Raw genomic sequence first — 57671 nt, forward strand, 5'->3', positions numbered from 1 at the left:
GATTCCGAGTTCGGCGTGCAGTTGCTTGATTTCGAACTGCATCTGCTCCCGAAGCTTTTTATCCAGTGCTCCGAGCGGCTCATCCATGAGAATGAGCGTCGGGCTATAGACGATGCAGCGGGCCAAGGAGACGCGCTGCTGCTGCCCGCCCGAGAGCTCTTTTGGCTTCCGCTTCTCTACGTTCGACAGGCGCACCAGTTTCAGTACATCGCTCACCCGTTGCCGGATTTCGCGTTCCGGCATATTGCGCACGCGCAGTGGGAACGCAATATTGTCGAAGACCGTCATATGCGGCATCAACGCATAATTCTGGAATACCATCCCCAAGCCGCGCTCGCCGGGCCGCATGTTGGCCGCATCCTTGCCATCAATCAGTACCGTTCCTCCGGAAGGCTTCAACAAACCGGACACGATGTTCAGCAAGGTTGTCTTTCCCGAGCCGCTCGGTCCGAGCAGCGTGAGGAACTCCCCTTTCTGAACTTTCAGATTGATTTTGGAAAGTACCTGGACTTCTCCGTACTTCTTGTAGACATCAATAAATTCAATCATGGCCTTCATCCATTGAACTTTGGCATTCTCACGTCGGGCGGATGACTCAGGAAAGGAAGTCGCTGATTACCTTCGCGGCGTTGTGACCAGGCACCCCGGTCACTCCGCCACCCGGATGAGTGGAAGCGCCACACATGAACAGGCCACGTATTGGCGTACGGTAGTCAGCGTAGTGCTTGATTGGTCTCTTGAAGAAGACTTGGTCGGCGCTGAGTTCGCCGTGGTGAACATGCCCGCCCGGCAGCGTGAAGAGCCGCTCTAAATCTGGTGGGACTAGGATTTGCCTATGCAAAATCAGTTCACGAATGTTTGGAGCGTGCCTCTCGAGCGTCGCTATCGTGCATTCGTAGAGCGCGTCCCGGTCAGCGTCCGTCCACTCCCCAGTAGCAAGCCTGTAAGGCGCGTGGGACCCGAAAATACTCATCACGTGATGATTCGGCGGTGCCAACGTCGGGTCCAAAGCCGAGGGCGTCAGCACGGCCAAGCAGGGATTCTTCGCGAATTCGCCATATTTCGAGCCGTCGAAGGACCGCTCGATGTAGTCGATGTCCGTTCCAACCTTCACCAGTGCAGGATAGGCAAAGCCCATACGCGCGGGGTCGAAATTGCGAAACTTCGGCAAACCACTCAGAGCGAGATGAACCTTGTAGGCCGTCGAACGGTCTCGAATTCGCTGGACCTCCTTGAGGAAGTCCTTCGAAAGGTTTTCTTCGGGGATGAGATTCTGAAACAGCAGTTTGGCCGGAAGGTTACTCACCACGGCTTTCCCCTCGAAAGTTCGACCGTCGACCAGCCGTACTCCTGATGCGCGACCGTTCTCGACCATGACTTCCGCCACTTCGGCATTGCAGTGCGCGACGAGGCCATGCTCGCGACCGTCCTTGAGAATCGCCTGAGTGATGCTCCCCATCCCGCCCTTGATGACACCGCTTCCTCCCGCTGACGTCGAGTTGTCGCGCAGGAATCCGCGCAGCATGATGTAGGCGGAACCCGGTGTTTTCATGCTGGTGTTCCCACCAGCTGCAGAAGCATAGAAACCCAAAACAGTCTTCACATCGTCCGATTCAAACCATCGGCTGAGAAAGTCGTAGGCGCTGAGCGTCATCAGGTCGTACACGTCGTAGACCCTTTCCAGCATCGCCTTGTTCTTCCATCCGAACGCCGCGAGTTGGAAAGCCCCCTTAAAACTAGCGAGGCTAGGGTCGATGGGGGTCTGCCACAGCAGTTCGCCCACCACCGTTGCGACTCCCTTCATGAAGTCGACGTAGTCCGGGTAGGCCTGCGCATCCGATTGTGAAAAGCGTGCAATCTCCTCCCTTATGCGGCTCGTCTCCGGCCAGAGCGTGAAAGCACGGTCTCTGGATAGAGGCTGGAAGGTAGGGGTAAGAGGGATGACCTCAAGGCCGTGCCGCTTCAGCTCCAAGTCGAGGATGACCTTCGGCTGAAGAAGCGCCATCAGATACGAGGCGGTCGACACTTTGAAACCGGGCCAAAGTTCCTCCGTAACGACGGCACCGCCGACCTGAGACTTGCGCTCGAGCACGCAAACTCGCTTGCCTTCTCTGGCCAAATATGCGCCGCACACAAGCCCGTTGTGGCCACCGCCGACGACAACGACGTCGAACTCTTCACTCATGCCTTCATCTCCCCGTCGCACTCTTAATCCAGAGGTCTTCGACTCTGTCATAGGTCATCTCGGTCACGTCGGCGGCTCGCTCGCGAAGTTCTGCCTTCGCAATTTTCAGTGATGCCGTCTTCGGGAGCGATTCGACAAACGAGTAGTACCTCGGGACTTTAAACTTTGCGAGATTCTCCGTGCACCCGTGAATAATGCTCGATATTGTCTCCATCGTAGGCTCAACGTCTGCCGCCAAGACAATAAAGGCCTTGACCTCCTCCCCACGAATGGCGTCGGGCACGGGAACCGCAGCCGACTCCGATACCTCGCGGATTCCATTGAGAACCGCTTCGACCTCACGCGCGGCAATGTTCTCCGCACTTCGTCGAATCATATCTTTGTACCGACCCTGGATGTAGAAATAGCCGCGCTCGTCCTGTCGGAACGCGTCGCCACTTCGGAACCAGTCGCCAACGAACGAAGCCTTGGTTGCCTCCTCGTTCTTATAGTAGCCAAGCATGATGCCGCGACCGCGGATACAAAGCTCCCCTATCTCCCCCGGTTTCACTGGATTACCGCTCTCGTCAACCACGACACACTCCCGGAATGGCGACGGCACGCCACAGGAGCCAGAGCCAACCATGTCCACCGCCTCGATAGGCATGAACATCGCAGGACCCACCTCGGTCATCCCGAATGCTTCGCGTGCGACCAAGTCAAAACGCTCTTCAATCTTCGCATGCAACTCTCGAGGCACGCCGTAGACATTCGCGCGAACGAGCTCATTCTCGGCGTCGTCAGGATGCTCTTCCTGTTTGTACACAAGGTAGGGAAAGAGGCAGAAGTTGATGTCGTATTCGCGGACCCAAGTCATGAAGCGAGATGCGCTTTGCTTGTTCGCCACGAACAGCGTCCCCCGCTGGAACATCGTCATGACCAGCATCCACTGCGGGTCCATGTAGTAAAACGGAGTCGGTGCGAGGATATTTGAGTATGAGCGGCCATCTCGGAACGCGTTCGCCTTCCCGCTCACGAGCCAATACTCTTGCGTCAGCATGCATCCCTTCGGAAACCCGGTCGTACCTGAGGTGTACTGAATGTTAAGTAAGTTCGAATGGTTGACGGCAGCAGTCTGCAGTTGTGTTGGTTCTGCTTGAACGAGTTCCTCCCAGTCTCGGTAGGCGCCAGTCTTGGAGCCTTTTAGAAAAATCTTGGAACTGTCAATATTCACGGCCCCATCGGCGAGGGACGTTTCGAGGCGCTCGATGACCGATTCATGCGCAACAATGAACTCAGCATCGCTATTGGTAAGAACGTACGTGAATTCCCGCGGCATGTAGTTGATGTTCACTGGAATCATCACGGCGCCGAGTGTCGCAAGCGCCAGCCACGTCAAGGGCATCGCCGGAATGTTCGGCATGAGCACGGCGACGTGTGTTCCTCTACCGACGCCGCTCGCCTGCAGTCCACACGCAATTCGTTCGACCCGTTCGAGGAAGTCTCGATATGTAATGGTCTCGCCAAGTTCGAAGAAGTTGCAGAGAACGCGGTCGCCGCATTCTGCGGCCGCGTCCCTAAGGACCGCATGCAGGTTGGAAGGAAGCGGCTCACTTTCAATCTTGCGACGGCGCACGTCGACAGGAGGAACCGGAGTAGAGATTGTTCTAAGGTAAGCCATTTTTTATCAAGCGTTGGGATTTGCTTCTCTGATTGCTAGGATGACCAGGCAGATTCCGAGCGACGCGAGCGTCAGAATCGTGGAAATTGCGGTCAGAACTGGAGATACCTCCCAGCGGATGGCGCTGTACATCTTCACTGGAAGCGTCGTGGTCTCTGGTCCAGTGATGAAGTACGCAACAACAACCTCGTCGAATGACATCAGAAAAGCAAAAAGCAGCCCGACGAAAATCGAGGGTTTGAGTTGCGGCACGACAACTTGGAAGAACGTTCTCGTTCGGCTAGCGCCCATCAGCAACGCCACCGATTCGAGCGTCGGATTGGTCTGCCGCATGCCAGCACCAATTGAGATGAACATGAACGGCATGACCAGCGTGCTATGTGTAAGCACCAATCCAAGCGTCGAATTATCGAGGCGGACACTCGAAAAGAAGATGTATACACCTAGCCCCAACGATATGACTGGGATGAGCATCGGAGCCACAAACATCATCTGGACGACCTTCGAACCCTTGAAGTTCGTTCGATTGAGCGCATACGCAGCGGGCAACGTCACGGTAAGCGCGAGCGTCGAGGTGAGAAATGCGACCCATATGCTCTGCACCGCTGGGCCCCACCATTCTCGATTCGTGAAGAACTGCTCATAGAGGTCGAAGCTGAAATGCCTCGGTGGAAAGACTAGCTCACCAGGCCCATTCACCGATTGGACCATAACGATGATAATAGGGCCAAGAAGGAACGCCAGACCGGCCACGGCGACAGCTGTTGGAACGAAGGTCGTAAGGAAACGCCATCCGGGTTGGACGTAACTATTCATCAAGCTGTCTCCCGTTGCAGCGCTTCGTCCTTTTGAACTCTGAGGAGCAAAAGAATCAGGACCATCGATGCGACTAGAAGAATCATTGCAATCGCCGATGCGCCTTGCCAATCAAGTATCTGTCGCGTGTAGAGGTCGATTAAGTTCGCCATCATCAGGTCCTTTCTGCCCCCGAGTAGTGCCGGAGTGACGAACATTCCCATGGCCAGTGTCATCGTCATGAGCGCCGACGCGAACACTCCAGGCATGCTCAGCGGCAACGTAACCTTGAGGAAGATTCGAACCGGGCCGGCATTCATGAGTTCGGCGACCCGTTTGAGTAAGGGGTCAATTCCCAAGAGGCTCGCGAGAATTGGAAAGACTGCGAACGGCAACAGATAATTGACCATCCCAATGATGACGCCCGCTCTGTTGAAAATCATTGACAGCCGTGCTCCATCACCAAATAGAGCGATGAGGAGCCGGTTCACGATGCCGCTGTCACCAAGAACGATGGTGAGTGCAAAGCTTTTAACGAGCACACTCGTCCAAAGCGGCAACATAACGCAAGTAATCAAAGCTATCCGCTTCCGTCCTGACGCTCTTGCGATTAAAGCGGCCAAACAGTATCCGACGGCGACACTAATCAACGTAGCGACAAGGGCAATCCATGCTGAAGTGCGGAGCACCTGCATGAACAAGTCCGTTTCGAACAGGCCTCTGTATGCGTTAAGGGTAAAACCTTCGTTGTATGAACTTTTCCAAGCTACGACTGCCAGCGGATAAAAGAAGAACACCATAAGCAAGAGACAAGCGGGAAGCAAGAGCGCGATGGAGTATCGCCGGTCGAGCGAGTTCGTCATAGGATATCGAACCTCGAAACACTTTTAGATGAGCTGCCCAAGAGAATCGAGGACAGCTTGCTCGACTGCATATCTCAGGTGAGCATCCAAGCGGTGAAACGCTTTTGAAGGGTCTCGAAGTGGTCCGCCCACCACGCATCATTGATGATGATGTTGTTAGGGTTGTTCATGTCCGGAAGATACTTCTTGGTCGCATCGACCACCATCGGCTGCGCCTTCTTGTTGTTCGGCGAGAAGAACATGCGATTGGAGAATTCTGCTTGGCGGTCAGGGCGAAGTACGAACGCCAGATACTTCATAGCAGCTTCGCGATTCTTTGAGTATTTCGGCACAGCGAGGTACTCGATGGCATTCACCGTCTGCGCCAGTGAAATGTTGATGGAATTCCCGGCTTGCATCGATGGAACAACACGGGTGACGAAGGTGTAGGAGAAGTCCGCCTCGTTGTTGAGCACAATCGAGATGGTCTCCGGCGTCGTTTCGGTCCACTTCCGCACGCTGGTTTTGATTTTCTCGAGCGAACGGAAGGCGCGGTCGACGTCCAGCGGATAAAGCTTTGAGGGCTCCACACCGTCAGCAACCAGCGCGATTTCAAGCATCTCGCTGACCCGCGGCCGCAGTGCGCGGCGCCCTGGAAAACGCTGGAGGTCCCAAAACTCTTTGAAGTTTTGCGGGTATTTGCCTGCAGGGAAGCGCTTCGGGTCGTAGGCGATGCCGGCAGCAAAGAGAAAGGTACCGACGTAGTCCGCACCGCCCGGCACCAACAGGTCAGACGTGTTCACGATGCTCTTGTCGAGAGGCTCCCATATACCGTCCTTCGAACCAGAAAGAATGTGGGGGCCGATACTGTCGAACACATCCCAAGAAACATTCTTGTTCTGCACCTGTACCTTCATCTTGGTGAGGTCGGCATTGTTGACGATGTTCACGCCAATGCCGGTCTCCTTTGTGAAGGGCTCAGCGAAACACGCGCGCACGTTCTTCTCGTAGTCACCACCCCAACAGGTGACGGTAATCGACTGAGCGGCGCGAGTTGTCGGAACGTATCCGAGGACCGCTCCGGCAGAGAGGGCCGCTCCTGCCTTCATAAAGTGACGCCGTGATGCGCCGGCCTTGACGGTCTCGTTAAGCGTTTTGCTTTTCATAGGTCATTCTCCGCGAGGGAAATGGACTCAGTGGGCAATCCAAATTGACTTCCAGTCCGTGTACTTGTCGAATGCATGAAGCGACTTGTCGCGTCCGAACCCAGATTGCTTGAACCCGCCGAATGGCGCGGCCATGCTTCCGCGGTCGAAGCAGTTCACCCAAACCACGCCAGCTCGCAACATACGCGACGCATGTAGGGCACTCTTGACGTTGTCAGTCCAGACGCCGGCAGCGAGACCGTAGCTCGTGTTGTTAGCAACTGAGATAGCTTCATCTAGACCATTCACTTCAATCGCCGACAGCACGGGACCGAAGATTTCCTCTTGAGCGATGCGCATACTTGGCGCGACATTGGAGAAGACTGTCGGAGACATGAAGTAGCCACCGGTCTCTTCCAGAGCGCGTTCGCCTCCAGCAAGCAGTTTTGCGCCTTCGGCTTTGCCCGCCTGAACATACGAGGTCACTACATCAAGCTGCTTCTGGCTGACGATTGCGCCGAGGCGCGTCTCCGGATTAAGCGGGTCCCCGGGTCGAAGGTTTGCCGCATGCACGACTACTCGTTCGAGAAGCGCTTGCGAGATGCTCTTATCGACAATCAGTCTCGAGCCGGCATTACAAACTTGCCCGGCGTTAGCGAAGATGCCCGCTGCCACCGACCGTGCGGCCGAATCAAGGTCATGGCAATCGGCCAGGACGATGTGGGGACTCTTGCCACCACATTCGAGACCAACGCGCTTGATGTTCGACTGTCCGGCGTACTGCATGAACAGCTTGCCCACGGCGGTTGACCCAGTGAAGGCCACGGCGTCAACGTCCATGTGAAGACCGAGGGCTTTTCCCGCCGTCTCGCCGAATCCAGGTAGCACGTTGAGTACGCCCTTCGGAATCCCCGCCTCGGTCGCCAGGGCGGCGATTCGGATGGCAGTTAGCGGTGACTGCTCTGCGGGTTTCAGAATCACCGAGTTCCCGGTTGCGAGCGCCGGCCCGAGCTTCCAACACGCCATGGATAGCGGGTAGTTCCACGGTACGACGGCCGCGACCACGCCCAGCGCCTCCCGTATGACCATCGTCGTCATCTCATGACCTGACGGGGCGACCTCGCCGTACACCTTGTCGATGGCCTCCGCATACCATTGGATGGTCGCTGCCGAACTCACCATGTCGCCATTGAACGCGTTGGTAATGGGTTTGCCAACGTTCAATGACTCAAGCAGTGCCAGTTCTTCGCGATGCTCGAGTATCAGCGCAGAGAAGCGTTGAAGCACCTTCTTCCGCTCGAGTGGATTAGCGCGTGACCAATCACCGGCTTCGAACGCACGCCGCCCGGACTTAACTGCTCTGTCGACGTCGGCGGCGTCACATGATGCAACTGTGGCAATCGCTCGACCTGTTGCCGGATTGAGGCACTCGAATGTCTGTCCGGAAATCGCATCAACGTACTGTCCGTCGATGTATGCGCGAGCTTCAATTCGAAGGTTCTGTGCGCGTTCACGCCAGTTAATTTGTTCGGTTGTCACGTGTCGGTCCCGGTCGTGTGGAAGGGTTCGATGCAGTCTAGGGTTGCAAAACTATGACGTCTAATTGTATTTTGGACGGGTAGAACAAACTTTTTTCTATAGGCGGGTAAACCCTATGCTCAGCATTCGCCACCTTGCAGCGGTTCGAGCCGTCCTCCGAACCGGCTCGATCTCGGGCGCAGCGCGCGCGCTGTGCTTGACGCAACCCGCTGTCACGAAATCCATCCAAATGGCAGAGGACGAACTCGGCGTGGAGCTCTTTACGCGATTGAAGGGGCGGCTTATCCCGACCGAGGAGTCGAGGTTCCTCTATGCTGAGATTGAGAGGATTTTCGGAGACATGGACAACCTCCAAAACTTAGCGGCGGAGGTGCGGCAGGGTCATGCTGGGCGCATTGTCCTCTCAACAGTTTCCAATCTTTCCGCAACGCTCGTGGCGCGAGCCATAACCAATTTTCGACAGCGACACCCCGCGGTTCGTTTCGACCTAGAGGTGCACAGCACGAAGCTGGTGCTCGAAACCGTGCGCATTGGACAGGTCGCTTTAGGAGTGCTCGACCTTGCACCCGAGATTGCCGGGCTTGAACACTTTGACCTCTGCACGACAGAAATCGGATGCGTTATGCGCCGAGACCATCCTTTAGCAACTGCGCAACTCGTCACGCCCGCTATGTTGCGAGACGAGTTGCTCTTAACGTTTCCAGATGACACACGGATAAATACGCTAGTTCGGGAGGCCTTTCGTCATGCCCAAGTCGGGTTCCGAGTGGGAGTCACCGCAAATCACTCATACTCGGCTTGCTGTCTTGTCTCGCAAGGTAACGGAATCGCGTTGATTGACCCGTTTCATATTGCGTCGGGCATCTTCCCCGACCTGGTAATGAGATCCTTTGCTCCGGCCATCTACCTCCGTCCAACGGCTGTAGTCGCCGAGGGCCGGCCGTTATCTAAAATCGCGCGTGAGTTTGTCGACGAACTGAGGACGGTCGCAAGGAGTCTGCCTCTAGAGGGTTAGCACCCGCCGCTCTGCGTAACGAGGCAAAAGCGTTCGACGTGATGAAGTGCGCGGCCGCACAAAAGGCACTCAATCCGACGAAAGCACAGACCCTAAGAGAATGTGACCCGAGCGGAGACGATGGAAATCTTTCTAGTACTCAAATCCGGACTGGCTTCGTGGATGTTCGAATCTGACGTCGGTACCAGTTATAAAGTCGCGGTGTGGGCATTCCGCTGGAGTGTCCGCAACGATGTATTCCATCCGCCGCGACTCAATGATCTACCTTGCTGAATCGCATTTACCGCGCGCTTGGTGTTTTGTAGCGCGCAGTCACCTTGCTACGTTGTTTCAATGACGTGACATCGTCTCCTCTGTCTCCTGCTTGAATTAAGAACTCGCGAAACGCATTTGCAACCTGGGGCAGGCGCCGCTCGGACATGTGCACGACGTACCAAGCCCGCTCGATCGGTGTAGAGGGTATAGGAAGAGTTGAAAGAAGTCCCGCATGCATCTCCAGCGCGCATGCGTGCAGCGAAAGAAATGCCACGCCGAGGCCCGCTTCGACGAGTTGCTTGATCGCTTCGTTGCTATAAAGTTCGGAAGCCGCGTGCAACTTCAGGCCGGCGTCCTTAAAGAGTGCCTCAATCGTCACCCGCGTGCCCGAGCCGCGTTCACGCACAAGGAGATTCGCCGCTTCCAAGTCAGTCAGTTCCAGTCGCTTTTTCTGCATGAGCGGATGGGACGGAGCAGCGACGAACGCCATAGGATGCTTCGCGAATGCTGACGCACTTGTGCGAAGCTCGCGCGGTTGTTGACCCATGATCGCGAGATCAATCTCGTTCGCCGCAAGCATGCGCACGATGTCGTCTCGATTTCCGATGCGGAACTGCAACTTCACGCCCGGCCTGTCCTTCGTGAATCTGACGAGCAGCGGGGGCACGAGATATTCTGCCGTTGTAATGGCGCCGATGCGCAGCGTGCCGCCCAGCTCACCTCGCAGCGCCCCAACTTCCTCGCCGGCCTCGTTCCACAGGCTCAGGATCTCATTAGCGTAGCGTGCCATCACCTCGCCTGCGGCGGTGAGCTGCACCGCACGCCCCACGCGGCGCATAAGGGGCGTCCCTGCTGCTTCGCTCAAAAGTGAAATCTGCAACGACACAGCCGGCTGGGTTAGATGCAGTTCCTCGGCTGCACCGGAAATGCTGCCCACGCGCGCGACAGTCTGCAACGTCCGCAACTGCCGAAAAGTCGTCGTCTTTAGCATTAGTAGAAACTTATGGGTCGGTGATAAATACTAAATTGTTCAAATTCGTACCCGACGGTATCTTTTTAAGACGAGTTGGTCAAGCGTCGTTCCGGCTCGCTTCGACAATGCTTTCAACGATTTGGAGATTTGAAGATGACTATCGATGCGATCGTGGCAGACATGGACACTGTATGGACGCGCTCGGGCTCGCAGGAGAAACCGACCGTGAAACGCGCACAGGATGCGGCGCTCAAGCGCTTTCTGAAAAACGCGCGGGACGACGGCTACCCGCTTCTGTTGGTGAGTAAGCTTAATGCAGCGAGGTTGAACGACGCCATCAGCGAAACGCTCGGCGAGGACGGCATTACATACTTCTCTTCGATCCTGTCTGCGAGCGAATCCGGGTCGCGCTACGCAGTGGCGCTTCATACGCTGGAGGCGCCCGCGCACCGCGTTGTCGCCGTTGGAGCCGACGAATGCGGACTTGAAGAGGCACGGAGCTCAGGCATCACCCAGTGCGTGCCGTTGAGCGACGCGTTGCGTCGCGGCGCCGCGCAGTTCGATCACGCCTTTTCATCTGACTGAAGCGTCCGAGGAAGCTATGACGTTGAACCGTTACGTGCGACACCATGTTGATACGCCGCACCGTATTGTGGTTGTTGGCGGCGGCGCCGCAGGACTGGAACTAGTCACGCGCCTAGGCAATGAGGTCGGCAAGCGGCGCCGTGCGGAAGTGGTCCTTGTTGACCGTCTTCCGACACACTTCTGGAAGCCACTGCTGCACGAAGTCGCCGCTGGGCAAATTGACGCATCGAGCCATCAGATCGACTATGCATCGCACGCGAAATGGAATCACTTTCGCTTCGAGCAGGGCGCACTCTCGGGCATCGATCGCAGACGCCGTGAGATTATCATTGACGAGACCATCGATAGAGAAGGCCGGTCCCTGCTGCCGCGCAGAACCCTCGCCTTTGACACCCTCGTGCTCGCGCTCGGCAGCGTTACGAACTTTTTCTCAATTCCTGGGGCGAAGCAGCACGCGCTGACGCTGGAGACCGTGGAACAGGCGGAAACATTCAGGCGGCGTTTGCTGTCGAGCCTGCTACGCTCCGGCCATGCAGGCCTCGCCGCACATGATGCCAGCAAGAAGTCGGTTTCCGTGACGGTGATCGGCGGTGGCGCGACCGGGGTCGAACTGGCGGCCGCGCTCCGCGGTTCTGCGGAGATGGTGCGCGACTATCATCTGGCCTCGCTCGATCCGGCCAACGATATCCGCATCCGTCTTCTGGAAGGCGCGCCGCGCCTGTTGCCCGCGCTGCCGGAGCGTATCTCGCAGCGAGCTCAGGATGTTCTCGCGGGGCTCGGTGTTGAACTGCGGCTGGGTTGTCGGGTGAAGTCGGTGGATGCCGGGGCGGTGACCACCGCCAATGGTGAAAAGCTCGCCAGCGACATTACCATCTGGGCAGCCGGCGTGGAGGGACCGGCCGTGTTGCGTGAGCTCGAAGGCCTGCCGCTGAACGGGCTGGGTCAAGTTGTTGTCGACGGGCGCTTGCAGATCAGTGCCGACTCGGGCGTCTACGCGATGGGCGACTGCGCGGCGTGTCCCGCGGCGAGCGATGGCGACGCATTTGTTCCACCGCGCGCGCAAGCTGCCTTCCAGCAGGCCGTCTATCTCGCCGACGCACTCGGGCGTCGTCTCGACAGCCGCACCGTGCCGCTCTTCGAATATCGCGATCAGGGTACGCTGGTCTCGTTCGGACGCGCCGGTGCGTCTGGGGCTCTGATGAGCGAACTGCTTAGCCGGCCTTTGTTCATCGATGGATGGGTAGCAACGACTTGCTACAAGCATCTTTACCGCCGACACATTATGGGTCTGACCGGTCTCAAGCGCGCGGCCATGTATGCGGTGAGTCAGTGGCTACGAGAAAGGGTGCGTCCTTCAGTAAGGCTCAGCTGATCTCCAACGACAAAGCCGATGACCAACAGCGGTGGAACTGGCGCAGCAGGCTTTTCAAATTTGTGCTTCGTGGACCGTCTACCATGCAGGTTGTCAGGGCGGAAGTAGGCGGTCCATAGAACTCCATGCCCTGACGCAGCGCCGCTTTCCCTGCTCCCTCACCAATCTAATCTCGCAACGGACAAAGGTCGGTCAATCTGCAACGCGTTGCAAGAACCGGTCGATGACATCTGCTAGTCTGCCGAACGCTGGCGCGATTTCATCGTCCGGCACACACGCGTATCCGATGAGCAAGCCAGACTGCGCGTCTGATCTATGCGCGTAATAGCTCGACAGCGGTCGCACTACAATTTCCTCTGCGAGCGCAGCGCTGGCAAGGGCGAAATCGTCAACATATCCGGGCAGCTTTAGCACGAGATGTAGCCCTGCGTCGCCGCCCGCAATCGTGAGCGTGTCGCCGTAACGCCGAGCAATAGTCTCGAGCATGACGTCGTGTCTCTGACCGTAAAGCGTGCGCATACGTCTAATGTGAGTAGTGAAATGCCCCTGTTCGATGAACTCCGCGAGCACAGCCTGTTGCAGTAACTGCCCCTCGCGATAGAGCTCGGCGCTCGCGATAGCAAAGCTCTCTGCGAGCGCTTCGGGAACGACCATATAGCCGATGCGCAGTCCCGGAAACAACGTCTTACCGAAGCTGCCGACATAGATCACTTGACCATTCGCATCCATGCCTTGCAGAGATGCAAGTGGGCGACTGCTGTAGCGAAACTCGCTGTCATAATCGTCCTCGATAACCCAGCAGCGATGTTGGCGCGCATATTCGAGCAACATGCGACGACGCGCGAGACTCATCACCATGCCAAGCGGATATTGATGCGACGGTGTTACCAGTATCAGCTTCGGCGGCGAAGACAGATCGGCGGATGTGGGCGCGATGCCCTCTCCGTCGACAGGAACTGCTTTTAAGTTGAGGCCGGACACCTGCATAACGCTGCGCACGCCCCAATAGCAAGGATCCTCAGTCCAGATTGTGTCGCCAGGATCCGCGAGCAGGCGAGCGGCGAGGTCGATCGACTGATGAATGCCGGTCGTCACGATGATCTGTCTCGGTGTACAGCGCACGGAGCGCGAAGTGCGGAGATACTCCGCCAGCGCGTGCCGCAAGCTCAGATGCCCCCCTCCCGGCGCGTAGGTCAAAAGCTCGGGCAAAGCCCTACGCCAGTATTTGGCATACAAGCGATTCCATACACGGGACGGGAAGCGCGACACGTCCGGCACGCCAGGCATGAATGCGCCGCCCTGGCGCTTAGAAAAGCCTGCACCCTCAATAAGCTGTGCACCGCGTGCGGAGAGCGTCGATTGGGTGTCGGAGGGCACCGGCGTGGCGGCTGGGACCGGTGCGTCGTCGAGGAGGATTTCATCGTGCGCATTATCCGCAACGAAGGTGCCGCGACCAGTGGCTGACGATACGTAACCTTCAAGCGCGAGCTGTTCGTAGACCTGGGTCACCGTGTTTCGACCGACGCCCAATTCGGCTGCGAGCAGCCGCGACGACGGCACCTTTGCGCCCGCTGTCAGTTCACGTGTGAGGATCGCCTGCTGCAGGAGCCGGTGCAATTGCCGATAGATCGGCTGGCCGTTGCCGCGATCAATTCGCTGCGCCAGCCAATCCGAGAGCACACTTGCGCGGTTCGACATCACATTTGCCAGAAGATAATTGGGATGGCGCGGTCTTAATAGTCAGTCTCCCTTGGCTCACCGCAAAAATCTTCTGGATGTAGTCGCCCGCACGGCTCCCTCAGGTATGCCGCTTTGCATCGCGATCCCCGTTGAAGCCAGTTCTCTCAGCGCAGTCGCACCATTTTCAAGAAGCGCTAACAGCGGGGCCGAATTGAAAGAAGCTCCGCATGGAGCATCACACAGAAAAAAGGAACGCCGAGCGGATGAGAACCCAACGTCCCAAACACTCCACCGGTCGGAAGAAAGCGCTGCGCCGAATTGTCCTGAAAGACAACTCACGCGAAGTTGATGCCTCGCATCACAGCGCCAACCTCAGGGGTACGGGAATACAACCTGATCAGAAAAACAACTGCTAAACATACCTAATGGTCACGCTGGCCAAGATCAATGGTTCGACGCTTGCCACCTGGCACAATCACTGCCTCATTGCAAAAGACATCGTAAGTGAATTATACTCACCAGTCAGATTATATGTCTAGTAGGTACTTTCCCGTCTGTTAAACGTGGCTCTCGCGAAGACATGTGTGACGAAGGTTTCTTTTGATTCAATAGATGGAGTACCGCGATGGTTGACCCCGCCCCAGATATTCTGCGTCCCTTCCTGCGCCTCACCGTACTGCCGCACTGGACGGATCTCTACGGACATATGACCGCGTTCCGATACGTCGAGTTGATGGACGGAGCAGGCTATCAACTGTGGGACCAGTATGGCATTGGGGCCGATTACACTCGCTCGACCAACTGTGGGTTCTTCGTTGTTGAATCGAATGTCCGCTACTATCAGGAAACGAAAAGCGGCGACCAGTTAGAGCTCAACATGCGGCTCTTGGACGGCGACAACAAGCGAATACTGATGCTCCATGAGATGTGTCGGCTCCCTGATCGGCAGCTTATCTCGACGCTTGAGCAGATCGCCGTTCATGCAAGTCTTCAATCCCGGCGGTCAATCGGGATGAACGCTGTACTACGAGAATCGCTCAGTAAGTCGATTGAGCGGGATGCCATGATCCCATTGCCCGAACGTTATCAGCGTCGGCTGTCGTTTCCTCCGCGAACACAGGGCATTTCACGGCGAACTGAGTGAGTCTTTCAAATCCTCTGACATGCGGCCGCTTACTATCAGACGATCGCCAGACACCCCGTTGACTTGCTCCCTCACATCTTGCCTGCGAAAAAACCTTCGACACACCACAACTTTGATGCATACTGACTGCTGAGTCTAAAAAAGCGTCTTCTCCGTATCCATGTGTACCTAAGTTCGCTAAGCGCCTCTACTCCAGCCTCGATCTAGGCAGCGTCGACGCTAAATCGGGGTCGCGCTAAAGTGACCTGCATTCAACGCGGAGAGCGACGTCCTACAACCTTTGCTGAAAGGAGACGCGTTGCGATGATGCGCACTGCAGTAACGGAAATGCTCGGAATCGAAGTACCAATCTTCGCCTTCTCTCACTGCCGGGATGTGGTTGTTGAGGCGTCCAAGGCAGGAGGCATGGGTGTGCTCGGCGCCGCATGGATGACCCCAGAGGAACTCGAGATTTCGTTGAACTGGATCGACGAACACATTGATGGGAAACCATATGGGGTGGATGTCGTATTCCCGGGCAGTTTCGCAGCGCTCGATGACGGGCGCGACCCCGAACAGATCCTGCCCGCAGAGCATCGTCAATTCGTCCAAAACCTTTTTGACAATGCAGGGATTGCTCGGCTTACAGTGGACGACGCGCGCGAGTTCGGGAAAGAACACGCTCAAAAGATGATGATGACGCCGCGCGACAGTGAGCGGTCTCTGGAAATTGCCCTGCGCCATCCTGTCAAATTCGTGGTCGGCGCTATGGGTGTGGCGCCCGGCCATGTCATTGATCTCATTCACTCGAAGGGCATCAAAGTGGGTGCCTTGGTGGGCTCAGTTGAGCACGCGAGGAAGCAACAAGCTGCTGGAGTTGACGTTATCATCGGGCAGGGAAGCGAAGCAGGTGGGCATGTGGGCTCCGTCTCTTCGATGGTTCTTTGGCCGCAACTAGTTGACGCGGTAGCTCCGCTGCCCGTTCTCGCCGCCGGAGGGATAGGACGTGGCAAGCAATTTTTAGCAGCGATGGCTCTAGGCGCTGCCGGCGCATGGTGCGGTTCGATATGGCTTGGAACGAGGGAGAGCGAACTCGACGACCATATGAAGGAACGACTCTTCTCTGCAAAGTCCACAGATGCAGTGGTTAGCAAAGCTTTGACTGGCAAGTCATGCCGCATCCTTAAGAGCGCGTACACAGATAGCTGGGAACGCGCGGATAGCCCTAAACCCCTCCAATTTCCGCTCCAGTCGATACTGGCGGGTGAGCCGATGCGTCGCGCCGAGCGCTCTAACAGAATGGATTTTTGGACCTATGCGGTGGGCCAGATTGTCGGTGATATCGGATCGCAAACGTCCGTTCGCCAAGTCTTCGCTGAAATGCTAAGCGAATGCGTCGATAGTATGGAGCACCTGCAATCGTTGTTCGCGGAATAAGCAGAACGACGCCCTCTCTCGATCAAGGCTTCGAAAAGTCATGCATATCCTAGTGACGCTCAAGCAGGTTCACGATCCAAACATCCCAGTCGATCGACTTCACATCAGTGCCGACGGAAAGTCCCTCAACACACCTTCTGGCGTGAGCGAAGTAGCGAACGGCTACGACGTCAACGCAGTCGAGGAGGCGCTTCGGATCCGTGAGCGACTCGGCGGCACCGTTTCTGTGGTCAGCGTTGGCAGTCAAACATCTATCACGCACCTGCGCCGGGCGGTTGCTATGGGAGCGGACCATGCATACCACGTCTCCGGGCCGCAGGGCGTTGACTCTGATCCGGCGCTGGTCGCCGCGCTCCTTGCAGCGGTCGCAAAAAAGCTGCCTGTGGCGAACCTCATACTGTCCGGGCGCCAAGCGTCGGATTCTGACTCTGGACAGACTCACCTTCGGCTTGCTCACAGCCTGGGTTTGCCCGCGGTCTCACCGGTGGGGAACATTGAAGAAGTTACCGAAGCATTCGTTGTAGCGGATCGCATCACGGATAACGGCGTTCAGCGAGTTCGCGTAATGCTGCCCGCATTGCTCGGCGTGTCTAGTGAGCTCAACAAGCCCCGCTCCCCCTCGTTGAAAGGCGTAATGCAGTCGAAGAAAGTACAGATCTCAACATGGACCGCAGATGAGCTGCTTGAGGGACAAATCCAACCCAGTGTGGAACTCCTCAGGATTTTCTTTAGGGACGCGCCTGCGGTTCGAACAGATTGGGTCTCAGGAGTCGACGGTCGGTCCGCGGGTCGAGCCCTTGCGGATCGGCTCATCACCGAGGGAGTGATCTGATGGCTGGCGTATTATTTTTCGCGACGCTCGCCGAAGGACGATTGTCAGAGGGATCTCTCGGAATTGCCGCGGTCGCAAAAAAGCTCGCACAGGAAATGGGTGTCTCTCTGTATGGCGCCATTATCGGAGCAGGAGCGACTGACTGCGCTGCTGATCTATCGACTATCGGTGCGCCCGTCTTTTGCACCGACGACGCTAGCCTGGAACACTACGAAGCTGAAGTTTGGGTTGCGACCGCCGCGAAATTCATAGCGCAATGCAACGCTAACGTGGTCCTATTCCCAAGTACGGTTGAAACCAATGAATGGGTTTCAACCCTGTCATCACGTCTGAGCGCATCCCTGGTCACTGGCTGCTGCGAGCTAAGTTTCGCCGATGGGAGTTTGTCGGCCGTGAAAGCGATTAGCGGAGGAGCTGCGTTCGCGGAATTCCGCTTGGTTCGCAGCCTTAAGATGGTCACCCTCACGACGGATGCCCTCACGGCTGCATCGCAACCGACCGCGGTTGGTGAGGTGATTGCGATCGCTCTTCCTAATGCTCAATCATCTGTTACGGTTCTCTCTGAGATTCCAGATGCTGCGACCGACGGACCGTCGCTGAAGTCTGCACGCGTGATCGTGTCAGGTGGTTTGGGAGTCGGTGCAAAAGAAAAATGGAAGTCTGTCGAAGACGCCGCTCGCGTGTTGGGCGCGGCGCTCGGCGGAAGCCGTGCAGTAGTTGAGATGGGATGGCTTGCTCCATCGAAACAGATCGGCTTCAGCGGACTGAAGGTGGGCCCCGACGTGTACTTTGCAGTGGGGATCTCCGGCGCGGTGCATCATATGGCAGGAATCTCCTCTTCAACTACCATAGTGGCAATCAACAACGATCCCGAAGCGGCAATCTTCAGGTTTGCGCGGTACGGAGTTGTGGGCGATGTGCACGAGGTTCTACCTGCGTTTATAGAGCGTGTTAAAGAAATACGCGGAACTCTCGGGGCGGACAATGTCTGACAGAAAACGCTTGGTTGTCGTTGGCGCAGGCGCGGCCGGGTGCGCGGCGGCATTACAAGGCACCGCACTCGGTATGGACGTCACACTTATCGATGAGCATCCTCAGAGCGTCGGCCAAATGAGCCTGGACGCTCCGTATTTCTATGGAGGTCGTCTGCCATCAGTTCTAAACGACGAGAGTCTTATAGCAGAGCGCGTCCTAAGTTCTAATGAGTCGCTCTTCGCTTGCGTTGAAGAAGGGGTTGACGTCGTAACAGGAACCTGTGTTTGGGGAAGTTTCCTACCCGGTAGCAACAACGCTGGTCAACATAATAACGAGCTGGGCTTAAGCGACGGCGCGCGCACTCGGCTATTGACATACGACCGGTTGATTTTAGCCACAGGATCACGCGACCTTGTTCTTTCCTTTCCCGGTTGGCATCTTCCTGGCGTTATTGGCGCAAACGGTATGTCTGCACTTATGGAGCGATACGAAGCATTCGATGGGACGAGTATCGTCGTTGTGGGAAGCGGGAATCTGGGTCTGCGCACGGCTAAGCTAGCACTGGATCGGGGCCTGTCGGTACGGGCAATCCTAGAAGTCGAGCCGGAAATAAAAGGAGACGCGCGCCTCGCAGAAGAGTTAATCGTGGCGGGAGTGCCGTTCCTCAAGTCGACAACCATTGCGCAGGCCGTAGGCAGCTCGTCCGTTGAAGGGGTGGAGGTTGTCGACCTGGTCGACAGTGACAGGCGACACATTCTTGCCTGTGACACAATCTGCCTGGCCATCGGTATCGCCCCCAACATCGAGTTGTCAGCGCTCTCCGGTTGCAGCGTGATATTCGATGCGAAACGCGGAGGCTGGATTCCGGCGCTATCTAGCAACCTGCGGACGTCGATCCCCGATGTATATGTTGTAGGCGACGCCGCAGGTATCACTGAGGCGTCTTTGCTTGACGCTGAATTCGCGATTCAACAGGGAAGAGCTGCTGCGACGGCGGCGGCGTCCGACAATTGCAAGGAACCCGGCCACCTGGCGGACACGCCATCGGAACTCGCGGGCGCATTTTATCCTTCCAAGTGGCTAGAGTCGTTCCTCCGCGTGCAGGGCATCGACGTGAACATTTGCCAGTGCGAGGATGTCACGCGTCGCGAATTGATAGAGCTTTCGGCGCCACGATATTTAAACTCGTCACTCCAGGGCCCCGCACCAAGCCTCAGCACTCTTGGTGCAGAAAGCGCCCGCTCCCAAGACGTCGCAAAGCGCTTGACGCGAGTGGGCATGGGTCATTGTCAAGGTAAGCGATGCCGCGACCAATCGTTGATGCTCATTGCCAATGCGACGGGACGTCAATTGTCGATGATGTTGCCGGGGTCCTACCGATGCCCCGTTCGGCCAATATCGGTGAGTGCCTTCGCTGCCGACGACGAGAGCGAAGAGTTCAGAGCCCGTTGGCCGATCTGGCTTCACTCCACGCACTAAACGCTCCGTCTTGCCGCTGCGGATGCCCCTATAAATAATACCTCGGTACCCTTTATGGAAACAGCTGACGTTGTCGTAGTTGGCGCAGGGATAATTGGCCTGTCTGCCGCGTATTGGCTAGCAAAATCGGGGGCGCGGGTCATCGTCTGCGAGAAAAGCCGCGTTGCATGGGAAGCCTCCGGCAGAGCAACCGGATTTCTCTCGCTTCGCGGCGAAACGCCGATTGAAACGCCAATTGCACTCGAGGCTGAGAGGATTTGGGAAACCTTGGACGAGGAACTTGGTTACCCAACGGAATGGAACCCGGGAGGCCGGCTGTGGGTAGCCCTCTCGCCGAAGGAGGAAACTGAGCTCTCCGAAACCTATAACACCTTCAAGAGTACTGGCATCCCCTTCCGTTTCATTGACGGCGCCGAGGCTCGCAAGATCGTTCCGCAGTTGAGCGAAAATGTGATTTCCGGCATCCATACCACACATGCCGGACACGCTAATCCGCAGCGAACAGCGCAAGCGTTCGCTTGGGCGTTGCTCGATCGCGGAGGCGAGATACGAGAAGGAACGACAGTAACGGAAATCCTGCTAGAGAACGGCAAGATCGTCGCTGTCAATACATCAACAGGAAGGATTGCAACAACAACTGTCGTGAACTGCGCGGGCGCGTTCGCTGGATCAGTGGCTAAAATGGTGGGCGAATACCTTCCAATCGCCGCTATGCGTGTCGAAGCAATGATCACAACACCGGTTCCTGCGATGTTTGACGTTGCGATGGTAGGCAATGGTCTGTCGCTCCGCCAGACGCGCCGAGGGAACATCCATTTCAATGGCGGACCACACGAGTGGGTAGGCGTAGACTTGGCTGCTGAGCCCTCGAAGCCTAACACACCAATCGTCCGGAATATGGCGCGTCGGCTACTGGAGTTGCTCCCTGCAACCTCGCATGTCAACATCCTTCGCAGTTGGGCAGGCGTGGTGGATATCACGCCCGACGTCTCAACGGTGGTGGACCGTTTCAGCTGCGGAATGATAGTTGCGTCGACGTCAGGTCACGGCTTCGGCTTGGCGCCCAGCGTTGGCAAGGCCCTCGCTGAGATGGCACTGGACGGGCGAACGAACCTTCCGGTTGAACAGCTTAGCTTAGCGAGGTTTCGCGATTTGCCGGCAGACTGGAAGGAACGCCGGAAGTGGACACCGGGGAACGTCAACACTTGATTTTACCCTTCGCGACAGCCGATTCTAACGTGCGCTAGAAGATGTTCACTCAATCGTTTTCCGATGGCAGGAACGCGCACCGATCCTCATCTTCTGTTGCGCCTGAGTTCACATCCGCGCGATTCCGACAACCGTTGCACTTCAACTGCGGCGAAGCCTTCGGTTCGCGCCATTTTTATCGAATTCACCGCTAATCGCGGAGAAGATTGCACCTTCTGGACTACGCGAGCCCCCACAATACGCTGGTTCGATCTTACGATCTTCGTCTGGACACTCAGTCGCACCGTCGACGCACCACGGAACGCTTAGAACTTCAGCGTCGCAATCTACCGCTTCGACCGTCACCATAAGCAGCCATCCTTGATGGAGACCATAGCGATAGGAAAAGACGTTGCTCCGCTCGAGAGCGTAGGAAAGGCTGACGCGCCACTCATCTAGCGCTGGCACATGGGTGGCTTTTTCTGTGTCGGGCCACCCATAGGCGCGATTCCGGAACCTAAATTCGTGCATATAACCACCCTCCCAGCCTATCGCGGCGACGATGATACGGCTCAGCGTGGATAGGCGGACATGACGATGAACCACCACTTGTCGCCAGACTAGGGGGAGCGAATTCACGACCTCAATTCTAAGTTGGACTAACGCGCGAGGTTTTGAACAATCCATTCACCCTCCCCACCCTGATGAAGGACGCATTCGCGCATAAGAAGCTTTGCGGACGAACGGAGCTCACAATGTGAGATGCCCGCGGCCGACGTGGCGGTGCCAGTCAGATCGAGCGGAATAGGTCGCGTGAGGCGATGCTCTTGTCGCATCTACAAAAGCATCTCCCTACCGACTAACTGAATTGGATAACGCTGCGGCCAAGCGCACCTGTATCGAGTTCCTTCAAGATGTCGTTTATTTCGTCAAGCGCTCGGATCCTCACCATTGAATCGAGATCCAGCTTTCCTTCGCGATACCATTCCGCGAACCGAGGGAAGTCTTTTTCTGGCGTCGCAGAGCCATAGAAGCTTCCTCGAATCTCATGTTCGCGACGAACAAGCACGAAAGGAGTGAAGCTGACCTCAACATCCGGTCGGGCCACGCCCGCAAGTATTGCCTCGCCTCCGCGGTGCAGCATCGCGACAGCAAGCTCCATTGTCTCTTGCCGACCGACGGCTTCGATGCTTGTATCGACGCCGCCGGGAACGATTTTCAGAATCGTCTGCAGCGCATCTTCCTCGCTGGAGTTAACGGTGTGAGTTGCCCCAAGTTTCGCTGCGAGCTGAAGGGAGCCGGAGGAACGATCGATGGCGATAATAGTCGTCGCTCCTGCAATTCGAGCACCTTGGATGGCACTTAGGCCCACCCCGCCACAACCGATTACGGCCACAGCGTCGCCGGGTTGAATGTGTGCGGTGTTAACGGCTGCCCCAACTCCAGTAGTAACGGCGCAGCCAACGAGAGACATTGGCACCAAAGGAAGGCTCTTATCGATCTTGATGGCAAGTTCCTGCGGTACAACCGTGTACTCCGCAAACGTCGAAATGCCTGCGAAATGGAGGATTTCCTTACCGTCGCAACGATACCGGCTAGTGTTGTCTTTCATTTTGCCAGTATCAATCCAATTCGCACCTTCGCACAGGTTCGGCCTTCCCCGAGTGCAACTGCGACAATTTCCACAATGCGGCTTCCATGACAAAATTACATGGTCGCCTACGGAAAGGTTCGTGACACCCGGGCCTACAGCTGCGATCACACCGGCGCCCTCATGCCCGAGAACCGCTGGCAAAAGATCGCCATATAAGCCCTTCGCGGCGGACAGATCGGAATGGCAGACCCCGCTTGCGGCAACCTTGACTAACACCTCGCCCTCGCGAGGGTCATCGATCTCGATCTCCTTAACTTGCAGTGGTGTCCCGTACTCGTAAAGGATTGCTGCCTTACAACGCATGATTAATTCCCCCAGCTATGCAGATAATCGTTGGCGAAATGAGCGTCCCGCATCGGATTGCCTGACCACCCGACCGGACCTCGCCGCTTGTGACGAGAACGACGTCAGATCGTGTTGACCAGCGCCCCGTCGATGAGAATGTTTTGACCGGTGATGTAGGTCGACTTATCTGAAAGAAGGAACTCCACTGCTTGCGCGATCTCCAAGACCGTAGCAATCCGGCCCATTGGAATTCGATCGATGATTTCTTGCGGCGCGTCCCAGCTGTCCACGAATCCGGGCAGTACGGAGTTAATGCGGATGTTTTTGGCCGCATAGCGCTCTGCGTAGAGTCGAGTGAACGAGCTGAGGCTCGCTCTCAGCGCTGACGAAATAGGGAACGCCTGCTCCGGTGCAACTGCCCCGTACGCCGAGATGTTCACCACGGCGCCGCCGCCTGCCTTGAGAAACTCCGGAGTAAGCAGGCGAAGCATTCGAACGGTATTCAAAAGAATCATTTCGAAGCCCGTGCTCCACTGGTCGTCCTGAAGCGTCATCAAGTCGCCGGACGGCAGATGCCCTGTGTTGTTTACGAGCGCGTCAATGCGACCGTATTTCTCGAGAGTGCTGTCGATTAGACGTTGAATATCTTCCGTCGACGTAACAGAGCCGGTAATGCCAATACCGCCGAGCTCGGCAGCAAGCTTTTCTGCGGCTCCGGAGGGAGACATAAGAGAAACGACGTAACCGCTTTCCGTTAAGTGACGAGCGATCCCGGCACCAATTCCCTTTCCAGCCGCAGTGACGATCGCGACTCTTTTTTCCGTAGTTGCCATTACACCTTCCGTCCGTTGAAGTTCAATCCCTGCCCGCACGAGCAAGGATCATTTTCCCGAGATATATACGTATTCGATTTACTGAATGTACCTGGGAGCACCAGTGTCAAGTAGCTTCGGATCGAGGCCGTAATCCTTAAATATCTTCACCAACGTGCCGTCCTTATGCGACGACGCGATGAAGCTGTTGAGTGCGTTGCCCAGTTCCGTGCTGCTCTTCCCATAAAGGAACGCGACCTGAGCGGACTGAATGGTTGCACGAATTCGCTCGTCAGGCTCTCCAATTTTGATCTGGAATCCCGAGTAGCCGCCTTTTTTCTGCGCGTAGACGCCCGTGCCGTAACTATCGATTCCTATTTCTACTCGACCGGCGGAGAGGTCTTGAGCCAAAGCTACAGGGTTCGGATAAAGCTTTAGATTGTCGCCGAGTGTCTTCTGCAGGTCCGCGATCCAGTTGTACCCCGTGATGGCTCCGACGCTCTTCCCTTCAATCTGGGAGATCTTCGTGTATCCTTGCTTCGAATAAATGGCAAGCTGGTCAAGATAGAGGGGATCGGACATTGCGACAACCTGCTGACGCGCCGCGGTTCTGTACCACGATGCCGCAGCGATATCCGCGCGATTGGTAATAAGGTATTGAATCGCTGAGCCGGCGTCGACGACGAGCGTGTTGATCTTCAAACATTCCTTTTTCGCAAAATCGGCCAGTAGGTCGCCTTCGACACCTGACAAAGACCCGTTTGGCCCAGGAATGTTGAACGGGGGAAACGACATGCTCACCAAGGTTAGCGTGCCGGGAACGACCGTCTTAAACTGATGTGCAGGCTTGCACTCTTGCGCATTAGCAACCGCCGACGCGCAAAGGACAACCGCGGTAAGCGTAACCTTTACAACCCATTGATTCGTTTGCATGGATTTCTCCCTAATTGACTTCCGGCGCCGGTTCAAATCACTGAAAGACGAACCCTCAATGTCGTTCGCCTCGTAGTAGTTCCGTCCTTCACGTAGCCCGCATCTGCGCAGAGAGGAACACGCGAAGGACTTGTACAATTCGTCGCAGCGGTGTGTTATTCGGGCGCGGGTCGTGCCCCTCCCGGTCGCTCTCAAACACGTAAGAAGTGGCCAGCCTTTATGCGCTGTGTTCCACCTGTAGGAATCGCGCTTGCGCGGTTCACCATCCCGCCGAACTAAGGTCGCTCTTCAGGTCATGGCGGACACGTCGATAGTTGGCATCTCTGTCTTGCACCGTCCGGATCCGAACTTTGCTACGAAGTTCCTCCGAAATATGAGCTACTACTCCAGGCATGGTCGAGATGAGCGCCAGACCGGTCATCTCTGCGGGTGTGAAGTCCATTTGCGCGAGAATCGCAGCCATCATTCCGACCTCGTTAATGACGAGGTCCGGCTTATTTGCTTGCTTGATGAACGCAGCATGGATCGCCTCGTACCAATCGCACAGCTCGCCCCAGACACCATTTTCCTGTGCAATGGTCTTGAGCTTCTGAGCACGCGGGTCCAGAAACCTGAAGTTTGGGTGACCAAAGCCAGGAACTCGCTTCCCGCTTGCTCGCAGTCCCGTCACAAGCGCCTCAGCAGCGTCGCTAATCGACACTTTCTCCTTCGCGTACTGCGCAAAGGTCGAGGCGATGAATTCCCCGCTTGCGTCCGGCGCGAGTGTGTATTCTCCAGCCGATAGAATGGCCGTTGCCAGCCCGGCCACCATGGAGGGATTACCGGACACACAATATCGCGCTGCGACGGTCCCAGGCTTTTTCAGTGAGTAATCCAGTACTGAGCAGAGCACCGCTTCCATCATTTTCGACTGCCCAGGGGTCGGAATCTTTCCGCGGATGAGCAGGAACGACGCAGATGCGAACGAAAGGTTTCCGATTAGCTCGCCTAAATCGTAGCCACGGATAAAGACACTCGCTTCTTCGACGTCGCTGATTGACGTCTCCCAGCTGGGTTTGATTTCTGTAGTCATAAACCTTTTCGTTTGATGTCGGTTGAATTTCGAGATGCTGGGGCGACGCCACCGCCACTGACAAGCACCATGGCAATGGTCCGTTCGTACACCTACGTCTGCCGAGGGTCGAAGCGTCCATGGGCCATAGCGGGTTCCGCGTCTCAGCGAACCAACTCTTGGACGTCCCAGCCTTGCCTATGCTTCATGTCTCGACAGTCGACGCTCTAGTCGGCCTACGAGAAGCGTTGAAGGCACGCAGATCGCTGTGTACATTAGTGCAGCCAACAACAGTACTGGCATATATAGGAATGTCGTCGTCCCGATCTGGTTAGCGCGTGTCACAAGTTCAGGCAGAGCCACCGTAAAACACAACGACGTTGCCTGTAACATGATCAGCGCGAAGCCCAAGAGAGGCGGTATTGAAACCCGCAAGCCCTGAGGTAGGACGACCAGTCTAAGAGTGTCTAGTTCTGTCAACCCGATGGCATACGATGCTTCCCGCTGCCCATGCGGCACAGCCTGGAGCCCAGCCCGAATGATCTCGCTTGTGTACGCGCCCGTGCACCAGGCCAGTGCAAGGACCGACGACGTAAAGGATGAAAGTGTTAAGCCCGTCGTCGGCAGTCCGAAATAGAAGAATTGCAGCAGAATCAGCGCAGGAGCACCTCTACCTAATTCGACGAGCGCGACCGTGATAAACCGGAGCGCTTTTGTTCGCACAGCGACCCCGAGGGCGAATAGCAATCCTAGCGGCACGCCGATCAGCATACAGAGGACCGTCACTTCCAAACTCGTGAGAAGGCCAACCGATAGGTTAGGCAGCCATTCTAGCCACAGCGACAGGATTTCTCTCATCGCGCGATCCTCATCTTCAGGCGTTTGTCGAGAGCTCTAGTTGAATAGGCCATGCCAAGGCTGATCAGAAAGTAAAGCAATCCTGACGCGGCGTACACCTCGAGCCCCTTGAATGTCGTTTGTGACACGCGATAAGCGGCTGATGCCATTTCGGGAACCCCGATCGTCGATGCCACAGCTGTATCCTTCAGCAAGCCGATGGAATATGACGCCGCTGACGGAAGCGCAATCCTGAATACCTGCGGGGCCAAGACGTCCGTGAATTGACGAAAACGCGACAGACCAAGTGCCGAACCTGCTTCAAACTGCCCTTTCGGCACGGCGGCGATTGCGCCACGGTATATCTCAGAAAGGTTCGATGCGGTGATGAGGCCTAAGCCCACTGTCGCAGACGTGAATGGGTCTAGCTGGACGAGTGATGTCCCAACCCCGAAGAAGATCAAGAACAACCAGACAATCGGCGGGATCGAACGGAAAGTCAAGATTAGGGACGACGCAAAAATGCGCAAGCCCGAGATGCGTGAAACGGAGGCGAAACACAACGGAACCGCGAGTATCGCGCCCATCACGAAGGATGTGAGAGTAAGGGCAATCGTCCACGGAATCGCGCTGACGATCGCGATGGCGATGTTGTGAATGAAATCCGACATTACCGATCCCTCACGGCCGAGAGGAAGCGCTGCACGCGCTCGACGCGGGGATTTCGCATTACATCCTTACTTGGCCCCTCCTCCAGGATGCCTCCATCTGCCATGACGATCACCCTGTCAGAGACATTTTCGGCGAACCGCATCTCGTGAGTGACGACCATCATTGTCATACCGTCATCCGCAAGCTCGCGCATGACCGCAAGGACCTCTAGACCCACTTCGGGATCGAGCGCCGACGTCGGCTCATCAAAAAGCATGATCTTTGGATCTAGAGCGAGTGCCCGGGAGATTGCGATACGCTGCTGCTGGCCGCCGGAGCAGCGCGACGGAAACTGGTCCGCCTTACTCGCCAGACCTACCCGCGTGAGCAACGCAAGAGACCGTTCGTTTGCCTCAGCGACCGAGCGACCTAGCACACGCCGCTGGGCCAAACTAACATTTTCCAGCACCGTCATGTGCGGAAAGAGATTGAAGGACTGAAACACCATTCCAAGGGTGCGTCGGAAATGAACCAGCTTCCCTTTACCAGGTGACCCCCCAGCAACGATCTTAACGCCGTCGACAGTTATCGAGCCCGAACTGGGCGGCTCCAACTGATTGATGCACCGCAAAAGAGTGCTTTTCCCCGAACCGCTGGGACCAATGACAGCCACCACTTCCCCCGCAGCCATCTCAAGATTGACGTCGTGCAACACTCGATGATCACCAAACGACTTCGAGACCGATTCCAGCTTAAGGAGATCGGTCGACGGCTTTCCTTTCGCGACTCCGAAGGCGGCTTTCATTTCTGACAGGTCACTCATAGCGCTCACTCAATTCCGCTTGACTAGGTTGGGGCTTCCGAGAGCCACCATCGGGCTCCACGGGGCGAAGTCGGCCGCATCGATGCACGAACCCATGCCACAACGTACTCGGTCCGTCGGTTAGTCTCTTTGACCCGTGGACCGTAAAATCTGACCGGTAAGTCAGTATGCACGAACGGCCCGTCTCGTCAAAATAAAATCTATGTTCCTCAGGGATAACACTCAGTGAGTGCCCTCGGGACCGAACTAAATGTTTAGCAAACTTGTTACCGGTGCCCACCTCGGCGGAATCGGTGCGTCGGCGCGACCGCACAAATTAGACGACCGACTTCAGCCAAATGTATTATACTGGGCAGTCAGTTTTTATGTCCAACCAGTCGTTTAGCGAGGTGAATCATGTTGACACCGATCAATCCGCCCGGCGCTTCCTTTCCTGGCGTGTCTCAGGCAGTCCTTGTCGCGGGCGAAGGAAAATTGTTGATCTTGGGCGGCCACGTTCCGGTGGACGAAGAAGGAAACACAATCGAGGGAGACTTCGAAGTACAGCTGCGCGCCGTGTATGAGCGGATCAAAGCAACGTTGAAGGCCGCTGGTGTAGGGTTCGAAGCAGTCGCACGACTCACGTACTACGTAACGAATTACGAGCCGAGTATGCTCGCCGTGCTTCGAAAGGTACGTGCTGAATATATCAATCAAGCCGCCGCGCCCGCTAGCGTACTCATCTCAGTCGTGCAACTGTACGATGAGATTGCGCGTGTTGAAGTTGACGGCTTCGCCGTGATTCCTGCAGGGAAATAGGCGTTGCAGGTGGGAAGCTGAGACGGCAGCGGTCACGTAGCTGCCGTCCCGCAAGGATTTGCGTGGCGTTGTGCGGGGATTGTCTAAACGAGCTGCTCGTTCAAGCGATTTGAACTCGTGCCGATTTTTGCGCTTGCGGTGACGTAGCCGGCTTACCTGGCTTTGCCAGCATGTAGCCATTCGTTAGCAGCGTGACGTAGTGTTCCGCGATGTCGGCCGCCGATATTGCTCCCTTTTCGCTGAACCAGGTGTAGAGCCAATTGCACATTCCGAGTATGCCGCTAACAGCGACATGCGGGGGAATATCGCGGAATCTCCCGCTTTCGACCCCAGCGCGGTAAACGCTCTCAATTTTTGCATCGTACTCACGTTTGCGGCTCAATATAAGCTTGCGCTGTTTGTCATCAAGTTCACTCTCTTCACTGAAATAGATCGCCGTCCATTCTCGGCGTTCCATCACATTCATCGCGTGACCGCGTATGATGTTGGCGAGCGCCTGTTCCGGCGGGTGATCACCGGTCAAAGCCGACGAGATGGTTTCGAAATAGCTGTCGTAGATCCGCGTAAAGATCTGCCATAAGATCTCGTTTTTACTGCGGAAATAGTAGTAAACGACCGACTTTGTATAGCCCAAATTCGAAGCGATATCGTCGATCGTCACGGCGCGGAAGCCACGCGCAGCAAAGAGCGCAACAGCGGAGCCTAAGATCTCCTCCTGAACATACGCTTGTTTCTTTGCCTTGAGCTCCTCTCTTTTGTCCTGTTTCATACTTTCTCCAGCGACCGCGCGGCCGCGAACGTGCCATCATTCGGAATTGCTGAGGCCTGCTTGCGCATCGCGTACCCTACTGCGGATGGAATCCGGGATTGCAATACTTCTTCGCTCGCGAAGATCGAAGTAAACCGACACCATTTGAATTTCAGCGGACACCTCTCCAGCTGGACCGAACAGCTTGTGCTGTGTTTTGAGAGAACGCGTGCCAACGTCTGTTACGCCGCTTCGCACAGTAAAAAGGTCGCCAACTTTCAATTCTGAGCGATAGTCAATCTCATAGCGCACGTCTGCCCATCCCTCATGCTTTTCAGTTCGCCACCGAGGATCGTATCCCAGTCGCCCTACCAGATGCCACATTGCTTGGTCGAACGCGGCGACGTAATACTGCACCGTCATATGCCCCATCGCATCTGTCTGCGCTGGGTATACAACACCGTAAAACGTTTCGAAGTCCATGTATGCCGCTCCAGGCGCCCGACGGCCGTGGTTGTGTTCGATGATGCAATGATGACGCCGTTCCGCGAGCGCTCGTTGCATTGTCTTTTTTTTTGACCGGGTAGTCAACACGAAGACTGCAACGCACTCGATGCGCCGACGTTCCCACATTAATCGCGGGCGCGCAGCGCGGTGCGTGGGTGGCGATGACGCCGCTATTTTGGTCTGTAGAGCGCCTGCCGAGCCAACCGAACTGACCGCCGGCCCCCGAGATTCGGCGTTTGCGGCTAGTAGCACAGAGGCGGATGAAGGAGAGGTTTGGGTCGTTCAGCGCGCGAAACTGTCGGCAATCGTCTCGGCCGTGAGAGAGGCCCTCGCGGCGTTCGTGCTGCTTAATCGGATCGCCGCCGCAACCTCCGCAGATTCAAAGGTGCAAGCTACCGATTCGCTTGCAGTCGGTCGTATAGATCCGGCCGACGGTCGTGAAGCTGCCGAACTTCTGCCTTTGCCCGAGACGCGCGGAGCGTTTCTAGGTTGAGCGTGCTAAGCAGGACTTCCTCACCTTCTTGACTCAGCGCATAGGTGCCGTCTACGATTTGGAACCGATTATCGATTGGACACGCCACAAACGCCTTGCCGGTGGCTTGAGTTTTGTAGTCACTTGGCAGGTCCAGAGGACCGACCAAAGTTGACACACAGACAAATATCTGATTTTCGAGCGCGCGCGCATGAGCACTGTGCCAAACACGCCAAGTGCCGCGCTCGTCGGTCAACGACGGCACAAAGAGCACTTCAATGCCATTTGCCACGAGATGTTGAGTAAGTTCGGGATACTGGACATCGTAGCAGACGAACAAACCGCACTTCACACCGTTCACGTGAAATGTGATGAGGCTGTCGCCGCCTTGTGTTGCAATGGCCCGTTCACCCCTCGTCATGTGAAGTTTGTCTTGGAGCAAGACAACTCCGTCGGGGAAATAGACACCAGCAGTATTTCGGGCGTCCGCGTCCTGCTCGTGCCAAAACGATGCGCCAGCGATCGTAATCTGGTGCTTTTTTGCCAAGTCACTCAAGGCCGAACGATAAGACGAGTACAACGGCGTGAGCACGCGCCGGTAGTGCTCGGCAACCGTCTTGGTCGTGACCTCGGCAGCGGCTTCATCGATCCAGAGCAAACCTGTCGACGTAAGTTCCGGAAATACTACAACCAAAGCGCCGCCTGCTTTGGCCTTGAGTACGATTCCCTCGACGTGAGCAATAAACTCGTCTAGTGATTTATATCGCCTGACCGGAAACGCGGTAACCGCAACTGTTAATTCCGAAGCCATATATTGATATTCCCGTACCGTTAAACTTGTGTCGTTGCGTGAATCGGACACATGCAGCGCGCGCACGACGTGCGCGCTACTGAACTCAAGCCAGCGCCGCTGTGGGCTTGCGCTTCATCATCACTTTCCACTCGCCTTCCTGGACGACCTCGCCACGTTGGTTCTCGATCGCCACATAGAAATTTACGATGCCCGTGGTTGGCTTCTTGTTTTCACGCTTCGAAGTTACCTTCTCACGAACATAGATAGTGTCGCCAATCTTCACTGGACCTCGCATGTCCCATGTCATCCCGAGAAATGCGACCGCCGTCCCTTCTTTGATGCCAAGCCGACTTTCAAGGCCTGTGGCGATCGCAAAGGCGGCCGGACCATGGAGGATACGGCCGCCGAAGACCGAATTTTTGGCAAACTCCTCGTCGGTGTGTACCGGATTATGGTCGCCCGTGATGGCCGCGAACATGACGATGTCCGCTTCAGTAATCGTCCGGCGAGGACTAAGCCATTCCGTACCGACCTCAAGTTCTTCGAAATATCGGGCGTTTTGCCCAATCTGTTCCGCTACCGTTGCGCCTTCACTACTCATCTTCGTGCTCCTCGTATAAATGCCGTCAACTATGCAAATTCAAATTTCGCGCCGCTTCGACCATCGTGTGGAAGACAACGCCTTCCTGCGACCGCATGTAGCAGATGAGATCCTCGAGCATCTTCGCGCGCGGGGCACGCCCGATAATCTCTGGGTGACACGTTAAAGTGAAGACTCCACCCTCATCGTGCGCCGCGTCGAACTCAGCCTTCCAAAGCTCGTACACCTCTCCGGTAGACCGAAGACCTTGGTTGATTGGCTTTGCGGCGAAATGGAAGTAGGGGTAGTCGTCAAGTTCCCAAGCGACAGGAAATTCCAGTACTGAGCTTTCAACGCCAAAAGTCATCTTCTCGTCCGTGAGGACGTCCCCTCGTCTGGCGCGAAACGGATGATAATCAGCTGACATCAAGCTACTGTCATATAGGAGTCCCATCTCTTCAATCAAGGAGATGGTGTTTTCACTCAGGTCCCACGCGGGCGATCGGTATCCTTCGGGCCTCTTTCCGGAGATGCGCTCAAGGATGTCGATACTCTGCATCAGCGCGCTGCGTTCAGCGTCGTACGAAAGCCCAACCGGAGACTCATGGACAAGTCCGTGAACCCCGACTTCATGACCACTATCGACTACTTTCTTCACTTCCGAAGGAAAAGTCTGTGCTGTGTGAGCCGGCGTGAAGAAGGTAGCCTTCACGCCTTGCCGGTCGAGAAGTGCGAGGATCCGGGGTAGCCCAGCCCGAGCGCCGTACTCGCCACGCGACAGCGGCGTCGGAGTCGTTTGCTTGAAGGTACTCAACCAAATTGAAACTGCGTCAAAATCAAACGATAAACAGACGGTTGTCATTTCCAAGTCTCATCAATTTGAGAGCCGCAAGTACATGAACAGCGGTAAGTTCAAAGCGAACGACCCGTACGCTAGCGGCGGGCGACGGTTTCAGCAGCCTTAACCCCGTTCGAGTTGCGACTTGTGGGCCGCAGTGCTCGATATAAGCGAGAAACCCTGCGCGCTGGATACTCCGCCCTCGTTGAAAGTGGCACAGAGGGTGTATTTTTCGGCTCGTGGGCGTGAATTGATGCCTCGTGCCAGCTCATCGAAGCGATTACGTTGCGGTCCAAGCCCCGTCAATGGCGATCGCTTGGCCGGAAACATAGCTAGCGCCATCTGAGGCTAGAAACGCCGCTACTTCGGCTACCTCTTGCGGGAGACCTTTCCGGCGCGCCGGCACGACGCGTTTGTAGCCATCCGGGTCGCTTCCTACGCCTCGCGCCATAAGATCTGCCGCGGCCGAACCCAAGATGGCTCCGGAGTTCTTGCGTATGTCGGTTTGAATTACACCAGGGCAAATCGCGTTGATAGTAATCCCGAACTCCGAGTGGGTGCACGCGACCTGCCGGGTAAGCCCGACAACGCCGAATTTCGCTGCGGTGTAAGACGTGCCGTCAGCAGCGCCACGCAAGCCCCCCACCGACGATGTGTTGATGATTCGCCCGGACCGCTGCGGGATCATCCGTTTCAGCGCGGCTCGCGTGCCCAGGAAACAACCCTTCAGGTTAATGTCGACCACTTTGTCCCACAAGTCCAGTGTCGTTTCGAGACAATCTGCGAACCCGTCAAAGACCCCGGCGTTGTTGACCATGATGTCAACCCGCCCGAACTGATCCACCGCCGACTGAACAAGGCGCTCGACCTGGTCTTCGAATCGCACGTCCGTTTCGAAAAAGCTTGCAGTCCCATTCTTTCCAACGATGGCGTCCACAGCGTCGCTACCGGCTTTGCTAAAGATGCCGCCAATTACGACCTTCGCGCCTCGCTGCGCTAACGTTTCTGAGATCGCGAGACCGATGCCGGTTTCACCTCCCGTCACAACCGCCACACGTCCAGATAGATCACCCATTTTCCTCTCCATACAATTCACAAAGATCCGCAAGTTGCGTTGACCTCGCCCTAGGCGGGGTCCTTTCAAAGGATGGGCATTTACTACTTCCGACCGAAACGCTTGCGGACCGCCTCAAACTCTGCCGCATTGTGTTGCTGCATTTGTTGATAGAAGCCTTTGCGACTGATTTGGTAAGCCCCCGCCTTCCTCAGTTGAGCTAAAGACTCGGCCATCTTGAGCGCCATGGTGTTTGGGTTCAAGACAGCGTGGTCCCGTTTGGCACCAGAATCTCGCAACCACTTTTCGTGGCTCGCGGAAATGATCGTACAGGAAAGAATTACCGCCTCTGCGCCCTTTTGGTCCATCGCCTGAGCAGCTGCCCGAACGGCATCTGCCGCGACAGCGTGCGGGTCCTTGATCATGTCTGTAACGAACCAATTGATGCAAGACACATCTGTGCACAAGGAGTCTTGTCCGTAGAGGCGAACAAGATCGCGCATGTACGGCACCGCCTTCGCATGATCTGTGACAAGGCAATACCTGTGACCAAAGTAGGGCGCGAACTGCATGGTCGCTTCCAGTGGTCCGATCACTGGGATGTCGACGAGCTCCCGAGCGACGCGGACGCCAGGGTCGTAGCAGCAGCCAACAATCACCGCGTCGAATCCGTCGCGTTCTGCTTTGATCACATCTTCGAAAACGACCTCTTCCACAAGATGCTTGTTGTAGAAGTAGTCAATATTTTCAGGGCAATCAGTGGTATTTGTAACAACCAACTCCGAACCTTCGCTCAGGTAAGGAGTAAGCGTTTCCGATATCAGGTCGTTATACGCTGTCGTGCCAAACGGATTGATGAAATTGATGCGAACGCCCATGTTCGTTCCTCATGTGTGATTGACGCTTGCCCGCAAAGCCAGCGGCCTCGTGCATACATACTTTATATCACGAAAATCTGACTACCAAGTCAATTTTTATGTCCCGCAGATCTTCCGGACGGGAAAACACGCAGCAGCGCCTTCTTCGAATCCGCCACTGAGGCGGTTAGCTCGCGCCACTCATCCGTTGAAGGGATGCATCTAACCCGCTCGTCACGGCTACGAAGGCGCCCCGCTCACTCAAGTGACGAACAACTAGCTCATTGAGGCTGCCCGGCGTTGCATGTTCAGTTGCAAGGTTGCTGAACGACTTCCCCGACTCTCGAATCGCAGTCTCGACGAGGCCTGCAAACAGCTGTACCACATACGCGTGTGCCGCCGAGGCGCTCACGCCCTGTTCCACGAGCCAACTGCTCGCGCTCTCCGCCAACACAAAAAACGGCGCCATGAGAGCTGTCACCGTGCCCATTGCGGCAAAAGATTTCTCGTCATTGACTTCGATCACAGCGCCAGCACGCTGAAACAAAGACGCGGTGTGCTCATCGGGTGGCATGATGACAGTCGCCGCTTTCCCGCGTGCGATAGCTGGCAGAGGGATGGCAAGGCTCACCGCTTGGGCAGGAGCCACCACGCTTTTTAGAACATCAAGCGGTAGTCCGGCAACAACGCTTATGACGCGATGCTGCGGACTAAATTCGAGGCTGCGGAGTGTTGCCTGGGCGTCTTGCGGCCGGATAGCAAGAACCACGCTTTCCACGTCATCCAGGACCGCTTGATTATTCTCAGCTACTACCACGTGGCCAGGATGCTTGTGAGCCAACCGGTTCGCCACGGAATGGCTGCGGGGAGACACAACAACCTCAAGGCCGTCATAGCCGTGGAGAAAAAAGCCTTCAATCATTGCCTCGGCAATAAAGCCTGCGCCAACAAATCCAACTCTCATGGTTTCCTCGAAGGTAGAGTTGGCCGCCTTCCCTGATGACGGCAGCCACCTTGGTGCACCTACATAACGAACTTCAGACGGTAGTCGGCAACTTGATGTTCGCGACCATCATTCGGGGTGGCGGCTTTGTGTTGTTGCCTTCCTCCTGTCTTGCTATCGGCGGATCGGAGTACGACACCGCTGCCGCACCCTGCGCTAAGGAGATTTTCCTGCACGCTGATTTCCGCAGCGCTTCGACAGCCCAATATTGACTTACTGGACTAAGGGGAGTGCCGGATCCGACTTCCCAGCTGTATTGAAATGATGAGACAGCGCACGCATGCATCGCGGTTCGGATGCTCTACGATCTTCGGATATGTCTCGCGACAGCCGGAATCAGCGCACTGGTCGCAAAGGACGAGCGGACTTCATGTGCTACGCGATAGGTAGCCTGCGGAGACCTAGAGTGCTAATTAAAGCGGGTAGCGGCACGCGCATATTGATGAGCGACGGGGAGCGCCCCCGCCGCTCGCGAAGCTTATAGCGATACTTGGACAGCCTCCGAAGCCTGGCTCTTCGACGCGGTGGCTCGGCTAAAGACATCGCTGTCTTTGTAGCCGCCCTTCCCAAGCGGGCGAAGGACTAACTTGACCGCAAAGAAATAGGCAACCGCTGCGATAAAAACGTTGGGGATGCTCGCGCCCAGATATCTGAAGCTATTGCTGCTCGCAGACGTCACCGGGTTGTACATGGTCAAGTAACTCCAAGTCGTCAATCCGATGATCAACATGGCCAGCCAATTCACGCCGCCCCAGTACCCATATTTGCTATGCTTCTTGTTGTACAAATGGGCAGGGTCAATACGTTCCCGTCGGAGGACGAAGTAGTCGACAAGCGTAATTCCTGTGATGCCCACGAACATCGCACCGTTGTACGACAGCCAAGTCATCACCTCGTCCAAAAGCCACTGCGTACGGAACGCAAACCAAGCTCCGGGCAAGAGCATCAAAGCTAACAAGAGGTCCCAACGAATCCGAGACAGCGCCCGCACTTGTTGTACCGACACGCCGGCGAGATACATCATTACAACCATCGTCGCCACGTTAGCAAGTAGGACGACGGCCATCGTGAAACTTCCGACCACCGGTCCAGCGAGGGTGATCATCCAAATCGTCGGATCATGGGTCCCAGCACTGATCGCCGCGAGCGCCGCAACGGTCGAAACGAACACCGCTCCCATCATGCCTGCGCCGATCACCGTGGGTCCAATGACGTGCCGCTGATGCTTCACCAACCGGGTCAAGCCGCCCATCACCGGCCACCAAGTCATTGCGTTCGATGCCCCGAACTCCACTGCTAAAGCCATTCCTCTCACTGGATCTCGGGTCAGCATTTGGTCGGCCGGCAGCTGTTTCGTCCAGAGCGCGTGAAATCCGAACCGGTAGAACAGTATCCCAAGCATCATCAGAGTGATGAGCATATGCAGAGGTCCGACGTACTTGTTGACTTTCTCAAAAAGCTTTGGACCCTTGACAGTGATTACCCACACCAAGACGAGACTGGCCAACGCTACAGCAATGACGACCTTTTCATGCGACGCGTCTCCCCGACTGGATCCTGCGATCGTGGCGAGGATATTCGCAGCCCCGCGACCGTTTAAAGCCTCAACCACGTAGGTCCAGCCAATCAACGTCGCTAAGAGTCCAAAAAGAGGCACGATGATTCCTCGATAGCCGAAGCTGGGCTTCGACCCGTCGATAACATCGCAGCCATATTTGAAGCTGGCCCCTCCCGATGCAAGCGTGACAATCGCCAAGCCGATCACGAGGCCGATTGCATAGCCCGCAACGCCTAACCGCCAATCGCCCACAAACGGAAGAAATCCGCCGATGAGGAAGGCCCATGTCGCCGCGCTGAATGTGCAGCATGTCCACAAGAATGAACCGTACGTCTTATAAATGCGCTCATTAGCAAGGACCGGAATGCGGCCGGCAAGAGCTTCCTGTTCGACTAAAGAATCAGTCGACGATGCTGTCGTTTTCATTTGATATCCTTACGAGGCTAGATACAGAACGACGACCCATACAATCGCGCCGATCACGCTCCACACCGTGCCCTCGAAAAGCATCGGCATTCCCGAACTCCAGCATTCGGAGCGGGCGTGTTCTCCATCAAACATCTCATTTATCTGGTTCGCGAGGTCGCGGTTCAGCCTAAAGCCTTCGTTCCTCACCTCCGAATCGGAGGGCTTCTCTGAGGCTAGAGCGGGCATTTTGATAACTCCTGACGAAGTGTAAGAAAGCAATATTTGCACGTCGTCGGTCCCTGCGGGCAGAGGCGGGCGGCGTTGCATTTACTATGGAGGATCGAAACGTTGTCAAATATCCGTTTTTGGCAAGGCGCGATATGCCGTTTTCCCTATGCCCTGCTCTGTCGGAGCCACGCAAAGTAGCGCCACGGTCAGGCGACGGTAGCGGCAACTGAGGTTTTAGTTAGGCTCATCGAACACGCGGCATACACGAGTCGACAGGATGGACATTGCTGACGCTGGCCAGATTGACCGGGATCTCGCTTGGTGACAAACGGGCAGAGTGAGCCGCCGGGCCCGAGATTCTTTGAATGACGGGCCCTCCGGGCTTACACCGATTTATTCCAAATTTCGAGCAACTTCCGCTTATCGACCTTACCTGTGCTGCCAAGCGGTAATTGATCCAAGCTGACGAAGAACGACGGTACCTTGAACTCTGCGAGCTTCTCGCTACAGAACGCCTTCAATTCGTCTTCCGAAGCGTGCCGGCCGTTCCGATACACAACGAAAGCAGCTACGAGCTGTCCAAACTTCTCGTCGGGGATGCCTATTACGCCGATTCCTTGGACAGCCTCATGGGAAGCAAGCACCTGTTCGACTTCTGCTGGAGCAATATTGGCACCGCCTCGAATGATGAGATCCTTACTTCTACCTGTGAGGTAATAGAATCCGGCGCTGTCCCGGTAGCCAAGGTCTCCGGTCCGGATGAGACCGTTAACGAATAAGTCTTTCGTCAAGCACGAAGATTTATGGTATCCGATCGTTGTCCCCGGGCCTCGCACAAAGAACTCGCCCTCAACGCCGTCCTGAACCGGAAGCCCTTCTGTATCAAGGATCTGAATCTCAACTCCGGGAGCGAGCTTCCCGATCGCTCCGGCAGGGACCTGCGATGAATCGGACGCGAACTTGCCGAAGATCGGCCGGGTCTCGGTCAAGGCATAGTAGTCGTCGATCTGCTTTTTGAATCGCTCCGCAAACCGGCGACGTAAATCATGAGAGAGCGGCGCGCCGGCAGAGATCAGTAGCCGCATAAACGATAGATCGATCTCGAGGCCGTTTTGCTCGGCGTACTCAAGCATCATGGCGAACATTGTCGGCACGCCTTGGAAAATCGTCGCTTTGTGTGCGATGAGCGCGCTCAGTACCTCTGCGGGGTGGAATCGGCGAAGAATTACCGCTTCACCCCCGGACTGTAAGGTCGCAGCAGTTGCTGTGGAAAGACCGTACAGGAAGCCCAACGGCAGTGCTACAACATTCACGTCTCTTTCCGTCATTCCCCACATCTCGATTAGGGAAGCGTTGCCGTTGAATTCAGCGAGTTGGCTCAAAGCGACGCCCTTCGGCCGCCCCGTAGATCCTGACGTGTAGACGAGGAGAAATGTTTCGTTCACTGTCGCGTCGGGCGCGTCACGTGAAACGGTGGCCCCGGGCGTGGCGACGAACTCGTCCAGTGTCATGCCTGGCGTCCTTCCATTCTCAGCAAGCGCCTTCATTGCGACGTGAGCCATCCGGTCGTCATAGAGAAGAAGCGAAGCGTCAGAATGCTCCAAGATATACGCGACCTCCGAAACGCTAAGGCTCGCGTTAACTGGAACGAAAGTTCCCCCAACCTTCGCAATTGCATAGTAAAGCAGCATCTGCTCAATTCGGTTTTCGCAGAGCGCCGCGATTGCCTGGCCGTCTGCGAGACCGAGGCGGTGCAGCCGCCCTACCGTTAAGTCAACGGCCTCCGCTAGTTGCGTGAACGTCAGCGCTCCATTCTCGCCGCGCAATGCAGTCCTGTTGCCACTGCGAAACGCTAGCTGCTCGATATCTATCTTGGTCATTTCAGTTGATCTCTCAGGGCGGACCGCACCGGCGGGAACGGCAAAATGCCTTCTTCGGCTGCGTATTGCATCAATGTCGTCGCTGTCAGCCTGGCAACCCAAGGGTTTCGGAGTCATTGCCCTCCATAATCCGCCGAGCAATGACTAGTTTGTTAATGTCGTTCGTGCCTTCACCGACAAGATACAAAGGCGCCTCACGATATAGCCGCTCGATAGTGAATTCGGAGATGTATCCATAGCCGCCATGAATCCGAAGCGAGTCTTGAGCGATCTCAACACAGGCTTCGCTCGCGAAGAGTTTCGCCATTGCTGATAGCATGTCGGCCCGCTCGCCCGCCTGCTTGCGATTCGCGGCCTCTTGGGTGAGCAGCCTTGCAGCCACCAACTTCGTGGCCATCTCCGCCAAGCGCAACTGCACCGCTTGGTGCCGATCAATCGTAACGCCGAATGCCTTGCGCTCACTCGCATAGCGAGTTGCCTCCTCTAGCGCGGCCGCTCCCAAACCGACTGCGCTCGCTGCGATCGCGAGGCGCCCGATCTCAAGTCCATCGAGCAAGTGCCTCAAGCCTAGGCCCTCCGCCCCGCCCACCAGCGCAGCTTTTGGCACCTTAGCGTCCTCGAAGCGAATTTCAACCGTGTCAACTAATCCGAAGCCCATCTTGTGGAAGGTGCTCCCCACGGATACCCCGTCGGTGGCCTTACGCACGGCTAGAAGACTTAGTTGCGGTTTGCCAGTTGTCTCGTTTGTGCCCGTGCGGGCAAGCGTCAAAAGAACAGTCGCTTTCTCGCCGTTCGTGACGAAGATCTTGTCACCGCGAAGTCGATAGAAGTCGCCGTCGTTAGCGGCGACTGTCGATACCGATTGGAGATCGGATCCAGCGCCGGGCTCCGTCAGGCAGAGAGCGCCCCGCTCCTCGCCGGTCGCCATTCGCTCCAGGAACTGCGCCTTTTGCTCCGAAGTTCCATTCGTTGCAATGATGTACGCGACTGTCGCATGGCTGTTGATGTACGCAGCCAAGGTTGTCCACCCAGACGCGAGAACCTCCATCACGGAGGCGAAGACCGGCAACCTGAGCTGCAGACCGCCATACTCCTCCGGGACGGCCAAGCCAAAGAGCCCCAAGTTTTTGATGCCGTCGAGAAGCTCAGCAGGGAACTGCTGTTCCCGCTCTAATTTTGCCACTTGCGGCCGAACTTCCCTCGAAACAAAGCGGCGAACCGCCTCTACGACTGCATTCTCTTCGTCCGAAAAATCACGAGTGCCCATTTTTTGATTCCGCCAACCAATGAAAGATCTGTAAGATTCGTGGATGTCGATCACGGACGTTTGTCTGTGGCTACCGAGCGCAACGGCTCGTTCTGGACCGGTATTGACGCGCGTCGCCGTGTCCAGCCGTGTACGAATACCCATCGACTAAAAAATTCGACCCAGTAGTCAGTATGCACGAATCCGTCGGTAAGTCAAAAAAAGTCCTCTTGTTTCTATGCGCAGATAAGCGCCTACGCCTCGGCTGCTCGTGAAGCCGGCGACTCGGCCGCGCTAAGGGATTGCCCTACTTCTCTCGATTTTTGACCTGAGGTTCTATTGTCGCCGGGTGCGGCAACACTTCTTCGGTTCAATAAGCTCGGCCGCGGTTTGTAGACAGCAAAGAGAAATAGCAGACAACATGGCGCCGCCCATCCAAAACGCACCAGGAAAGTACACGGTCTCGCGGTCACAGCGCCCCGAGGACCACGCCGCTGCCTATGAAGACTGGACTGACAATCGGCTCAACCAACTGACCCCCCGACTTTCATTCGACGCCTTTCTAAAGCGACACGAGACGGACGCTGGGGTCACGGTGCAGGTCGAGAGCATCAAGACCCCTTCGATCGAGCAGGTCGGAAAGATACCTATCGATAAGGTACTGCTTGTCTTGTTGACGTCAGACGACGCAGTGGTGGTTAACGGTACTCCGATTGGACCGAACATCGCATACGTTGCATCGGGGACCACGGTTCAGGCCATTACCAAAAGTGCAGTGCGCAGTGATTTCCTCATGCTGGAGCGGGACTTGTTCGCGAGCGCGTTTCCAGACGCCGGGTTCGCGACGAGCAGAGGACGCTTCGAACACGCCGTGCGCCCGCCCATCAGCGTAGCTCAAGACTTCCACCGGTTGATTGACGAGCACTTCGAGCTCTTAGGACAGGAAGTCGAGAATGGTGAACAACTTTCGAAGAGTACGAGCAAAATACTCGCATGCGTTGGCGAGTTGCTAAGCGGCGACGACCGGCAACAAAGCCTTCCTTCAGCGACAACACGCGCATTTATCGTGCAAAAAAGCTGCGAGTTGTTTGCACAGCACTGGTCTGATCATGACTTTGGCGTATTGGATCTGTGTAAGCAGCTCAAAATCAGCAGAAGGACGCTGCAGTACAGCTTTGAAGAACTCATCGGACTTTCGCCTCTTCAGTACATGAGGACCGTACGGCTTAATATCGCCAGAAGAGCCCTCGCCGAGAATCGCAATGGTCTGATACAGGGAATAGCGCTCGATGCAGGCTTCAATCACGTCGGGCGCTTCTCAAAGTACTACATGGATTTCTTCGGCGAGCTCCCTTCAGCCAAGGCTCATAGAAAGTCATTGAAGACAAACCTGAGCTAAGTCCTCAAAAGGCGCGTCCCCAAGTCGTCTCTTCCTGCCACGCACATCGGTACATCGTGTGTTTACAAGGCTGCTTGCTGAGGGTCACGAGGGTCAATCACTCGGCTGAGCAAATGGGAAGATGAGAGCAGTCAGTCACTGGGGCCGCGAATGCGCGACTATTAAACTTTCCGGTTTCCGTTAGGAAGCGTTAGTCTTGCGCAAGCCCAGCCGGTTCCTCCAGGCACGCCACCCGCTCAGTAGCATCGACCAACTTCTGCCCTTCCACCGACCGCAAGGCCCCTGAAGGGCGCATTCGAATCCGAGCAGGACGCCGATGGTTGCCGCCCGGCAATTGGACGACATGCTTTGGTCAACGCCCAGCACAGGGGGGCCGGGAGCAAGCATGAGCTCTTGATCAATATCGGGCACGAGGCTCACATCCTTGGCAAACCGGCTGGTGCGCGACTGCGAGTGAAACAGGAGAAAAAGCGTGCCACTGTCGGCGGCCATCAAGGCGTGGACGACGGACAAGCTCGCAACACCGTCCGAGAAATCCGAGTTGTCCCAAGGGTTATCCCTTACTCTCCCAGCAGTGGCTGCCCTCGTGCGGTATGACGAAGAAGGGCCGCGCCGAGATCAGCACCGCTTGGCCGATACGGACTGCGTTGGGTGAGTTTGGGCTGAAGAATCTCTTGTTCGCCGACAGCGGGGGGCGGGCCGCCGCGATGTACGGTCTGATCGGAACTTGAAAGCTCAATGGGATCGACCCGCGCGTACCTCGGATACGTCCTGACTCATACCGCGGACCATCCCATCAACCGCATTGATGAACTGCTGCCCTTGAACATGGCCAGCAAGCGGCCCCGCGCGCTCACTCACCTTCGGCTCCCGCCTGATTGCCGGCCAGTGAAAAGCAACTAGGTAGCCTCGTTCCCGATGCCTAGCGCGAACGTTCCGTTGCGAGCGGCCCTCGCGAGTTGCTTACTTTTGAGTCGCTTTGCCTCAGTCCTTCGCCCGACCGCCGTACACCTTCCGCGACAAGATCGAAGCCGGTGCTTGTCATCGTCGCGCCGTGAAAGTCGCAGTTGCGCGAGCGACTCTCTGCTCCCTCGGTCCGGAGTCTTATTTGCACATTCCGTACTGATGGAAGGTCACGTTCCATTGGACCAGCGTAGCTTGGGCCTAGCTGAAGGACGGTACCGCCTCGGATTGCCGAAACTGGATTTTTTCTGAGCCATTGTCGATGCATATTGGCGACATGCATGGACTAAGCGCGAGCTCTAGGGGAAAGACCTTCGAATGAACGTCGCATCAGGAGAAGCGTCGGCCTTGACCGGGTTTAACGCCTTTGTCTATGGACACCCAGACTATCAAACAGTGGAGACCGGAATGACCGACCAAGTTACCGTATCTGGACGCGAAGTAGAGGCACATGTCATCGACCCAGCGGCGATGTTTCCCGAAGGCCCGGTCTTCGTTGATAACAAACTTTTCTACGTCGAGTATGGCGAAGACCGCATCTCCGTGATTGATGGTTCAGAGAAGTCGACAGTGTTTCATCGTCCAGGTCTCGGTCCGAATGCTGTAACACCGTACCGCGGCGGTCTGCTCATCGCAGGATATAACAGCAACTCGGTGGTACATATCTCTCTCGAGGGAGAGCAACTCGCTGAGTTCACGGCCGACGTGAACGGCGAAACGATGATCGGCCCCAACGATCTTACGGGGGACGGGTTCGGTGGCGTATATTTCACTGCTTCTGGTCCTTGGGAATCCGAACCTATTGTAGGTAAGGTTTTCCACCTTTCGCCTGATGGTTTGTGCCGCCAAGTCGCCGGAAACATTCATTACGCGAATGGCATCACGTTGGATCATGACGGTAAGCGGCTTTTAGTGGCCGAATCAGAGGCTTTCCGCATCATCTCATTCCAAATCGAGACGGACGGCACGCTCACCGACCGACGACTTCACCTGCGAGTGCCTGAAGTTGACAAAGAGGCGGGGCTCGACGGTTACCCCGATGGGATCAAATGGGGTCCGGATGGAAATCTCTATATCGCCCAGTTCTCAAGCGGCCGCATTGCTGCTGTAACGCCATCGGGCGAGTTCGTCAAGGCATTCAAGATTCCGACTCAGGGCGTTACAAACCTTACCTTCACTCCGGACGGTCAATCGTTGATTGCCACTGCAGTCGACGATAAGTCAGCGCATCCTTGGCCCGGCAAGCTGTGGCGCATCGCACTTTAAACGCGGTGACTATGGGCGCCACTGATTGACTTCGGATAACTAAGTTGAATCCATAATTCAAAGGACTTGATTTAATGAGAAAGCTCCTTCTTTCCGCTGCATCCTTAGCGTTGTGCGTGAGCGTCACAGCAAAAGCTCAAAGCAGCGTAACTCTCTATGGCGCTTTGGACGATGGCTTGAACTTCACATCGAACGCAGCGGGACATCATGCTTTCCAAATGGTGAGCGGAGATACAGCGGAGACGATCTTCGGGTTGAAGGGAAACGAAGATTTGGGCGGCGGCCTGAGCGCGATCTTCACGCTTGAAAGCGGAGTAAATGTGAACACCGGCTTCCTCAATGAAGGTGGACGAATGTTCGGGCGGCAGGCATTCGTCGGCATGAACTCCCAGAACCTCGGAACAGTCTCCCTCGGACGGCAGTACGATGCGACCATAGATTTCTGGAGCCCATACACCGGTGCCGGCAATACGATCGGAGACTTTGCTTCGCATCCGTTCGACATGGACAACGCAGACTACGACTACCGGTTTCAAAATTCAGTTAAGTACGTGAGCCCCGTTTTCGCCGGATTCCAGGTTGAAGGCGTCTATGGTTTCAGCAATTCGACGAATTTCGGTGAAAACCGGGCATACAGTGCCGCAGGCACCTACACCGCGGGCCCCTTCTCGGCGGTCGTGGCGTATCTGCGTCAGAACGGTGCCAACCTTACCACTACGGGTGCGGTGGGCGGGGATGGGGTCTTCACTGCGGGTCATCAGCAAAATATCGATGCAGGAATTCGGTGGACTTTCAGCGACAGCTCAAACATTGCACTTGCCTACTCGCATGTAGACGTCTACGGCCCTACCGCTGTTTCTTATGTTCCAGACATCGGAACCCAAACGTGGACATCCTGGAAGTTCGACAACATCGAGCTCAATGGGCAATATTTCATTACGCCAGCGTTATCCCTCGCCGCTGCATACACTTTCACCCACGGCAGCTTGCACGATACGGCTAGCTCCTTTAGCTCGAACTGGCATCAGGTTTCTGCAATGTTGAACTACGCGCTGAGCAAGCGTACTTCGGTATATGTACAGGGTGCGTACCAACACGTCAACGGTAATACCGGTACGGGTCTTGATCAGGCGCATATCGTTGGGTCAGCGGACCTTTCATCCTCCGGAAACCAAATGGTCTACCGAGTTGCAATGGTTCACCATTTCTGACGTTCGAAACCTTTTGAGCAGAGGACGGCCGGAGCAGCATTTCTGGCCGTGTCGCGGCACGACGATGATCTTGCAACTGAGGCAAGCTGTTCGTGACTCGATCGAAGCCAAGCGAACATCCATCGCTACTGTATTTCCGAAAAGCGGCTTCGGATGCCAACGTCCATAGACGCCGCGATAGTAAGCGTGGGAGCTTCTATGAAACGTCTCCTTATCGCCGTCGCAGCTTTGGCAATCACCGCATACCTGACTGACCAGTTTCCGGCGGTGGCATCGTCTTATTCGTCGAGCAGATCAAAGATGGATTTCGAGGCATTGCAAGAGTAACGCAGCCGATGCTTTCGAGGCGCTGGTCCATACGACCCTGACTTTTAGGAGTCGGTGTCCCGGCATTCAGAGTATGCCATTCGTTGCCCGTTTGGCTTTTTTTGCTGTAGCCGCGGTCGAAATTGAAGCGCGATTGAACGACTATTTCCTCCAAGAGATGAAAACATGAGTTCGCCCACGGCACGTTCTGTCGAGGTTGATTTTCTGCGAGGTGTGGTTCTTATCGTCATCGCCCTCGATCACAACATGAGCGGCTTACTTCAGCACGTGATGCTGCACACGTACGCGTATTGCGACGCTGCTGAGGTTTTCGTCTTTCTGGGTGGCTATGCATCGGCCGCCGCATACGTCGGTGTCGCGACACGCCGAGGTGAAGTTGCTGCGCGTCGACGCTTTCTGAAGCGCGCCTGGGACATCTACCGCGCCTATCTCATCACGGCAGCACTGATGCTTGCATGCAGTGCTGCGCTCACATTTGTTCGAACCCCACTCGCCGCCATCGGTCCGATTTGGCCGATGTTTGCGGCGCATCCGTTGCGCACGTTGCTCGACGTCGCTCTTTTTCGTCAGCAACCGTTCCTGTCGGCTGTGCTTCCAATGTACGTGCTGTTCGCGTCCTGCGTGCCGTTCACGGTACCATTCGCTCGACGGTTGCCCTCACTTGCACTTTTCATCAGTGTCGCAGTTTGGCTCGTGGCCCCGTGGGTCGGCACTGAGTTGCCCAGCGTGACAAGGGAAGGTTGGCCGTTCAATCCATTCGCGTGGCAATTGATGTTCACCTTCGGCACACTGTGCCGCCTACACCCTGTTTCCCAAGATATCCAGACGTCGATTAAGGGCAGACATCTGACGAAAATTGCCATTGGCGTTGCGCTTATCATCGCGTTCGTCAAGCTGTGCATAGATGTCCACCCTTCTCCCGGATACATGAAGCAAAATCTAGCTGGTGTGCGCGTCGTGAGCTTTTTGTCGATCGCATGGCTTTGCGCGCAAACCGTGCGACTAGGATGGATTCGACTACTCGCGGATAGACTCTTCCCTGTGGTGATGGTAGGGCGCCAGGGGCTGATTTGCTTCGTAGGCGGCACGGTTGTATCGATCTTTGCGGACGTCGGACTGCACCTGATGACTCGAACGTCACACTTCGCGATGAATTGGCCGATTCGGCTTACAGGTGACGGTTTGGAAATTGGGGCGTTGTTATTGCTTGCCGCGGTTGCGACTGGCGTCAAACAAGGTCGTAGAAAATCCCCCGTCGAACGACCCATCGCGCGTTTTATGCATGCATCCAATGAGCGATAGACATCTGGCTGGATAGAAATAGATTGAAGCCTCGAACGATATGATGTCGCCAAATTCTCTGGAGCGGATATAGTCCATGCCAGATCGTCTGCTTAACGCGCTTAACGCGATGCACCCGCAGCATTGAGGACTGGGACACAACGTAGTCGCATCGTTCCTCAAGCTGCATGGAGCGTTATCCCGGGCATCAGCGCGACTTACGGATTTCCCACCAAGCGAGGCTCTCCCACCTGGGCGGCGGTCGGGTCGAGTTTGTAGCGCGCAAGAACTCTTTCAAATTCGCCGGATGACCGTAACGCCATAAGATCTGCGTCAAGTGCGTCCGCCAGCTGTTCATTTTTTTTAGACAGCAAGAAAGCGGTTTGCGCCGGCTCGGTAGATGCCTTTATTCGCTGATCAGGGTCTGCCACCCGTATCTTCAGCCCGGGGTACCCGCCCATCGCACGTTGGGCATAGATCCCTTTGGTATAGCTATCGATACCGGCTTCGATACGCCCTGCTGCCAAATCCTGCGCCAATGCGACTTGATTTGGGTAGAGGACGAGATCTTCGCCGAATACAGTTTTGAGATCTGGGACCCAAAGGTAGCCCTGTATTGTCCCAACTCGTTTGCCCTGCAGACTTGAGATCGTGTTAAATCCGTCCTTGGAATAGATCGCCAACCGCTCGAGAAACAAGGGTGCACCGACGTGTAAGACCTTCGTGCGTGAAGCGCTGCGGTACCACCCATATACGCTCATGTCTGCTTTTCCGGCAATAACGTATTGGATCATGCCGGCCGGATCGACCTCAACCGCCTTCACACGAAGGCATTCTTTTGCCGCGACCGCCTGGACAATATCAGCGTCAACTCCGGTGTACCTTCCGGATCCGTCAATAAAGTCGAAAGGCGGCAGCGTTCCCGTCGTAACGGTCAGTATCCCCGGTGTGATGGTCTTGACGTCATGAGCCGGTTTGCAACTCTGGGCTTGCACAGATGTTTGTACAGAGAGGATGGGAACCATGGCCGCGACTCCCAAGATTACTCGTTTGTACGACGCGAATTTATACATTCCTTTTTGCTTCCATGTTTGCTTGAACGTGTGAGCGTATTAGTCAGAACCGGTGAACCACGGCGATCCGCACTGCGACTTGTCGGTCCGTAGTAGACATTTGCCCACCGGCTCCTTGATACAAATCTGCACCCTTCGCGTCGCCGCTAGCTTGCTGCACGGCAACCACGCCGTAAATTTCGGTTCTTTTACTCAACAGCTGATCGACCCCTGCGGCCAGACGGTGATAGCGCACCTCTTCTCCAGAATAGCCAATGCGTCCTACCGTAAAAAGGTATCCGCCCACAAGACGCGTGGACGGTGTGAGGGCGTACCTGATAGACACGTCGGCGTCGTCGAATGTCACTGCTGATGACGTGCCATTGGCGTCCGCGAAACGTGCCTTCGTGTAGACACCCGCGAAGGTGATCGGTCCAACGGCATAAGTCGCCCCGAAACCTAGCATGTCCACGTGGTCTGGATTACCGATGTAACTCCAAGGCCCCGATGCGCCGATTGCTGAGCCCGAGGTGTTCGCCAAATAGTGCGCGCCGTCGGTAAATAGCTGAGCGGGCTTGTCAGCGTGGAAGTACGCGGCCCCAATCCTCAAATTGGCTGTATTGTAGTCCGCTCCAACACTAAGAACACTGACCTGACGCGGGCCGTTCGGGACTTGATTTCCCGACAGCGAAAGCAAGCCTCCAACGCGGAATCCCCCGATCACTGGGCTTGTGTATTTGAGCGAGTTTTCGATTCTGTACGAGTTGCTCAGATTGTCAATATCTGAGGCATGCGACGTGTACGATCCCAATACTGAGCCAGTCGTTGCAAACTGGAGAAAGTCCACCATGGAATCGTATTGGCGACCGAAAGTAAATATCCCTTTAGACCGGGAATCTACGCCGATATACGCTTGGCGCCCAAATTCTCTCCCTCCTTGGGCGAGAGTTCCGTTATGCACATTAAAACCGTTTTCTAGCCGAAACACTGCGGCCCAGTCTCCGCCTAGATCCTCCCTTCCGACAACACCCCATCTGCTTCCATAAACACCAGTGTAAGTCCCGTCACGCATCGCAACCAGGTGCTCGCCGGCTGAATTATTTATATAATCGACTCCGTCTTCGATTAGACCGTACAGTGTGACAGAGCCTTGTGCGATCACCTGCCCCGGCATGAAGCAGCAAAGTGCAAGCAATCCTAACGAACCTCTCGAACGCATACCCCACCACGTTTTCATTCTTATTCCTCTTCAGAGATCCGTTGCGCCAAATGCGCCCCCTTTACATGTTTGGGTAATTTGGGCCGCCGCCGCCTTCCGGTGTGACCCACACGATGTTCTGAGTCGGGTCCTTGATGTCGCACGTCTTGCAGTGCACGCAGTTCTGCGCGTTGATCTGCAGGCGATCGCTGCCGTCATCGTTCTTCACGAATTCGTAGACGGCTGCCGGGCAGAAGCGGGCCTCAGGGCCCGCATAGGTGCGCAGATTCACGTTCACCGGGATGCTCGCATCCTTGAGCGTCAGATGCGTGGGCTGATTCTCCTCGTGATTCGTGTTCGAGATGAACACCGACGACAGACGATCGAACGTGAGCTTGCCATCGGGCTTCGGATAGACGATCGGCTTGCTCTGCGATGCCGGTTTCAGCGTCTCGTGATCCCAGTGCTGATGATGCAGCGTCCACGGCACGTTGCCGCCCATCACCTTCTGCTCCAGGCCGACCATGAAGGTGCCGAGATACAGGCCCTTGCTCATCCACTGCTTGAAATTGCGCGCGCGATACAGTTCCGTCTTGAGCCACGACGTATCGAACGCTTCCGGGTAGGCCGTGAGCTCGTCGTTTTGACGTCCGGCTTGCACGGCATCGAAAGCGGCTTCGGCAGCCATCTTGCCGGACTTGATCGCCGCATGACTGCCCTTGATACGCGATGCATTCAGGAAGCCCGCGTCATCGCCTGCAAGTGCGCCGCCGGGGAAGGTGAGCTTCGGCAGCGACATCAGGCCGCCTGCGGTAATGGCGCGCGCGCCGTAGGAAATGCGCTTGCCGCCGTCGAGAAACGCGCGGATCGACGGATGCGTCTTGTAGCGCTGAAACTCCTCGAACGGCGACAGATACGGATTCGAATAACCCAGTCCGACCACGAAGCCGACCATCACTTGGTTGTTGTCCATGTGATAGAGGAACGAGCCGCCGTAGGTATCGGGATCGAGCGGCCAGCCGGCGGTGTGGATCACCAGACCCGGCTTGTGCTTTACCGGATCAATCTCCCACAACTCCTTGATGCCGATGCCGTACACCTGCGGATCGGCATTCTGATTCAGCTTGAACTTGTCCATCAGCTGACGGCCGAGATGCCCGCGCGCGCCCTCGCAGAACAGCGTGTACTTCGCGTGCAGTTCCATGCCGAGCTGGAAATTCTCGGTCGGCTGTCCGTCCTTGCCGACGCCCATATTGCCGGTAATAACGCCTTTTACCGCGCCGTCTTCGCCATAGAGCACTTCGGCTGCTGGGAAACCAGGGAAGATTTCGACGCCGAGCGCCTCCGCTTGTTGGCCGAGCCAGCGCGTGACGTTGCCGAGACTGACGACGTAATTGCCGTGATTCTTGAAGTTGTCGGGAAGCAGCCAGTTCGGCACCTGCCTGGCGCGGCTCGGCGACAGGAACAGGAAGCGATCCTCCGTCACTTCGACGTCGACCGGGGCGCCTTTTTCTTTCCAGTCAGGAATCAGTTCGGACAGACCGCGCGGGTCCATGACCGCACCGGAGAGAACGTGCGCCCCGATCTCGGAGCCCTTCTCGAGAACGCATACGCTGATCTCAGCACCTACATCCGAAGCTAGCTGCTTCAATCTGATGGCAGCTGATAAGCCAGCGGGTCCACCGCCGACCACAAGAACGTCATACTCCATAGATTCCCGCGGATCAGTCTGCGCGGTACGCTCGTCGGTCATTGAAACTCCAGAGTAGCGGCTCGGCGATGCACCGCGGTGTTGCCGTCAAGTAACGTCAGCCTCGGCATCAAGTAGGTGCGGACAGACCATTCTTGATCGCGTCGACATCAAAGCGCAGCCTTCTAGCTTTAGGAGGGTAGAGGCGCCAGTCGCCGCTATCGTGACGAAACAAGCTCACTCGTATTTGGTCGTCATCCCGATCAGTTTGCAAAACGACGGCGCGCCACCTCGATGAGCGCTTAGGCACTCGCGTAACCGCAAAATCCGTTGTATACCGAGATCCGATAAGACTCCTTACTACAGCTTTTAGCGACCTCGATTTCATGAATATTCCTACATGCTTCTTGTGAATAATCAGATACGCTGCTTCGAGCTTATAGCGCTGCGACCAGTTCGGGAACCGTCGTGAAAAGATCGCCGACTATCCCGTAATCGGCCACGCCGAATATCGGCGCTTCTGGATCTTTGTTGATGGCGACGATGACCTTCGAATCCTTCATGCCCGCCAGGTGCTGGATTGCACCCGAGATGCCGACCGCCACATACAACTGCGGCGCGACGATCTTGCCCGTTTGACCGACCTGATAATCGTTAGGCACGTAGCCCGCATCGACCGCTGCGCGCGACGCACCCAGCGCCGCGCCGAGCTTGTCCGCGAGGGGCTCGAGCACTTGCGTGTAGTTCTCGCCGCTGCCGAGACCCCGGCCGCCCGACACGATGGTCTGCGCGCTGGTCAGCTCCGGCCGATCGAGCTTCGTGATTTCGCGGCTCACGAACTGCGAGACGCCTGCATCGGCCGCGGCCTCGATCTTCTCGATGGACGCGCTTCCGCCTTCCGCCGCGACGGGGTCGAAGCCGGTGCCGCGCACGGTAACGACCTTGATCGGATCGCTCGATTGCACGATGGCGATTGCGTTGCCCGCGTAGATTGGGCGCTCGAACGTATCGGCGCTGACGACGGCGGTAATGTCGCTGATCTGTGCGACATCGAGATGCGCCGCGATGCGCGGCGCGATGTTCTTGCCGTACGCGGTAGCGGGCGCGACGATATGCGAGTAATCCTTCGCGATGTTCAGCACGGTGCCGTCGACGTTCTCGGCGAGACCGTCGGCCAGTTGAGCCGCATCCGCGAGCAGCACCTTCGACACGCCCTCGATCTTCGCCGCTGCATCCGCCGCGCCCTGCGCGTTCGAACCCGCGACGAGCACGTGCACGTCGCCGCCAATCTTCACCGCTGCCGCGACCGTGTTCAATGTCGCCGACTTGATCGACGCGTTGTCATGTTCCGCAATTACGAGAGTCGTCATCAAATCACCTTCGCTTCATTCTTCAGCTTCTGAACCAGCGTATTGACGTCGGGTACCATGACGCCCGCGCTGCGCTTCGGCGGCTCGACGACCTTCAGCGTCTTTAGACGCGGCGCGACATCCACGCCCAGATCAGCGGGTTTCACCGATGTGAGCGGCTTCTTCTTCGCCTTCATGATGTTCGGCAGCGTCACATAGCGCGGCTCGTTCAGGCGCAGGTCGGTGGTGACCACCGCCGGCAGCTTCAGCGACAGCGTTTCCGCGCCGCCATCGACTTCGCGCGACACTGTGGCCTTGCCGTCGGTGATCGTCACCTTCGATGCGAACGTCGCTTGCGGCAGGCCCGCCAGTGCGGCGAGCATCTGGCCGGTCTGATTCGAATCGTCGTCGATAGCCTGCTTGCCCAGAATAACGAGTTCAGGTTTTTCCTGATCGACCAGAGCCTTCAGGATTTTGGCGACCGCGAGCGGCTGCAGCTCTTCCGTGGACTCGACCAGAATGGCGCGATCCGCACCGATGGCCAGCGCCGTGCGCAGCGTTTCCTGACACTGCGTCACGCCGCACGACACGGCGATCACTTCCGTCGCCCCGCCTGCTTCTTTCAGACGAACCGCCTCTTCCACGGCGATCTCATCGAACGGGTTCATCGACATCTTCACATTGGCGATATCGACACCCGTGTTGTCCGATTTCACGCGGACCTTCACGTTGTAGTCGACCACGCGCTTGACTGGCACCAGAATTTTCATATCGCCTCCTCGGGCAACTTTTTCATGCTGCTTGACGGCTTCGCTCACTTCAGGTCGGCGGCAATGATCGTTGCTGCATTGTGTCCGGGTACACCCGTGACGCCACCGCCAGGATGCGTCGACGCACCGCATTGGTAGAGGGCTTTGATCGGTGTCCGATAGTCAGCGTAGTGCGCGATAGGCCTGCGAAAAAAGGTTTGGTCCAAACTAAGCTCACCATGGTGAACATGTCCCCCGGGTAAAGCGAAGATTCTCTCGATATCGGGCGGCGCCAGCACTTGTCGATGCAGCACGTTAGCCTTAAATCCTGGGGCATACCGCTCGATTTGAGCCATTACTATCTCGAAGAGACGGTCATGTGCCGCATCGTCCCAAGTACCGTCACGAAGAGTAAACGGAACATGCCCGCCCAAGATACTTACCGTGTGATATCCGGAAGGCGCGGCCGACGGATCGAATACGCTGGGAGTAAGAATCCACATGTACGGTCGTTCGGCCATCTCACCGTGCCCAGCGCTTTCAAACGCCCTTTGAAGCTCTTCGAGATTCTCCGCAATAGTGATCGCGCCTGGATTGGTCGAAATACCCCGGCTTTTGAGTGCAGTCCACGATGGCAGAGCTTTGGTCGCAAGGTTGATCTTGAAGCATGACGAGTCAGTCCGAATCCGCTTCACAGCACCCAGGACCTCAGCGGGAACGTCGCGGTCATCCAAGAGCTTTAGAAACAGCACCTTCGATGCGGCGTTGCTCACCACTGCGCGGGCATTGATCGTTTCGCCGTTCTTCAATCGGACGCCCGTTGCCGTCCCATCTCTAACGATGACCTTTTCTACTTCGGCATTGACCCGGATTGAAACACCGAGATCCTCGGCAGCACTGCGGATGGCTTTCGAAACACTCCCCATGCCACCTTGCACAAGTCCTCCCGGGCCCGCTGCGGTGGTGGGGTCTCGCAGGAATGGGCGGGCAAGCACGTAAGCAGAACCGGGGCTTTTGGGGCCGATATTGCCGCCACTGCCCGACGCATAGCAACCGAAGACAGTAAGAATCTCCGGACTTGAGAACCACCTTTTGAGAAAGTCATAAGCGCTCAATGTCAATAGATCCCATAAGTCATAGAATCTAGGACCGATTTTCTTGAATCGCCATGCGAACTTGAGCGCCCGAATGATGTCCTTTGCCTTTCCGGTCGTCGGATCGATCGGCACTTCGAAGATCAACTCGCGCAGATAACGAGCAATCTCCTCCATATGCTTGACGTAGGCGGGATAAGCCTCGGCGTCTGCCTTTGAGAATTGCGCGATCTCATCGCACATACGTTGCGTGTCAGGCCAGAAGACGATGCTGCGGCCATCGGCAAACGGCTGAAATCCTGGCGCAGTTTCGACGACCTTGAGTCCGTACTTCCTTAGGTCCAGATCCAACATTATTTTCGGCTGGAGCAAGGACATCCAATAGGATGCAACGGAAAGATGGAATCCGGGCCATAGCTCCTCGGTCACCGCTGCGCCCCCCACTATTTCTCGACGTTCGAGCACGCACACTCTGAGCCCAGCTTTGGCGAGGTAGGCCGAGCAGACGAGACCGTTGTGCCCTCCGCCGATGATCACTGCGTCAAAATCAGCCATGTTGCTTTCTCAGAAAAAGCGCTCGCATCTACCCGCGCTGGGACCGAACACAAGGTGAGTTGCCCTTGCGGACAGTCACCCAACTCTATACTCTTCGTCTAAAAAATCTGACCGCCTAGTATATAACGGGCAAATTTGGTCCTGCAAGCCTCATCGGTAATTGTTCTTTCGCAAGGCCAATGCAGGCGTCTGGCGCGACGTTCCCCGGATGCCGGCATTGTCACTGATGCGTGCGTGCGAACGGGGACAGGGCCGTCGGAAAGCGGCGTTTGTATTAGGGCCGGGTCGATAAAGATGAACGCCGCGACCTGGGATGGGCGCGGCGCCTGCTGCTCGGTGTCACCACATAAGGGTGTGGGTTATAGAGCCAAGCAGAGATATTTGATTACAAGATAGTCGTCAATGCCGTACCGTGAGCCTTCGCGGCCAAGCCCCGACTGTTTCACGCCTCCGAACGGTGCCACTTCGTTCGAGATCAGGCCAGTGTTGATACCCACCATCCCGTACTCGAGAGACTCGGCCACGCGCCAAACGCGTCCGACGTCCCGACTGTAAAAATATGCTGCCAAACCGAACTCGGTATCGTTCGCTAATTGCACCACTTCTTCATCGGTCGAGAACCGAAACAGCGGCGCAAGCGGTCCGAACGTCTCTTCCTTGGCCACCTTCATCTGCGAGGTGACGTCTGTCAAAACAGTTGGCTCGAAAAAGCTCCTGCCAAGCGCGTGCCGGCGGCCTCCCGACACTAGACGTGCTCCTTTCGACAGCGCGTCTTCGATGTGAGACTGAACCTTTAGCACGGCGGCTTCGTCAATTAATGGACCAAGTGTTACGCCTGGGTCCGTGCCGCGCCCGACCTTCAGGCTAGAAACTGCTTCTGCGAACTTCGCCGCAAACGCGTCGTAGACCCGCTCGTGGACGTACAGTCGATTCGTGCATACGCAAGTCTGGCCACTGTTTCGATATTTCGAGGCGATGGCACCTTCGACAGCAGCGTCGAGGTCCGCATCGTCGAACACAATGAAGGGCGCATTGCCGCCCAACTCAAGCGAAAGTTTCTTGATAGTTGAAGCGCTCTGGGAAGCCAGCACGCGCCCGACTTCGGTTGAACCGGTGAATGACAGCTTTCTCACGATCGGATTTGAGGTCATCTCCCCGCCTATCGCGCGGGAACTTCCCGTAACAACGCTAATGACACCCCGGGGTACTCCTGCGCGCTCAGCAAGCACTGCCATCGCAAGCGCCGAGAGCGGGGTTGCCTGCGCAGGTTTCACCACGATCGGACACCCCGCTGCTAATGCGGGCGCAACCTTCCGGGTAATCATCGCAGCGGGGAAATTCCAAGGCGTAATCGCCGCGCACACTCCTATTGGTTCTTTGAGAACAACGATTCGCTTGTCTGCAGCAGGCGAGGCGAGCGTATCGCCGGCTACTCGCTTACCCTCCTCGGCAAACCATTCGATGAACGAAGCCGCGTAGCCGATTTCGCCTTTTGCTTCTGCGAGCGGTTTGCCTTGCTCGCTTGTAAGTATGAGCGCAAGGTCATCGGCGTTCTCAAGCATCAGATTGAACCAACGATTAAGGATGCTCGCGCGTTCCTTTGCAGTCTTGTTGCGCCAAGCAGGCCAGGCAGCGTTCGCGGCATCGATAGCACGGCGGGTTTCTCCCGTTCCCATGTACGGAACCGTGCCCAGCAACTCTCCGGTGGCCGGATTGATAACGTCGCAAGTTGCGCGGTCGTCCGCTCCCTGCCACTCGCCGTCGATCAAAGCTAAATTGCGGAGAAGCGTCGGGTCTTTGAGATTCACGGTGACCTCCTCGTCAGATATTTTCGCTGGTGGCTTCAACTAGCGCGGCTTCGAGGATTGCGATCGCCTCGTTAAAGACAGCATCCTGGATCGTTAGCGGGAACAGGAAGCGAACGACGTTTCCATAGACTCCGCAGACGAGAAGTAGAAGCCCCCGCTCAAGTGCGAGCGCTTGTACCCGCTTAGTGAAGTTTGAATCGGCTTCGGCGCTGCCCGGCTTTCGGAATTCGACTGCAACCATGCCTCCCGGGCCACGGACATCGGCGATTTGTGGGACCGTCTTGCGCATGTCTTCGAGCCTCGCCTTTAGTCTTTCTCCCAACACAACTGCGCGCTCGGTGAGTCGCTCGCTTTCGATGATCTCTAAGACAGCGTGGGCTGACGCGACCGAGAGCGGATTGCCCGCGTACGTGCCGCCAAGACCGCCCGGTGCCGCCGCGTCCATAATCTCGGCGCGGCCAACTAAGCCCGAAAGCGGCATCCCGCCAGCAAGGCTTTTGGCAATCGTCATAAGGTCGGGCGCCACGTCGTAATGCTCCATCCCGAACAGCTTGCCGGTACGCGCGAAACCCGTCTGAACTTCATCGGCAATGAGCAGGATCCCGTGCGTGTCGCATATAGTGCGCAACGCCC

The 57671-nt window shown here is 56.4% G+C and carries 51 protein-coding genes (1 of these 51 running past the window's edge); 14 read left to right on the forward strand and 37 right to left on the reverse strand.

Annotation, left to right across the window (positions count from 1 at the left end):
- The 7 genes from AC1Z32_RS41385 to AC1Z32_RS41415 form a co-directional block, all read right to left on the reverse strand.
- A partial coding sequence (locus tag AC1Z32_RS41385) for an ABC transporter ATP-binding protein (RefSeq protein ID WP_483484652.1) occupies positions 1-549 on the reverse strand: 549 nt, incomplete at its 3' end.
- A 46-nt stretch (positions 550-595) separates the two neighbouring features.
- Positions 596-2185, reverse strand: coding sequence for a phytoene desaturase family protein (locus AC1Z32_RS41390; RefSeq protein WP_483484653.1), 1590 nt, complete (start codon positions 2183-2185; stop codon positions 596-598).
- A 4-nt stretch (positions 2186-2189) separates the two neighbouring features.
- A complete protein-coding gene (locus tag AC1Z32_RS41395) occupies positions 2190-3845 on the reverse strand; it encodes a class I adenylate-forming enzyme family protein (protein ID WP_483484654.1) in 1656 nt (551 codons plus the stop codon).
- Between the two features lie 6 nt (positions 3846-3851).
- A complete protein-coding gene (locus tag AC1Z32_RS41400) occupies positions 3852-4661 on the reverse strand; it encodes an ABC transporter permease (protein WP_483484655.1) in 810 nt (269 codons plus the stop codon).
- On the reverse strand, positions 4661-5503 hold the full coding sequence (locus AC1Z32_RS41405) for an ABC transporter permease (RefSeq protein ID WP_483484656.1): 843 nt from the start codon (positions 5501-5503) through the stop codon (positions 4661-4663). The genes AC1Z32_RS41400 and AC1Z32_RS41405 overlap by 1 nt, the downstream gene beginning before the upstream one ends.
- 74 nt (positions 5504-5577) lie before the next feature.
- Positions 5578-6648, reverse strand: a complete 1071-nt coding sequence (locus AC1Z32_RS41410; RefSeq protein WP_483484657.1) for an extracellular solute-binding protein — start codon at positions 6646-6648, stop codon at positions 5578-5580.
- A gap of 27 nt (positions 6649-6675) precedes the next feature.
- Complete coding sequence (locus tag AC1Z32_RS41415; protein ID WP_483484658.1) at positions 6676-8166, reverse strand: aldehyde dehydrogenase; 1491 nt, start codon at positions 8164-8166, stop codon at positions 6676-6678.
- Between the two features lie 115 nt (positions 8167-8281).
- On the opposite strand from AC1Z32_RS41415, the gene AC1Z32_RS41420 reads away from it, so the two are divergent.
- The gene (locus AC1Z32_RS41420; RefSeq protein WP_483484659.1) at positions 8282-9181 is read left to right on the forward strand and encodes a LysR family transcriptional regulator; all 900 of its coding nucleotides are present in this window, start codon (positions 8282-8284) and stop codon (positions 9179-9181) included.
- Between the two features lie 280 nt (positions 9182-9461).
- On the opposite strand, the gene AC1Z32_RS41425 is transcribed toward AC1Z32_RS41420, so the two are convergent.
- The gene (locus AC1Z32_RS41425; RefSeq protein WP_483484660.1) at positions 9462-10427 is read right to left on the reverse strand and encodes a LysR family transcriptional regulator; all 966 of its coding nucleotides are present in this window, start codon (positions 10425-10427) and stop codon (positions 9462-9464) included.
- Between the two features lie 135 nt (positions 10428-10562).
- Between AC1Z32_RS41425 and AC1Z32_RS41430 the strand changes: the two genes are divergently transcribed.
- Entirely contained in the window at positions 10563-10994 is a 432-nt protein-coding gene (locus tag AC1Z32_RS41430; protein ID WP_483484661.1) for a hypothetical protein, read from the forward strand.
- 16 nt (positions 10995-11010) lie between these two features.
- Positions 11011-12366 carry an NAD(P)/FAD-dependent oxidoreductase gene (locus tag AC1Z32_RS41435; protein WP_483484662.1) on the forward strand — a complete coding sequence of 452 codons (1356 nt, stop codon included), beginning with the start codon at positions 11011-11013 and terminating at the stop codon, positions 12364-12366.
- 192 nt (positions 12367-12558) lie between these two features.
- On the opposite strand, the gene pdxR is transcribed toward AC1Z32_RS41435, so the two are convergent.
- Positions 12559-14064 carry a MocR-like pyridoxine biosynthesis transcription factor PdxR gene (gene pdxR / locus AC1Z32_RS41440; RefSeq protein WP_483484663.1) on the reverse strand — a complete coding sequence of 502 codons (1506 nt, stop codon included), beginning with the start codon at positions 14062-14064 and terminating at the stop codon, positions 12559-12561.
- A 607-nt stretch (positions 14065-14671) separates the two neighbouring features.
- Here pdxR and AC1Z32_RS41445 point away from each other — a divergent pair.
- The 6 genes from AC1Z32_RS41445 (at position 14672) to AC1Z32_RS41470 (ending at position 21101) form a co-directional block, all read left to right on the forward strand.
- Positions 14672-15190: an acyl-CoA thioesterase gene (locus tag AC1Z32_RS41445; protein WP_483484664.1), complete on the forward strand. Its 519-nt coding sequence runs from the start codon at positions 14672-14674 to the stop codon at positions 15188-15190.
- Positions 15191-15493: 303 nt separating this feature from the next.
- A complete protein-coding gene (locus AC1Z32_RS41450; protein ID WP_483484665.1) occupies positions 15494-16606 on the forward strand; it encodes an NAD(P)H-dependent flavin oxidoreductase in 1113 nt (370 codons plus the stop codon).
- Between the two features lie 40 nt (positions 16607-16646).
- Positions 16647-17438: an electron transfer flavoprotein subunit beta/FixA family protein gene (locus AC1Z32_RS41455; protein ID WP_483484666.1), complete on the forward strand. Its 792-nt coding sequence runs from the start codon at positions 16647-16649 to the stop codon at positions 17436-17438.
- A complete protein-coding gene (locus AC1Z32_RS41460) occupies positions 17438-18430 on the forward strand; it encodes an electron transfer flavoprotein subunit alpha/FixB family protein (protein ID WP_483484667.1) in 993 nt (330 codons plus the stop codon). Before AC1Z32_RS41455 ends, AC1Z32_RS41460 begins: the two co-directional genes overlap by 1 nt.
- A complete protein-coding gene (locus AC1Z32_RS41465; protein WP_483484668.1) occupies positions 18423-19892 on the forward strand; it encodes an FAD-dependent oxidoreductase in 1470 nt (489 codons plus the stop codon). The genes AC1Z32_RS41460 and AC1Z32_RS41465 overlap by 8 nt, the downstream gene beginning before the upstream one ends.
- 54 nt (positions 19893-19946) lie before the next feature.
- Positions 19947-21101, forward strand: a complete 1155-nt coding sequence (locus AC1Z32_RS41470; RefSeq protein WP_483484669.1) for an NAD(P)/FAD-dependent oxidoreductase — start codon at positions 19947-19949, stop codon at positions 21099-21101.
- Positions 21102-21242: 141 nt separating this feature from the next.
- Here AC1Z32_RS41470 and AC1Z32_RS41475 read toward each other — a convergent pair whose 3' ends face one another.
- The 8 genes from AC1Z32_RS41475 to AC1Z32_RS41510 all read right to left on the reverse strand — a co-directional run bounded on the left by AC1Z32_RS41475 (position 21243) and on the right by AC1Z32_RS41510 (position 28126).
- Complete coding sequence (locus AC1Z32_RS41475; RefSeq protein ID WP_483484670.1) at positions 21243-21767, reverse strand: plasmid pRiA4b ORF-3 family protein; 525 nt, start codon at positions 21765-21767, stop codon at positions 21243-21245.
- 172 nt (positions 21768-21939) lie between these two features.
- Positions 21940-23037: a zinc-binding dehydrogenase gene (locus AC1Z32_RS41480; RefSeq protein WP_483484671.1), complete on the reverse strand. Its 1098-nt coding sequence runs from the start codon at positions 23035-23037 to the stop codon at positions 21940-21942.
- Between the two features lie 104 nt (positions 23038-23141).
- Positions 23142-23852 (reverse strand): SDR family oxidoreductase, encoded by a 711-nt coding sequence (locus tag AC1Z32_RS41485; protein WP_483484672.1) that lies wholly within the window; start codon positions 23850-23852, stop codon positions 23142-23144.
- Positions 23853-23930: 78 nt separating this feature from the next.
- Positions 23931-24764 (reverse strand): substrate-binding periplasmic protein, encoded by an 834-nt coding sequence (locus AC1Z32_RS41490; RefSeq protein WP_483484673.1) that lies wholly within the window; start codon positions 24762-24764, stop codon positions 23931-23933.
- Positions 24765-25023: 259 nt separating this feature from the next.
- Positions 25024-25836: a citryl-CoA lyase gene (locus AC1Z32_RS41495; RefSeq protein ID WP_483484674.1), complete on the reverse strand. Its 813-nt coding sequence runs from the start codon at positions 25834-25836 to the stop codon at positions 25024-25026.
- A gap of 177 nt (positions 25837-26013) precedes the next feature.
- Positions 26014-26673, reverse strand: a complete 660-nt coding sequence (locus tag AC1Z32_RS41500; RefSeq protein WP_483484675.1) for an amino acid ABC transporter permease — start codon at positions 26671-26673, stop codon at positions 26014-26016.
- Entirely contained in the window at positions 26670-27323 is a 654-nt protein-coding gene (locus tag AC1Z32_RS41505; RefSeq protein WP_483484676.1) for an amino acid ABC transporter permease, read from the reverse strand. Before AC1Z32_RS41505 ends, AC1Z32_RS41500 begins: the two co-directional genes overlap by 4 nt.
- Positions 27323-28126 carry an amino acid ABC transporter ATP-binding protein gene (locus tag AC1Z32_RS41510; protein ID WP_483484677.1) on the reverse strand — a complete coding sequence of 268 codons (804 nt, stop codon included), beginning with the start codon at positions 28124-28126 and terminating at the stop codon, positions 27323-27325. Before AC1Z32_RS41510 ends, AC1Z32_RS41505 begins: the two co-directional genes overlap by 1 nt.
- Positions 28127-28522: 396 nt before the next feature.
- Between AC1Z32_RS41510 and AC1Z32_RS41515 the strand changes: the two genes are divergently transcribed.
- Positions 28523-28924 (forward strand): RidA family protein, encoded by a 402-nt coding sequence (locus AC1Z32_RS41515; RefSeq protein ID WP_483484678.1) that lies wholly within the window; start codon positions 28523-28525, stop codon positions 28922-28924.
- Positions 28925-29024: 100 nt separating this feature from the next.
- Here AC1Z32_RS41515 and AC1Z32_RS41520 read toward each other — a convergent pair whose 3' ends face one another.
- The 12 genes from AC1Z32_RS41520 to AC1Z32_RS41575 form a co-directional block, all read right to left on the reverse strand.
- A complete protein-coding gene (locus AC1Z32_RS41520; protein WP_483484679.1) occupies positions 29025-29693 on the reverse strand; it encodes a TetR/AcrR family transcriptional regulator in 669 nt (222 codons plus the stop codon).
- Between the two features lie 36 nt (positions 29694-29729).
- The gene (locus tag AC1Z32_RS41525) at positions 29730-30155 is read right to left on the reverse strand and encodes an acyl-CoA thioesterase (RefSeq protein WP_483484680.1); all 426 of its coding nucleotides are present in this window, start codon (positions 30153-30155) and stop codon (positions 29730-29732) included.
- A gap of 416 nt (positions 30156-30571) precedes the next feature.
- On the reverse strand, positions 30572-31528 hold the full coding sequence (locus AC1Z32_RS41530; RefSeq protein ID WP_483484681.1) for a nitrilase-related carbon-nitrogen hydrolase: 957 nt from the start codon (positions 31526-31528) through the stop codon (positions 30572-30574).
- A 19-nt stretch (positions 31529-31547) separates the two neighbouring features.
- The gene (locus AC1Z32_RS41535) at positions 31548-32045 is read right to left on the reverse strand and encodes a MaoC/PaaZ C-terminal domain-containing protein (protein ID WP_483484682.1); all 498 of its coding nucleotides are present in this window, start codon (positions 32043-32045) and stop codon (positions 31548-31550) included.
- Positions 32046-32070: 25 nt separating this feature from the next.
- Positions 32071-32886, reverse strand: a complete 816-nt coding sequence (locus AC1Z32_RS41540) for a polysaccharide deacetylase family protein (protein WP_483484683.1) — start codon at positions 32884-32886, stop codon at positions 32071-32073.
- A gap of 256 nt (positions 32887-33142) precedes the next feature.
- Entirely contained in the window at positions 33143-33937 is a 795-nt protein-coding gene (locus AC1Z32_RS41545; protein WP_483484684.1) for an SDR family NAD(P)-dependent oxidoreductase, read from the reverse strand.
- A gap of 83 nt (positions 33938-34020) precedes the next feature.
- Positions 34021-34794: an aspartate/glutamate racemase family protein gene (locus tag AC1Z32_RS41550; RefSeq protein ID WP_483484685.1), complete on the reverse strand. Its 774-nt coding sequence runs from the start codon at positions 34792-34794 to the stop codon at positions 34021-34023.
- A gap of 166 nt (positions 34795-34960) precedes the next feature.
- Positions 34961-35737: an NAD(P)-binding domain-containing protein gene (locus tag AC1Z32_RS41555; protein ID WP_483484686.1), complete on the reverse strand. Its 777-nt coding sequence runs from the start codon at positions 35735-35737 to the stop codon at positions 34961-34963.
- A gap of 517 nt (positions 35738-36254) precedes the next feature.
- Positions 36255-37760: a cytosine permease gene (locus AC1Z32_RS41560; RefSeq protein WP_483484687.1), complete on the reverse strand. Its 1506-nt coding sequence runs from the start codon at positions 37758-37760 to the stop codon at positions 36255-36257.
- A gap of 9 nt (positions 37761-37769) precedes the next feature.
- Positions 37770-37988, reverse strand: coding sequence for a hypothetical protein (locus AC1Z32_RS41565; protein WP_483484689.1), 219 nt, complete (start codon positions 37986-37988; stop codon positions 37770-37772).
- 365 nt (positions 37989-38353) lie between these two features.
- Positions 38354-39967: a class I adenylate-forming enzyme family protein gene (locus tag AC1Z32_RS41570; protein ID WP_483484690.1), complete on the reverse strand. Its 1614-nt coding sequence runs from the start codon at positions 39965-39967 to the stop codon at positions 38354-38356.
- Complete coding sequence (locus tag AC1Z32_RS41575; RefSeq protein ID WP_483484691.1) at positions 39936-41117, reverse strand: acyl-CoA dehydrogenase family protein; 1182 nt, start codon at positions 41115-41117, stop codon at positions 39936-39938. Before AC1Z32_RS41575 ends, AC1Z32_RS41570 begins: the two co-directional genes overlap by 32 nt.
- A 400-nt stretch (positions 41118-41517) precedes the next feature.
- On the opposite strand from AC1Z32_RS41575, the gene AC1Z32_RS41580 reads away from it, so the two are divergent.
- The 4 genes from AC1Z32_RS41580 (at position 41518) to AC1Z32_RS41595 (ending at position 47564) form a co-directional block, all read left to right on the forward strand.
- Positions 41518-42495: an AraC family transcriptional regulator gene (locus tag AC1Z32_RS41580; RefSeq protein ID WP_483484693.1), complete on the forward strand. Its 978-nt coding sequence runs from the start codon at positions 41518-41520 to the stop codon at positions 42493-42495.
- 1281 nt (positions 42496-43776) lie between these two features.
- Positions 43777-44724, forward strand: coding sequence for an SMP-30/gluconolactonase/LRE family protein (locus AC1Z32_RS41585; protein WP_483484694.1), 948 nt, complete (start codon positions 43777-43779; stop codon positions 44722-44724).
- Positions 44725-44798: 74 nt separating this feature from the next.
- Positions 44799-45935 (forward strand): porin, encoded by a 1137-nt coding sequence (locus tag AC1Z32_RS41590; protein WP_483484695.1) that lies wholly within the window; start codon positions 44799-44801, stop codon positions 45933-45935.
- A 492-nt stretch (positions 45936-46427) separates the two neighbouring features.
- Positions 46428-47564, forward strand: a complete 1137-nt coding sequence (locus AC1Z32_RS41595; RefSeq protein WP_483484696.1) for an OpgC domain-containing protein — start codon at positions 46428-46430, stop codon at positions 47562-47564.
- 197 nt (positions 47565-47761) lie between these two features.
- Here the strand turns inward: AC1Z32_RS41595 and AC1Z32_RS41600 are convergent, their stop codons facing one another.
- From AC1Z32_RS41600 to gabT, 8 genes are all read right to left on the reverse strand, one after another.
- The gene (locus tag AC1Z32_RS41600) at positions 47762-48568 is read right to left on the reverse strand and encodes a substrate-binding periplasmic protein (protein ID WP_483484697.1); all 807 of its coding nucleotides are present in this window, start codon (positions 48566-48568) and stop codon (positions 47762-47764) included.
- A gap of 91 nt (positions 48569-48659) precedes the next feature.
- Positions 48660-49832: a porin gene (locus AC1Z32_RS41605; protein ID WP_483484698.1), complete on the reverse strand. Its 1173-nt coding sequence runs from the start codon at positions 49830-49832 to the stop codon at positions 48660-48662.
- 43 nt (positions 49833-49875) lie between these two features.
- A complete protein-coding gene (locus AC1Z32_RS41610) occupies positions 49876-51546 on the reverse strand; it encodes an electron transfer flavoprotein-ubiquinone oxidoreductase (RefSeq protein ID WP_483484699.1) in 1671 nt (556 codons plus the stop codon).
- Positions 51547-51920: 374 nt separating this feature from the next.
- Positions 51921-52853, reverse strand: a complete 933-nt coding sequence (locus tag AC1Z32_RS41615) for an electron transfer flavoprotein subunit alpha/FixB family protein (protein WP_483484700.1) — start codon at positions 52851-52853, stop codon at positions 51921-51923.
- Positions 52853-53602, reverse strand: coding sequence for an electron transfer flavoprotein subunit beta/FixA family protein (locus AC1Z32_RS41620; protein WP_483484701.1), 750 nt, complete (start codon positions 53600-53602; stop codon positions 52853-52855). Before AC1Z32_RS41620 ends, AC1Z32_RS41615 begins: the two co-directional genes overlap by 1 nt.
- A 44-nt stretch (positions 53603-53646) precedes the next feature.
- Entirely contained in the window at positions 53647-55230 is a 1584-nt protein-coding gene (locus AC1Z32_RS41625) for a phytoene desaturase family protein (protein WP_483484702.1), read from the reverse strand.
- 359 nt (positions 55231-55589) lie between these two features.
- Entirely contained in the window at positions 55590-57038 is a 1449-nt protein-coding gene (locus AC1Z32_RS41630; RefSeq protein WP_483484703.1) for an NAD-dependent succinate-semialdehyde dehydrogenase, read from the reverse strand.
- A gap of 13 nt (positions 57039-57051) precedes the next feature.
- Positions 57052-57671 carry the final stretch of a 4-aminobutyrate--2-oxoglutarate transaminase gene (gabT, locus tag AC1Z32_RS41635; protein WP_483484704.1) on the reverse strand. It continues 679 nt past the right edge of the window, so only the last 620 of its 1299 coding nucleotides appear in the window; its start codon lies off the right edge, out of view — the gene reads right to left on this strand; its stop codon occupies positions 57052-57054.

It is taken from the genome of Caballeronia sp. 11_S32 (assembly GCF_056930355.1).

Bases quoted from the DNA above. Each gene is read 5' to 3' on its own strand.
- AC1Z32_RS41390 (WP_483484653.1), bottom strand. From the start codon at position 2,185: ATGAGTGAAGAGTTCGACGTCGTTGTCGTCGGCGGTGGCCACAACGGG.
- AC1Z32_RS41395 (WP_483484654.1), bottom strand. From the start codon at position 3,845: ATGGCTTACCTTAGAACAATCTCTACTCCGGTTCCTCCTGTCGACGTG.
- AC1Z32_RS41400 (WP_483484655.1), bottom strand. From the start codon at position 4,661: ATGAATAGTTACGTCCAACCCGGATGGCGTTTCCTTACGACCTTCGTT.
- AC1Z32_RS41405 (WP_483484656.1), bottom strand. From the start codon at position 5,503: ATGACGAACTCGCTCGACCGGCGATACTCCATCGCGCTCTTGCTTCCC.
- AC1Z32_RS41410 (WP_483484657.1), bottom strand. From the start codon at position 6,648: ATGAAAAGCAAAACGCTTAACGAGACCGTCAAGGCCGGCGCATCACGG.
- AC1Z32_RS41420 (WP_483484659.1), top strand. From the start codon at position 8,282: ATGCTCAGCATTCGCCACCTTGCAGCGGTTCGAGCCGTCCTCCGAACC.
- AC1Z32_RS41425 (WP_483484660.1), bottom strand. From the start codon at position 10,427: ATGCTAAAGACGACGACTTTTCGGCAGTTGCGGACGTTGCAGACTGTC.
- AC1Z32_RS41430 (WP_483484661.1), top strand. From the start codon at position 10,563: ATGACTATCGATGCGATCGTGGCAGACATGGACACTGTATGGACGCGC.
- AC1Z32_RS41435 (WP_483484662.1), top strand. From the start codon at position 11,011: ATGACGTTGAACCGTTACGTGCGACACCATGTTGATACGCCGCACCGT.
- pdxR (WP_483484663.1), bottom strand. From the start codon at position 14,064: ATGTCGAACCGCGCAAGTGTGCTCTCGGATTGGCTGGCGCAGCGAATT.
- AC1Z32_RS41445 (WP_483484664.1), top strand. From the start codon at position 14,672: ATGGTTGACCCCGCCCCAGATATTCTGCGTCCCTTCCTGCGCCTCACC.
- AC1Z32_RS41450 (WP_483484665.1), top strand. From the start codon at position 15,494: ATGATGCGCACTGCAGTAACGGAAATGCTCGGAATCGAAGTACCAATC.
- AC1Z32_RS41455 (WP_483484666.1), top strand. From the start codon at position 16,647: ATGCATATCCTAGTGACGCTCAAGCAGGTTCACGATCCAAACATCCCA.
- AC1Z32_RS41460 (WP_483484667.1), top strand. From the start codon at position 17,438: ATGGCTGGCGTATTATTTTTCGCGACGCTCGCCGAAGGACGATTGTCA.
- AC1Z32_RS41465 (WP_483484668.1), top strand. From the start codon at position 18,423: ATGTCTGACAGAAAACGCTTGGTTGTCGTTGGCGCAGGCGCGGCCGGG.
- AC1Z32_RS41470 (WP_483484669.1), top strand. From the start codon at position 19,947: ATGGAAACAGCTGACGTTGTCGTAGTTGGCGCAGGGATAATTGGCCTG.
- AC1Z32_RS41475 (WP_483484670.1), bottom strand. From the start codon at position 21,767: ATGGATTGTTCAAAACCTCGCGCGTTAGTCCAACTTAGAATTGAGGTC.
- AC1Z32_RS41480 (WP_483484671.1), bottom strand. From the start codon at position 23,037: ATGCGTTGTAAGGCAGCAATCCTTTACGAGTACGGGACACCACTGCAA.
- AC1Z32_RS41485 (WP_483484672.1), bottom strand. From the start codon at position 23,852: ATGGCAACTACGGAAAAAAGAGTCGCGATCGTCACTGCGGCTGGAAAG.
- AC1Z32_RS41490 (WP_483484673.1), bottom strand. From the start codon at position 24,764: ATGCAAACGAATCAATGGGTTGTAAAGGTTACGCTTACCGCGGTTGTC.
- AC1Z32_RS41495 (WP_483484674.1), bottom strand. From the start codon at position 25,836: ATGACTACAGAAATCAAACCCAGCTGGGAGACGTCAATCAGCGACGTC.
- AC1Z32_RS41500 (WP_483484675.1), bottom strand. From the start codon at position 26,673: ATGAGAGAAATCCTGTCGCTGTGGCTAGAATGGCTGCCTAACCTATCG.
- AC1Z32_RS41505 (WP_483484676.1), bottom strand. From the start codon at position 27,323: ATGTCGGATTTCATTCACAACATCGCCATCGCGATCGTCAGCGCGATT.
- AC1Z32_RS41510 (WP_483484677.1), bottom strand. From the start codon at position 28,126: ATGAGTGACCTGTCAGAAATGAAAGCCGCCTTCGGAGTCGCGAAAGGA.
- AC1Z32_RS41515 (WP_483484678.1), top strand. From the start codon at position 28,523: ATGTTGACACCGATCAATCCGCCCGGCGCTTCCTTTCCTGGCGTGTCT.
- AC1Z32_RS41520 (WP_483484679.1), bottom strand. From the start codon at position 29,693: ATGAAACAGGACAAAAGAGAGGAGCTCAAGGCAAAGAAACAAGCGTAT.
- AC1Z32_RS41525 (WP_483484680.1), bottom strand. From the start codon at position 30,155: ATGGACTTCGAAACGTTTTACGGTGTTGTATACCCAGCGCAGACAGAT.
- AC1Z32_RS41535 (WP_483484682.1), bottom strand. From the start codon at position 32,045: ATGAGTAGTGAAGGCGCAACGGTAGCGGAACAGATTGGGCAAAACGCC.
- AC1Z32_RS41540 (WP_483484683.1), bottom strand. From the start codon at position 32,886: ATGACAACCGTCTGTTTATCGTTTGATTTTGACGCAGTTTCAATTTGG.
- AC1Z32_RS41545 (WP_483484684.1), bottom strand. From the start codon at position 33,937: ATGGGTGATCTATCTGGACGTGTGGCGGTTGTGACGGGAGGTGAAACC.
- AC1Z32_RS41550 (WP_483484685.1), bottom strand. From the start codon at position 34,794: ATGGGCGTTCGCATCAATTTCATCAATCCGTTTGGCACGACAGCGTAT.
- AC1Z32_RS41555 (WP_483484686.1), bottom strand. From the start codon at position 35,737: ATGAGAGTTGGATTTGTTGGCGCAGGCTTTATTGCCGAGGCAATGATT.
- AC1Z32_RS41560 (WP_483484687.1), bottom strand. From the start codon at position 37,760: ATGAAAACGACAGCATCGTCGACTGATTCTTTAGTCGAACAGGAAGCT.
- AC1Z32_RS41565 (WP_483484689.1), bottom strand. From the start codon at position 37,988: ATGCCCGCTCTAGCCTCAGAGAAGCCCTCCGATTCGGAGGTGAGGAAC.
- AC1Z32_RS41570 (WP_483484690.1), bottom strand. From the start codon at position 39,967: ATGACTCCGAAACCCTTGGGTTGCCAGGCTGACAGCGACGACATTGAT.
- AC1Z32_RS41575 (WP_483484691.1), bottom strand. From the start codon at position 41,117: ATGGGCACTCGTGATTTTTCGGACGAAGAGAATGCAGTCGTAGAGGCG.
- AC1Z32_RS41580 (WP_483484693.1), top strand. From the start codon at position 41,518: ATGGCGCCGCCCATCCAAAACGCACCAGGAAAGTACACGGTCTCGCGG.
- AC1Z32_RS41585 (WP_483484694.1), top strand. From the start codon at position 43,777: ATGAACGTCGCATCAGGAGAAGCGTCGGCCTTGACCGGGTTTAACGCC.
- AC1Z32_RS41590 (WP_483484695.1), top strand. From the start codon at position 44,799: ATGAGAAAGCTCCTTCTTTCCGCTGCATCCTTAGCGTTGTGCGTGAGC.
- AC1Z32_RS41595 (WP_483484696.1), top strand. From the start codon at position 46,428: ATGAGTTCGCCCACGGCACGTTCTGTCGAGGTTGATTTTCTGCGAGGT.
- AC1Z32_RS41600 (WP_483484697.1), bottom strand. From the start codon at position 48,568: ATGGTTCCCATCCTCTCTGTACAAACATCTGTGCAAGCCCAGAGTTGC.
- AC1Z32_RS41605 (WP_483484698.1), bottom strand. From the start codon at position 49,832: ATGAAAACGTGGTGGGGTATGCGTTCGAGAGGTTCGTTAGGATTGCTT.
- AC1Z32_RS41610 (WP_483484699.1), bottom strand. From the start codon at position 51,546: ATGACCGACGAGCGTACCGCGCAGACTGATCCGCGGGAATCTATGGAG.
- AC1Z32_RS41615 (WP_483484700.1), bottom strand. From the start codon at position 52,853: ATGACGACTCTCGTAATTGCGGAACATGACAACGCGTCGATCAAGTCG.
- AC1Z32_RS41620 (WP_483484701.1), bottom strand. From the start codon at position 53,602: ATGAAAATTCTGGTGCCAGTCAAGCGCGTGGTCGACTACAACGTGAAG.
- AC1Z32_RS41625 (WP_483484702.1), bottom strand. From the start codon at position 55,230: ATGGCTGATTTTGACGCAGTGATCATCGGCGGAGGGCACAACGGTCTC.